At 62.9% G+C, this 57671-nt stretch carries 53 protein-coding genes (1 of these 53 running past the window's edge); 26 read left to right on the top strand and 27 right to left on the bottom strand.

Annotated features, from left to right (window positions below; all coding sequences use genetic code 11):
- The 6 genes from HMPREF2656_RS02010 to HMPREF2656_RS01985 all read right to left on the bottom strand — a co-directional run.
- A protein-coding gene (locus tag HMPREF2656_RS02010; RefSeq protein WP_070423323.1) for an alpha/beta hydrolase crosses the window boundary here: on the bottom strand, positions 1-863 show its 5' portion. It extends 136 nt beyond the left edge of the window; 863 of the gene's 999 nt are visible here — the first part of the coding sequence; it begins with the start codon at positions 861-863; the stop codon falls past the left edge of the window.
- A 71-nt stretch (positions 864-934) separates the two neighbouring features.
- The gene (locus HMPREF2656_RS02005; protein ID WP_070815706.1) at positions 935-2698 is read right to left on the bottom strand and encodes an arabinofuranosyltransferase AftB family protein; all 1764 of its coding nucleotides are present in this window, start codon (positions 2696-2698) and stop codon (positions 935-937) included.
- A 25-nt stretch (positions 2699-2723) separates the two neighbouring features.
- The gene (locus HMPREF2656_RS02000) at positions 2724-3719 is read right to left on the bottom strand and encodes a decaprenyl-phosphate phosphoribosyltransferase (RefSeq protein WP_070423325.1); all 996 of its coding nucleotides are present in this window, start codon (positions 3717-3719) and stop codon (positions 2724-2726) included.
- On the bottom strand, positions 3720-4238 hold the full coding sequence (locus HMPREF2656_RS01995) for a phosphatase PAP2 family protein (RefSeq protein WP_070423326.1): 519 nt from the start codon (positions 4236-4238) through the stop codon (positions 3720-3722).
- Positions 4228-6177 carry a glycosyltransferase gene (locus HMPREF2656_RS01990; protein WP_141760971.1) on the bottom strand — a complete coding sequence of 650 codons (1950 nt, stop codon included), beginning with the start codon at positions 6175-6177 and terminating at the stop codon, positions 4228-4230. The genes HMPREF2656_RS01995 and HMPREF2656_RS01990 overlap by 11 nt, the downstream gene beginning before the upstream one ends.
- A gap of 87 nt (positions 6178-6264) precedes the next feature.
- On the bottom strand, positions 6265-6837 hold the full coding sequence (locus HMPREF2656_RS01985; protein ID WP_070568842.1) for a TetR/AcrR family transcriptional regulator: 573 nt from the start codon (positions 6835-6837) through the stop codon (positions 6265-6267).
- 73 nt (positions 6838-6910) lie between these two features.
- Here HMPREF2656_RS01985 and HMPREF2656_RS01980 point away from each other — a divergent pair, with 73 nt between their 5' ends.
- The 3 genes from HMPREF2656_RS01980 (at position 6911) to HMPREF2656_RS01970 (ending at position 9678) form a co-directional block, all read left to right on the top strand.
- Positions 6911-7600: a GAP family protein gene (locus tag HMPREF2656_RS01980; protein WP_070815705.1), complete on the top strand. Its 690-nt coding sequence runs from the start codon at positions 6911-6913 to the stop codon at positions 7598-7600.
- A 124-nt stretch (positions 7601-7724) separates the two neighbouring features.
- Positions 7725-9257, top strand: a complete 1533-nt coding sequence (locus tag HMPREF2656_RS01975; RefSeq protein WP_070815704.1) for a SulP family inorganic anion transporter — start codon at positions 7725-7727, stop codon at positions 9255-9257.
- Between the two features lie 10 nt (positions 9258-9267).
- Positions 9268-9678 carry a hypothetical protein gene (locus HMPREF2656_RS01970; protein ID WP_070423328.1) on the top strand — a complete coding sequence of 137 codons (411 nt, stop codon included), beginning with the start codon at positions 9268-9270 and terminating at the stop codon, positions 9676-9678.
- A gap of 9 nt (positions 9679-9687) precedes the next feature.
- Here HMPREF2656_RS01970 and HMPREF2656_RS01965 read toward each other — a convergent pair whose 3' ends face one another.
- A complete protein-coding gene (locus HMPREF2656_RS01965) occupies positions 9688-10908 on the bottom strand; it encodes an ATP-binding protein (protein WP_070815703.1) in 1221 nt (406 codons plus the stop codon).
- Between the two features lie 179 nt (positions 10909-11087).
- Between HMPREF2656_RS01965 and HMPREF2656_RS01960 the strand changes: the two genes are divergently transcribed.
- On the top strand, positions 11088-11651 hold the full coding sequence (locus HMPREF2656_RS01960) for a TetR/AcrR family transcriptional regulator (protein ID WP_070815702.1): 564 nt from the start codon (positions 11088-11090) through the stop codon (positions 11649-11651).
- Positions 11652-11654: 3 nt separating this feature from the next.
- Here HMPREF2656_RS01960 and HMPREF2656_RS01955 read toward each other — a convergent pair whose 3' ends face one another.
- Entirely contained in the window at positions 11655-13247 is a 1593-nt protein-coding gene (locus HMPREF2656_RS01955) for a cation:proton antiporter (protein ID WP_070453294.1), read from the bottom strand.
- 84 nt (positions 13248-13331) lie between these two features.
- Here HMPREF2656_RS01955 and HMPREF2656_RS01950 point away from each other — a divergent pair, with 84 nt between their 5' ends.
- Entirely contained in the window at positions 13332-13526 is a 195-nt protein-coding gene (locus HMPREF2656_RS01950; protein WP_070568859.1) for a hypothetical protein, read from the top strand.
- A gap of 81 nt (positions 13527-13607) precedes the next feature.
- Entirely contained in the window at positions 13608-14561 is a 954-nt protein-coding gene (locus HMPREF2656_RS01945) for an iron-siderophore ABC transporter substrate-binding protein (protein ID WP_245167960.1), read from the top strand.
- A 21-nt stretch (positions 14562-14582) separates the two neighbouring features.
- Here HMPREF2656_RS01945 and HMPREF2656_RS01940 read toward each other — a convergent pair whose 3' ends face one another.
- The 7 genes from HMPREF2656_RS01940 to glf all read right to left on the bottom strand — a co-directional run bounded on the left by HMPREF2656_RS01940 (position 14583) and on the right by glf (position 21863).
- Entirely contained in the window at positions 14583-15353 is a 771-nt protein-coding gene (locus HMPREF2656_RS01940; RefSeq protein WP_070483148.1) for an ABC transporter ATP-binding protein, read from the bottom strand.
- Positions 15350-16279, bottom strand: coding sequence for a FecCD family ABC transporter permease (locus HMPREF2656_RS01935; protein ID WP_246825083.1), 930 nt, complete (start codon positions 16277-16279; stop codon positions 15350-15352). The genes HMPREF2656_RS01940 and HMPREF2656_RS01935 overlap by 4 nt, the downstream gene beginning before the upstream one ends.
- Before the next feature lie 65 nt (positions 16280-16344).
- Entirely contained in the window at positions 16345-17367 is a 1023-nt protein-coding gene (locus HMPREF2656_RS01930; RefSeq protein WP_070568860.1) for a FecCD family ABC transporter permease, read from the bottom strand.
- 12 nt (positions 17368-17379) lie between these two features.
- On the bottom strand, positions 17380-18282 hold the full coding sequence (locus tag HMPREF2656_RS01925) for a siderophore-interacting protein (protein WP_070815700.1): 903 nt from the start codon (positions 18280-18282) through the stop codon (positions 17380-17382).
- Between the two features lie 303 nt (positions 18283-18585).
- The gene (locus HMPREF2656_RS01920) at positions 18586-20298 is read right to left on the bottom strand and encodes an RNA-binding domain-containing protein (protein WP_070815699.1); all 1713 of its coding nucleotides are present in this window, start codon (positions 20296-20298) and stop codon (positions 18586-18588) included.
- Positions 20299-20426: 128 nt separating this feature from the next.
- Positions 20427-20663 (bottom strand): hypothetical protein, encoded by a 237-nt coding sequence (locus HMPREF2656_RS01915; RefSeq protein WP_070815698.1) that lies wholly within the window; start codon positions 20661-20663, stop codon positions 20427-20429.
- 9 nt (positions 20664-20672) lie between these two features.
- On the bottom strand, positions 20673-21863 hold the full coding sequence (gene glf, locus HMPREF2656_RS01910) for a UDP-galactopyranose mutase (RefSeq protein ID WP_070483156.1): 1191 nt from the start codon (positions 21861-21863) through the stop codon (positions 20673-20675).
- A 150-nt stretch (positions 21864-22013) separates the two neighbouring features.
- Between glf and HMPREF2656_RS01905 the strand changes: the two genes are divergently transcribed.
- A complete protein-coding gene (locus HMPREF2656_RS01905) occupies positions 22014-23897 on the top strand; it encodes an N-acetylmuramoyl-L-alanine amidase (RefSeq protein WP_246825071.1) in 1884 nt (627 codons plus the stop codon).
- An 18-nt stretch (positions 23898-23915) separates the two neighbouring features.
- On the opposite strand, the gene glpK is transcribed toward HMPREF2656_RS01905, so the two are convergent.
- Complete coding sequence (glpK, locus tag HMPREF2656_RS01900) at positions 23916-25376, bottom strand: glycerol kinase GlpK (RefSeq protein WP_070771316.1); 1461 nt, start codon at positions 25374-25376, stop codon at positions 23916-23918.
- 626 nt (positions 25377-26002) lie between these two features.
- Here glpK and HMPREF2656_RS01895 point away from each other — a divergent pair.
- On the top strand, positions 26003-26611 hold the full coding sequence (locus tag HMPREF2656_RS01895) for a hypothetical protein (protein ID WP_141739436.1): 609 nt from the start codon (positions 26003-26005) through the stop codon (positions 26609-26611).
- A 10-nt stretch (positions 26612-26621) separates the two neighbouring features.
- Here HMPREF2656_RS01895 and HMPREF2656_RS01890 read toward each other — a convergent pair whose 3' ends face one another.
- The 3 genes from HMPREF2656_RS01890 to serS are packed head-to-tail and all read right to left on the bottom strand — an operon-like array spanning position 26622 to position 29541.
- The gene (locus HMPREF2656_RS01890) at positions 26622-27461 is read right to left on the bottom strand and encodes a Cof-type HAD-IIB family hydrolase (protein WP_070815696.1); all 840 of its coding nucleotides are present in this window, start codon (positions 27459-27461) and stop codon (positions 26622-26624) included.
- Entirely contained in the window at positions 27458-28288 is an 831-nt protein-coding gene (locus HMPREF2656_RS01885; RefSeq protein WP_070815695.1) for a lysophospholipid acyltransferase family protein, read from the bottom strand. Before HMPREF2656_RS01885 ends, HMPREF2656_RS01890 begins: the two co-directional genes overlap by 4 nt.
- Positions 28288-29541, bottom strand: coding sequence for a serine--tRNA ligase (gene serS, locus HMPREF2656_RS01880; protein ID WP_070615615.1), 1254 nt, complete (start codon positions 29539-29541; stop codon positions 28288-28290). Before serS ends, HMPREF2656_RS01885 begins: the two co-directional genes overlap by 1 nt.
- An 80-nt stretch (positions 29542-29621) precedes the next feature.
- Here serS and HMPREF2656_RS01875 point away from each other — a divergent pair, with 80 nt between their 5' ends.
- Genes HMPREF2656_RS01875 through HMPREF2656_RS01865 form a run of 3 tightly spaced genes read left to right on the top strand, consistent with a single transcriptional unit; the run spans position 29622 to position 31810 of the window.
- The gene (locus HMPREF2656_RS01875) at positions 29622-30350 is read left to right on the top strand and encodes a GntR family transcriptional regulator (RefSeq protein WP_070483168.1); all 729 of its coding nucleotides are present in this window, start codon (positions 29622-29624) and stop codon (positions 30348-30350) included.
- 9 nt (positions 30351-30359) lie between these two features.
- Entirely contained in the window at positions 30360-31460 is a 1101-nt protein-coding gene (locus tag HMPREF2656_RS01870; protein ID WP_070815694.1) for a septum formation family protein, read from the top strand.
- A 2-nt stretch (positions 31461-31462) separates the two neighbouring features.
- The gene (locus HMPREF2656_RS01865) at positions 31463-31810 is read left to right on the top strand and encodes a metallopeptidase family protein (RefSeq protein WP_070422663.1); all 348 of its coding nucleotides are present in this window, start codon (positions 31463-31465) and stop codon (positions 31808-31810) included.
- Here the strand turns inward: HMPREF2656_RS01865 and pheA are convergent.
- Together pheA and HMPREF2656_RS01855 are read right to left on the bottom strand one after the other, a co-directional pair.
- A complete protein-coding gene (gene pheA, locus HMPREF2656_RS01860; RefSeq protein WP_070815693.1) occupies positions 31807-32631 on the bottom strand; it encodes a prephenate dehydratase in 825 nt (274 codons plus the stop codon). The genes HMPREF2656_RS01865 and pheA overlap by 4 nt on opposite strands.
- Entirely contained in the window at positions 32628-33554 is a 927-nt protein-coding gene (locus HMPREF2656_RS01855) for a DUF2891 family protein (RefSeq protein ID WP_070815692.1), read from the bottom strand. Before HMPREF2656_RS01855 ends, pheA begins: the two co-directional genes overlap by 4 nt.
- Positions 33555-33571: 17 nt before the next feature.
- On the opposite strand from HMPREF2656_RS01855, the gene HMPREF2656_RS01850 reads away from it, so the two are divergent.
- Both HMPREF2656_RS01850 and HMPREF2656_RS12390 read left to right on the top strand, forming a co-directional pair.
- The gene (locus tag HMPREF2656_RS01850; protein ID WP_070815691.1) at positions 33572-34279 is read left to right on the top strand and encodes a CPBP family intramembrane glutamic endopeptidase; all 708 of its coding nucleotides are present in this window, start codon (positions 33572-33574) and stop codon (positions 34277-34279) included.
- Between the two features lie 31 nt (positions 34280-34310).
- Positions 34311-35639 carry an LCP family protein gene (locus HMPREF2656_RS12390; protein ID WP_083319398.1) on the top strand — a complete coding sequence of 443 codons (1329 nt, stop codon included), beginning with the start codon at positions 34311-34313 and terminating at the stop codon, positions 35637-35639.
- A 331-nt stretch (positions 35640-35970) separates the two neighbouring features.
- Here the strand turns inward: HMPREF2656_RS12390 and HMPREF2656_RS01840 are convergent, their stop codons facing one another.
- The gene (locus tag HMPREF2656_RS01840; protein ID WP_070453343.1) at positions 35971-37557 is read right to left on the bottom strand and encodes an alanine/glycine:cation symporter family protein; all 1587 of its coding nucleotides are present in this window, start codon (positions 37555-37557) and stop codon (positions 35971-35973) included.
- Between the two features lie 187 nt (positions 37558-37744).
- Between HMPREF2656_RS01840 and HMPREF2656_RS01835 the strand changes: the two genes are divergently transcribed.
- Positions 37745-39187, top strand: coding sequence for a YjiH family protein (locus HMPREF2656_RS01835; protein ID WP_246825069.1), 1443 nt, complete (start codon positions 37745-37747; stop codon positions 39185-39187).
- An 11-nt stretch (positions 39188-39198) separates the two neighbouring features.
- Here the strand turns inward: HMPREF2656_RS01835 and hutG are convergent, their stop codons facing one another.
- A complete protein-coding gene (hutG, locus tag HMPREF2656_RS01830; protein ID WP_070815690.1) occupies positions 39199-40152 on the bottom strand; it encodes a formimidoylglutamase in 954 nt (317 codons plus the stop codon).
- 37 nt (positions 40153-40189) lie between these two features.
- On the opposite strand from hutG, the gene HMPREF2656_RS01825 reads away from it, so the two are divergent.
- The 7 genes from HMPREF2656_RS01825 to hutI all read left to right on the top strand — a co-directional run bounded on the left by HMPREF2656_RS01825 (position 40190) and on the right by hutI (position 49560).
- On the top strand, positions 40190-40924 hold the full coding sequence (locus tag HMPREF2656_RS01825) for an IclR family transcriptional regulator (RefSeq protein ID WP_070815689.1): 735 nt from the start codon (positions 40190-40192) through the stop codon (positions 40922-40924).
- A gap of 32 nt (positions 40925-40956) precedes the next feature.
- Positions 40957-42504, top strand: a complete 1548-nt coding sequence (hutH, locus tag HMPREF2656_RS01820) for a histidine ammonia-lyase (protein ID WP_070815688.1) — start codon at positions 40957-40959, stop codon at positions 42502-42504.
- Positions 42505-42681: 177 nt separating this feature from the next.
- Positions 42682-43848 carry an acyl-CoA dehydrogenase family protein gene (locus HMPREF2656_RS01815; protein ID WP_070422648.1) on the top strand — a complete coding sequence of 389 codons (1167 nt, stop codon included), beginning with the start codon at positions 42682-42684 and terminating at the stop codon, positions 43846-43848.
- Between the two features lie 20 nt (positions 43849-43868).
- Positions 43869-45005 (top strand): CaiB/BaiF CoA transferase family protein, encoded by a 1137-nt coding sequence (locus HMPREF2656_RS01810; protein ID WP_070815687.1) that lies wholly within the window; start codon positions 43869-43871, stop codon positions 45003-45005.
- 21 nt (positions 45006-45026) lie between these two features.
- Positions 45027-46424 carry a YjiH family protein gene (locus HMPREF2656_RS01805; protein ID WP_141760970.1) on the top strand — a complete coding sequence of 466 codons (1398 nt, stop codon included), beginning with the start codon at positions 45027-45029 and terminating at the stop codon, positions 46422-46424.
- Positions 46425-46582: 158 nt separating this feature from the next.
- The gene (gene hutU / locus HMPREF2656_RS01800) at positions 46583-48274 is read left to right on the top strand and encodes a urocanate hydratase (RefSeq protein WP_083279459.1); all 1692 of its coding nucleotides are present in this window, start codon (positions 46583-46585) and stop codon (positions 48272-48274) included.
- A gap of 92 nt (positions 48275-48366) precedes the next feature.
- Positions 48367-49560, top strand: coding sequence for an imidazolonepropionase (gene hutI, locus HMPREF2656_RS01795; protein ID WP_070771305.1), 1194 nt, complete (start codon positions 48367-48369; stop codon positions 49558-49560).
- Here the strand turns inward: hutI and HMPREF2656_RS01790 are convergent, their stop codons facing one another.
- Together HMPREF2656_RS01790 and HMPREF2656_RS01785 are read right to left on the bottom strand one after the other, a co-directional pair.
- Positions 49561-50484 (bottom strand): DUF5926 family protein, encoded by a 924-nt coding sequence (locus HMPREF2656_RS01790; protein ID WP_070815749.1) that lies wholly within the window; start codon positions 50482-50484, stop codon positions 49561-49563.
- A 43-nt stretch (positions 50485-50527) separates the two neighbouring features.
- Positions 50528-51283, bottom strand: coding sequence for a glycerophosphodiester phosphodiesterase family protein (locus tag HMPREF2656_RS01785; RefSeq protein WP_070815686.1), 756 nt, complete (start codon positions 51281-51283; stop codon positions 50528-50530).
- A 64-nt stretch (positions 51284-51347) separates the two neighbouring features.
- On the opposite strand from HMPREF2656_RS01785, the gene HMPREF2656_RS01780 reads away from it, so the two are divergent.
- Positions 51348-53261 carry an alpha/beta-hydrolase family protein gene (locus HMPREF2656_RS01780; protein ID WP_246825067.1) on the top strand — a complete coding sequence of 638 codons (1914 nt, stop codon included), beginning with the start codon at positions 51348-51350 and terminating at the stop codon, positions 53259-53261.
- Here the strand turns inward: HMPREF2656_RS01780 and msrA are convergent.
- Entirely contained in the window at positions 53258-53899 is a 642-nt protein-coding gene (gene msrA / locus HMPREF2656_RS01775; protein WP_070453367.1) for a peptide-methionine (S)-S-oxide reductase MsrA, read from the bottom strand. The genes HMPREF2656_RS01780 and msrA overlap by 4 nt on opposite strands.
- Before the next feature lie 89 nt (positions 53900-53988).
- Here msrA and HMPREF2656_RS01770 point away from each other — a divergent pair, with 89 nt between their 5' ends.
- From HMPREF2656_RS01770 to HMPREF2656_RS01760, 3 genes are all read left to right on the top strand, one after another.
- Positions 53989-54591, top strand: coding sequence for a superoxide dismutase (locus tag HMPREF2656_RS01770; protein WP_070453370.1), 603 nt, complete (start codon positions 53989-53991; stop codon positions 54589-54591).
- Positions 54592-54829: 238 nt separating this feature from the next.
- On the top strand, positions 54830-55960 hold the full coding sequence (locus HMPREF2656_RS01765) for an MFS transporter (RefSeq protein ID WP_083319397.1): 1131 nt from the start codon (positions 54830-54832) through the stop codon (positions 55958-55960).
- 196 nt (positions 55961-56156) lie between these two features.
- Positions 56157-56951, top strand: a complete 795-nt coding sequence (locus HMPREF2656_RS01760) for a pentapeptide repeat-containing protein (protein WP_168167516.1) — start codon at positions 56157-56159, stop codon at positions 56949-56951.
- On the opposite strand, the gene HMPREF2656_RS13400 is transcribed toward HMPREF2656_RS01760, so the two are convergent.
- Positions 56932-57177 carry a relaxase domain-containing protein gene (locus tag HMPREF2656_RS13400; RefSeq protein WP_246825066.1) on the bottom strand — a complete coding sequence of 82 codons (246 nt, stop codon included), beginning with the start codon at positions 57175-57177 and terminating at the stop codon, positions 56932-56934. The two genes, HMPREF2656_RS01760 and HMPREF2656_RS13400, sit on opposite strands and share 20 nt — an antisense overlap.
- A gap of 189 nt (positions 57178-57366) precedes the next feature.
- Between HMPREF2656_RS13400 and HMPREF2656_RS01755 the strand changes: the two genes are divergently transcribed.
- Positions 57367-57594 (top strand): hypothetical protein, encoded by a 228-nt coding sequence (locus HMPREF2656_RS01755; protein ID WP_070815683.1) that lies wholly within the window; start codon positions 57367-57369, stop codon positions 57592-57594.
- The last annotated feature ends 77 nt before the right edge of the window (positions 57595-57671 follow it).

The following is a 57671-nucleotide window of genomic DNA, read 5'->3' as shown; positions in this document are numbered from 1 at the left end:
CAGGCGCGCGTCGTCGCGTTGGCAACGCCTTCGAGCGCGATGCCGGCGGCTTGGTGCTGCGGCAGGTACTTCGCATCGGCCGGGCCCGGCACGGCGGAGCCTGCGGAGACGTACACGTCCTTGCCGCGCAGGTTGCCCATGTTCAGGAACGGATCGTTTTCAAAGCGGCGCGGGTTCAGCGAGGAGCCCCACATGGCGTTGACGTTGTACATGCCGCCATCCAGGAGCGCGGCGCGCAGCGCGGTCTGACCACCCGGGATGGTGGTGGCCAGGTAGCCCGAGTAGGACAGCACCTGACGGAACTGGTTCGGGTGCAGCGCAGCCAGGTTGACCGCGGCGGTGCCACCCATGGACAGGCCGAGGATGGAGTTGTTCGTCGGCGACACGCCGAAGTGCTGCTGCAGGTACGGCGGCAGCTCCTTGGTCAGGAACGTGTCCCACTTGTAGGTCACCGGGTTGTTGAAGTCGTAGGTCGCCGGGGCGTTCCAGTCGGTGTAGAACGACGACTGTCCACCCACCGGCAGCACGAGGGTGATGTTGTGGTTAACAAAGGTGCGTGCCGCGTTGACGTCGTTGAGCCACGCGTTGGTGCGCTCCGTCGCACGCAGGCCATCCAGCATGTACAGGCCCGCGTTGCCGCCGCGCTGTGCGGGCTGGATCTGTACCGGGATGTGGCGGTTCATTGCGGCCGACCACACGTTGCAGCGCTGGACCCAGTAGCCGACCCGGTCCCAGGTGCAGCCGGGGCGCAGCCAGTCGCGGTTGGCCGCGGCGGCCTGTGGCGCGCTCACGATGGAGATCGCGCTGAGGATCGCGACCAGCACCGCGGTGAGTTTGCGGCGCACGGAGGTTCGAGTGTTCATGCATTCCCCTCGAGACGTGTTTTCAGGCAAAAGACACGTTCACGTTACCAACCCGAAACATAGTCCGCTATTCACTCGGTCGGCCAGGCGATTTGTCGGGTGGGGCTGGTGTGACTGAGGTAGTGCGTGGGGTCGTCGTCAAGCGTGAGCGTGCGGCCCGGGCCCAACGAGTAGCGGACGTTGGCCCAGAAGCGGTCCCAGCTCATGGGTTCGCGGGAGGTGGCCAGCAGGTCGGCGATGTCGTCGCTACGCAATGCTTCGCGCGCGTCCTGCGCTTTTTGCTTATCGACGAACTGCGGCAACTTGTCCAGATCCGCATCCGTGTCCGCCACCTGCCACTCCAGGCCCAGTTCCTTGTCGTGGCCGATGCGCCCGTCCGGCACCCGCGGCATGCGTGCGGCGATCGGGGTGGCCAGGCCGACCGTGTCCAGGATGCGCGTGTTCAGCGGCGCGTTCATGCTGGTCATGCCAAGGTTGACCATGTAGGCGGTCAGTTCCAGATCGCGCTGGTCGGTTGCGTCGGGCTGGCGCTCGCGCACAAACCACTTGTAGCGCGTTGGATCAGAGCTCACGACGGCCAGGCTGATCTGGGCGGCGTCCTCGTCGAGGCCTTGCTCGATGGCCTCGTTCCAGTCCCCCATGAGTTTCGAGCCGAGGAAGTCTTCGGCGTACAGGGGTGGGTCGCCGGCGTCGCGGCCGACGGCCATGGTCCAGAAGTCGCGCTCGTCGACAATGCCGAGTTCCTTTTCGCCGTTGTTGTACGGCTCCCAGTCGATGGGATGCGCGCGCAGGACGATCACGCTGGCCCACACGACAAGCGCGGTGCCCACTGATGCGGTCACCTTGGTGTACGGCACCGCCATCACTGGCAGCAGCAGCGCGAACAGGGGCAGCAGCCACATGCGGCCGTGCATGAAGTCGCCGCCGACGCGCAGCACGTACAGCATGTGCGCGAGTGCAACGCCGGTGGTCAAACACACAATTGCTAATCGACGCCCCCTCGCACCCCACAACAACCACACCCCCACCGCAGCAGCGCCGAGGAGAGGCAGGGCCAGCCAGTAATAGCCGAAGAAGTCCGCAAAGTACTCCCAGCCGCGGGCCCATTCAGAGCCGCTGGCGGACTTGGCCACCGCGGTGTGCGGGGTGATCAGGCCGTAGTAGCCCATGCGGAACAGTTGGTAGCCGGCGGGAACCGGCAGCGCTACGGCGAGGATGCCTAGCGTTTTGCGGGGGCTAAACGCGATGAGCATGATGCCTGCCACCCCGCCGTAGAGCGCGAGTTCGGGGCGGACCAGCCAGGACAGGCCGGACCAGAACGCGAGGAAGTAGCCGGCGTAGGGCGCGCGGCGCTTGACCGGGTCCTCGGCCCAGGCGACGAGTGCCGCCCACCAGATGGCGATCCACAGCAGCGACATGCCCCACTCCAGCCCGGAGGTGGCAAAGTCGCGCGCGGGCGGCAGCGCAATATAGATGATGATGCCGAACGGGATGACGGGGCCGACCCTGCCCCAGAACTTGCCGGAGGCGTACGCGGCGGTGGCGGCTGCTGCGGCGGTGCACAGCAACGCCAGCCACATGGCGATGCTTTCCAGACGGGCATCCGTGAGCCACCCGAACAGCGTGATCAGGTACTGCCACAGGGTGGAGGTGTTGGCCTCCACGCGCTCGCCGGCGTTGAACACGGGACCGTTGCCGGCCAGCAGGTTGCGCACGGTGCGCAGGACGATCAGGCCGTCGTCGGACATCCAGCGGCGGGTCCAACCGCCCCAGAATGCGGCAACGCCCGCCACCACGGCTGCGGCGAGCGCGGAGATGCGGGCGTTTTTGGTCATTGCGCAGATGTTACTGCGTTTTGTCCTACCAACCTAAGTTCGGCACAACGTAGACCGCCATGACGATGCAGAAGATCCAAGCTGCGGCGAGAAGCTGCAGCACTCGGTCCTCGAGGGCGATCTCGTCGGGTGCACCGCCCTGGCCGCCGTCGACCACGGAGGCGTAGCGCAGGATCGCGATCACGAACGGCACCATGGATACCTGGTACCAGATGGCGGCGGTGCCCTCGACGGAGTTGGAAAGCTGGAAGCCCCACAGTGCGTAGGACATGACCACGGCGGTGGCGGACAGGGTCCAGACGAAGCGCAGGTAGGTTTCGGTGTAGCCCTGCAGCGAGCGGCGGATCTCCGCGCCGGTTTCCTTGACCAGCAGCAGTTCTGCATAGCGCTTGCCGGACGCCATGAACAAGGAACCGAACGCGGCGACCAGCAGGAACCACTGCGACAGCTCGATGTCGGCAGCGACACCGCCGGCCATGGTGCGCAGCATGAAGCCGGAGGACACCAGGGCGATGTCAATCACCGGGATGTGCTTCCAGCCGAAGCAGTAGCCCAGCTGCAGCGCAATATAAATACCGATGACCCAGGCCAGTGCAGCGCCGTCGGTGGCCAGCAGCGACAGGCCAAGCGCTGCGGCGATGAGCACCGCCGCCATGATGTATGCCAGGTTGATCGGCAGCATGCCGGAGGCGATCGGGCGGAAACGCTTCGTCGGGTGGCGGCGGTCCGATTCGACGTCGCGGGCGTCGTTGATCAGGTAGATCGAGGACGCACCGAAGCAAAACACGATGAACGCCAGCAGGATGTCCACCACGGTGTGGCGGGTGAACGCTTCCGCGCCGGCAGCCAACGGTGCCGCCAGCACGAGGACGTTTTTCACCCACTGCTTGGGGCGCAGCCCCTTGATCATCGCGTCGACGAGGTTCTTCGGTGGGGTTTTCTTCATCACCTGGTCCACACCTGAGGTGTGGGGTTCAGACTTCAGCAGCGGCTCGTCGATAGGTTCTTGCGTGTGTGCCACTTAAATCCTCTTCTCCGCTTCAATCACGGCCTTCGCCGTCCCTGCGCCGAGCAGTGCGCCGGCGAGGGTGTCGGTCGGGTAATGGACGCCGAGCACGTTACGCGACAGCATCATTACGGGCACCAGCAGCCACGGCCACTTCTTTCCGGTGATGTTGGCCAGGTGCGCGGCGGCGGCACCCGTGTTCGCAGCGTGCGAGGACGGGAACGACAGTTGGGAGGGCGTTCCCACTCCGATCTTCACCCGCGGGTCGTTCGGGCGTGGGCGTCGCACGATGCGTTTGAGCACCACGGTTGCGGCGTGCGCGGCGAAGGTGCCAACGCCCAGTGCGAGCCACTTTGAGCGCCGTTGCTTATCGACGTCCCCGATGCTCGTTGCGATGGCGCCAGCCATCGCAACGCCTAGCCAGCCCAGGTCGTGCTCACCGAAGTATGAGAGCACACGGGCGCCTTTGGCGGTGGCGGGAGAATACAGCGCGTCCTGGATGGCGACGAGCAGGTCTGTTTCCTTACTGGGCATCGAACACCTTCCCCCAGTTGTCGTGGCTGGTGAGGTCTTCGCGCGCGTCGCGGTAGATGCGCTTGAGTTCCGGCCAGCGCTGCTTGATGTCGGCGCGCAGCTGCTTTTGCTCTTCAACAAGTTTGTCGGCGAGGGCCTTGTCGCGCTTGCGGAAGGCCACGCCGGTGCCGCCGGCGGTGGACACGGTTGCGGAATCCACACGTGCCAGGGTGTACCAGCGGGCTTCCTCCGCGGTGAGGTTCAGCTGCGGGGCATCCCAGTGGGCGCGGTCTTCGTCCTTACGCAGGTGCAGCAGCGCCTTGACGGCCCACGGGATCTTCTTCACCTTGGCCAGGCGGCCGCCCATTTTGTTGGTCGGCACACCCGGCGCGCCGGTGGGTGCGGGCAGTTCGGTCGCGGACGGCAGGACCTGCGCGTCGGAGTACTCGCTGCGGATCTTCTGGATGCGCGGCAACGAGGATTCGAGGATGTCGAAGAGTTGGTCCGGGCCCTTCAGGAAGTCACGCATTGCCTCGTTTTGGATGGCGATGGTGGAGTACTCCATGCAGAAGTAGTGCTTCGCGGTGGACTTCTGCATGTTCTTCAGCATCGCCTCGGGGTTGTCCGGCCCGTAGATGGAGGCGACGATGAGGCGGTTGCGCATATGGAAGTAGGCCTGCCAGTCAATGGCGTCGTCTTTGTCGGCCCAGGCCATGTGCCAGATGGCAACGCCCGGCCAGGTGACGGTTGGGAAGCCCGCTTCCTTGGCGCGCAGGGCGTACTCGTTGTCGTCCCACTTAATAAATAGCGGCAGCGGCAGGCCCATCTTCTCTGCGACGACGCGCGGGAACAGGTTCATCCACCAGCCGTTGTAGTCCACGTCGATGCGGCGGTGCAGCGGGCGCGAGGTGGTCTTACGCGGATCCAGATCCTCTTCCTCAGTGCCCACGTAGCCGAGTGGGTACTTGGCAAAGTCGTGGTCGTACACGGCGTGCTTGGCTGCAGAGAACATGAAGATGTTCGGGTCGACGGTCTCGCCGGTTGTGCGCAGCTGGGAGCGGTCCTGCAGGTTGAGCATCTGGCCGCCGACCAGGATCGGCTGCTTGGCGTAGCGTGCGGCCTGCACGGAGCGCACGATGGAGTCCGGCTCGATGGCAATGTCGTCGTCCATGTACAGGATGAACGGCGCGTCGGTGCTGTTGAGCGCCTCGTACATGATGCGCGAGTAGCCGCCGGAGCCGCCCAGGTTGCCCTGGTGGAAAATTTGCAGTTTGCCACCGAGATTCTTCTCCGCTTCGGCGAAGTCCGGCTCGTCCGCCGGGTGCTGGTTGCCCTGGTCGGGCATGAGCACATTGCTAATCGACGCCTCCACGTACGGGTCCTCAGCCAACGCATGCAACGCGTTGACCGCATCCCGGGGACGGTTAAACGTGGGGATGCCAACGGCGACCTTTTTGGGTTGGGGTGGGACCACGGTGCCGTCGTCAAGCACTTGCTCTTGCGGCTCCTGCGGGGAGCACCACGCCGCATCGCTGATGCGCGTGTCCTCCTCGGCGGTGATGTCGAACCACAGCCAGCCGCCGTCCTCGAAGTTGCCCAGCTTCAACGGGATCTCCGTGTAGCCGGTCGCGTCCACGTTGGTCACGCTGATGCGGGTGCCGTCGTACTTCGAGCGGTACACCGAAATCGTCGCGCGGCCCTGAACCGTCATCGCCAGGACGACGGTGTCCAGCTGCGACCAGCGGCGCCAGTAGCTCGCCGGGAACGCATTGAAGTAGGTCTCGAAGGAAACCTCGTTGCCCGCAGGAACCTCAAAACTCGTCCGGTCCGACCAGCGCAGGCGCTGCTTGTTCTGCTCCTGCTCGATCAGGTACAGCATGCGCACGTCGTGCGGCTCGCCTTTCTTCGGCATCAGCACACGCGCAAGCGTGTCCACCGCGAGGTTGTTGCTCGTCTCCACAGCTCTCACTTTCTGTTGTGGGCAGTTGGAGCCAAGCGTAATCGCTTCAATGGTGATTCCTTGGTGTGGCTCGCGGGGTGGCGCGGGTTAGCCGGCGAAGAGGAGGCGCAGGCCCTCACGGAGGTCAGCCAGGATGCGGTCGGCCTCCGATTCGGGAACCCGCAGGTTGTCTAGAGTGAGGCCGTTGACCAGCGCGGTAACTAGGCGCGCTTTGGGCTTTGCGTCCTCCTCACCGCCCATCGCAGCGACAACGCTGTCCTGAAAGTCTTCGAGGACCTCGGTATAGAGATTCGCAATCCAGTCCCGGGTTGCAGAGGCGGAGCCGTACGTGACCCAGATTGCGGCGTCTTCGGAACGCACACCTCCGATCGGGAGGAGCTCTGCAAGCCTCGCCACCCAGGTTTCGAGCTCGCCTTCCCTTTCAGGCACCGCCGCCACCCGCTCGCTCTGGCGCTGGATGGAGCGGATGAACGCGTGAGCCAGCAGGGTGTCCCTGTTCGGAGCGTGGTACTGCACAGAGCCGGCGGCGAACCCGGATTCCTTCGCCACCTCCCGCACGCTCACGGCATCGAGCCCCCGCGACGCAATGATGCGGATGGTCGCGTCGGCGACGGTCGCGGCCGATTCTGAGAACTGATGGTCCAGGGAAAAATCATTCATGGTTGCGCCCCAGTCTAGATTCTCGTACGTTCGTACGGTGTAATACGTTCGTACGAGAGATCCGGAGATCCGCATGGGTTCAGTCATCGCCGTTGTTGGCTTGGCGCTGCTCGACAGCCTGAGCTTGGGCACCCTTGTCATCCCCCTTGCGCTTATCGTCCACTGGCGCGCCGTCCGCGTACCGGCGCTGACCACCTACCTGCTTACCGTTGCGGCGGTGTACTTCCTCCTCGGACTAGGGATCCTCCTCGGGTTCGCCGGCCTGGGCTCAATTGCCGAACGGGCCACGCAGACCGACGTCTTCCCATGGATCACGTTGATACTGGGCGCGGTCCTCGCGCTTTTCGGCATCTTCGGCCCCAACCCCAAGAAGCCCGAACCCGGGCAGTTGCCGAAACGCGCAGCCGGAGCCACAAGCAGTGTGCCAAGCATGGTCGCCCTGGGCCTCGGCGCATCACTTACCGAGGCGGCGACGATGCTGCCGTACATCGCAGCGATGGGCATCATCGGCAGCTGGGAAATCCCCTCCGCGGCAAAAGCCGGGGCCGTGGGCGTCTACTGTCTCGTCATGATCTTGCCGACGGTCATCCTCGCCACCTTGGCGCTGCTCTTCGGCCAGAAGTTCTTCCCGCGGCTCGAGCGCCTCATCCCCCGCCTCGAGTACGAGGCAAAAGTGACACTTCTCTGGATCGCCGCCATCGTCGGCATCTACATGGTGGCGTACAGCTTTGCGACGATCCGCGGCGACCTCCCCGCCCCGTAACAAGGACCGTTTTCGCGCGGCGGCTGCATTGGCGATCGCCTCCCCGGAACCGTTACGGTAGCTACGATTTCCACCCCTCACCTGCTCGAGGGAAACCATCTAACGCATTGAAAACGGTATACCTATGGCTGCCCCTCACACCGAGACCACTCGCGAACCGCTCGCCCCGACGGGCGTTGTGGAATCCTTCCGCTACGCATTTAGCTCCGCCGCGCGGCTTCGTCGTGAAGTACTCGCCGGGCTCACCGTCGCCTTAGCGCTCATCCCCGAGGCCATCGCGTTTTCCATCCTCGCCGGCGTCGACCCCGCACTCGGGCTGTTCGCCTCGGTGATCATGGCGATCACCATCGCGTTCACGGGTGGCCGCCCCGCGATGATCTCCGCCGCCACCGGAGCTGTCGCGCTCGTCATCGCCCCGGTCGCACGGGAGTACGGTCTGGATTATTTCGTCGCCACGGTCATCCTCGCCGGCGTGTTCCAGATCGTGCTCGCGGCGCTTGGCGTGGCCAAACTGCAGCGCTTCATCCCACGCTCGGTGATGGTCGGCTTTGTCAATGCGCTGGGCATTTTGATTTTCTCCGCACAGCTCGAGCACCTTATCGACGTCCCATGGCCGGTCTACCCGCTCGTCGCCGCCGGCATCGCGATCATGATCTTTTGGCCCAAGGTCACCGGCGCGATCCCTGGCCCGCTGATTACGATCATCCTGCTCACCGCGGTCGTCGTCGCTGCGGGCATCCGCGTGCCGACGGTCTCCGACATGGGCGAGCTGCCCCACTCCCTGCCCAGCCTGTTCATCCCGGACGTGCCGCTGACGCTAGAAACACTGCGCGTCATCGGTCCCTACGCGCTCGGCATGGCGGTCGTTGGCCTGATGGAATCGCTCATGACCGCAAAACTTGTCGACGACATCACCGACACCCACTCCAACAAAACCCGCGAATCCTGGGGCCAGGGCGTGGCCAACATCGCCTCCGGTTTCTTCGGCGGCATGGGCGGCTGCGCGATGATCGGCCAGACGATGATCAACGTCAAAGAGTCCGGCGCTCGCACCCGCCTGTCCACCCTGCTTGCCGGTGTGCTCCTGCTGGCTCTGATCCTGGTGCTTGGCGACGTCGTCGGCATGATCCCGATGGCCGCCCTGGTGGCAATCATGATCATGGTCTCCGTCGGCACAATCGACTGGCACTCCATCCACCCGCGCACCCTGAAACTCATGCCGGTGTCCGAAACCGTCGTCATGCTGGTCACGGTCGTCGCCACGCTTGCGACGAGCAACCTGGCCATCGGCGTCGTGCTCGGCGTAGTCACTGCGATGATTATGTTTGCCCGCCGAGTCGCCCACCTCGCGTGGGTAGAAAAGGTGGCGGAGCTCGACACTGATGGCGACGGGCACATCGACACCCGCACTTACCGCATCCACGGCCAACTCTTCTGGGCCTCCAGCAACGACCTGGTCTACGCCTTCGACTACACCGACGACGCCGACCGCATCATCATCGACCTCAGCCACGCCGAAATCTGGGACGCCTCCACCGTGGCCACCCTCGACTCCATCACACACAAGTTCCGTGACCGCGGCAAAACCGTCGAGATCACCGGCCTCGATGGCCCCAGCAAGACGAGACTCGACCGCCTCACCGGCCAACTGCCGTAGGCTCTTCGCCATGAAGCCTTACAACTACAACGGCGACTACGACGCCGACGGCCTCCCCATCGGGGGATCTGGAGACCGGAGTGGAACTGGCGGCGGACAGGGTGGCGGATTTCTCGGGGGAAACTCGGTTGATCGCTCGCCACTCGGCGCCCCCAATGAACACCGCACCCCCGGCACGCCCGCCCGCAACTACACCATCGGCGCAATCCTCATCGCCATCTGTGTGCTGTCCTTTTCGTTCCTTTCCGGCGCAACCGCCGTGTTCGTTGGCATCTTCGGCGCCATCGCCGGTGCCGTGTTCCTGATCATGGGAGTTCAAGGCAGCAACGACGCACCCAACCTGGAGCAGCACTACTTCGACTCCCAACCCGACGTGGACTGGGACGACAACTTCAAGCGCGAGTTCGGCGACGGGCGGTAAGTGGTTCGGCTACGGGCCTAGCGCCCCGATCGGCACAACCACCACACCGTCCGCTCGACGGTGTGCAGGCCCACCAGAGGTGACAACGAGCAACACGGTGTCCTGCTCAAGCTGTTCGTCGAACCTCTTCAGCGTGTCTGCCGCGTGGTCGAGGATCTCCGGTGTGTAACCCAGCTTGACCTCGACCAGGATGTCGACGCCTTCGTAGTTCACCACCGCATCAACCTCAAGCTTCGTGTTTAGCCGAGCGTGGTACACCGTCTTGCCGGTCAGCGCTCGAAGCTCGTGGAAAACGAGCGACTCGAAAAGTTGCCCAAAGTAACGCGGATCCTGCAACAGTTGCTGAGGACCGCGCTCAAGTGCAGCCATCGCAAAGGACGGGTCCGCAAGGTGACGCTTGGGTGACTTGCGCAAGGTTGCTTTCGACCGCAGGTGCGTAGACCACGCTGGCTGATCCACCGAAATAAAGATCCGGGATAACGCGTCGAGATAATCACGTGCGGTTTCACGAGTGACATCCGCGTCCGTGGCGATAGTTTGAACTTCAATTTCGGTAGCAACCGCGCGAGAGATGGACTGCATCATTCTGCGCACACGCTCCGAGTCTCGCGAGACTTCACCCACAGTGTGGATATCCACATCGGCGACCGTCTGCACGTAATCACGGACGTTTTGCATCGCGTCATCCAAGGAAAGGTCCGCGTTGTAAGGAAGGCCTCCGCGACACATTCGTTCAGCAAGCTCAGCCAGCGCCAAGGTAGGAGTTGCAAACTCAGGCGCATTGCCCGCAGCAATCTCACTGATGGATGCAGAACCGTCCGACTCTCCCGACTCGAACAGGGTCATCGTCGACATCATTAGGCGCGCAAATCTTCCAGCACCAGAATGGCGGGTTGCGTCCACTCCCGGAGCGGTGGAACCCGTGAAGATGAACTGTCCCTTCGCCTTACGAGAATCAATCTCGTGCCGCGCAAAATCCCAAAGACGCGGTTGCAATTGCCACTCGTCGACGAGGCGAGGGGTGCCACCTTCGAGCAGTACGCGCGGGTCGGTCGCCATCGCCAGCGGGACGCTCGGATCAGTTTCAACATTCAAGACACTCCCCGCTTGCCGGCTCGCGGTTTCCGTTTTCCCGCAGCCCTTCGGCCCTTGAATGAGCACTCCACCTTGGCGACGAAGAGCGCTTTCGAGTTGGCCATCTGCAAGCCTTGGAATGTATGAGTTCGACATGCAAAAACCATAGCCGACTACCTGCGCGTTTTGCACTTTGAAACAGTTTCACTTTGCGTTTTGAAACGCTTCTGCTTTGCATTTTGAAACGGTTTCACTTTGCACTTTGAAATTCTGCGAGATAGTCGGCGGAAACATGTCTCGCCGAAACTAAATAACCACTACGTAGACTCAAGGACATGCCGAAGATTACTGAGGACACCGTCGCCGAGCACCGCGCCGTACAACACCGCGCGGTGCTTGATGCCGCCGAGCGCCTCATCGTCGAAAACCACGGCAAGGTTCCCACCCTGGCGGAGGTGGCCGCCGCGGTCGGTCTCGCACGTCCCAGTGTGTACCGGTATGCAAAATCGCAACACGACCTGCTGGTTCAACTCCTCATCGCGGCAACCGACGAGTGGAACACCGAACTTGAGGCGAGGATCAAAAGCGCCCCACCTGAACCCCGCCAGCGCATGCGCGCCTACGTGGATGCCACCCTGGACCTGTTCGCGCACGGTGGCCACGGGCCACTCATGGCGGCGGCGAAGAACTTCCCGGAGGCGTTTGCCGACGACAACGTGCAACGCTCCCACGCCGGATTCCGCACCATCGTGGCGGACTTTTGCCCTGGCGTATCAGCCGTGGATATCGCGCTGCTCAACTCCGCCATTGCGCGTGCAGCCGAGTTCGCCGCCACACCGGAGGCGTTCAAGGCGGCGCGGGAGACGTTATATGCGATGGCGGATGTGGTCGTCGATTAGCAACTAGGACTCCCACTTCACCATCTGGCTTGGGCGTGCGAGCACGTTGCGCTTGCTGGCCACGATAAGACGGTCCAGGTCAGCCTGCACCGCGTCCACATCCGCCGGGTTGTACTGGCGCTCCCTGCGCGCCCGGTGCAACTCGGAGCTCGCCGCCTTAAGCGCAACCTTCTGCATTTCAATCGCGCTTTCGCGAGCGCGCTCGAAAGCTGCCATGCGCTCGTCAGTGCTTTCCGGATCCTGCAGGCGCTGCTCCGTAATCGAGTTCAACCACTCCTGCACCATCGTGTACGCCTCCGGCGCATGCTCCTCGCCGTGTTCGCGCACCGCCTTGTGCGCCGCCGCGTACGCCCGCTGGTTCAATTCTTCAATTGCCCGGTCTGCTTCTGGACCTTTTTGCAGGTCCATCTTCCGCACCAGCCATGGCAGCATGAGGCCGGGGATCACCATCGTGCAGGTCAGCACCGTCAACGCAATGACGGACAGTTCGTGGTGGTACTCGGTTGCCGACGGCGGGATAGCCAACACCAGCGCCAACGTGACCAAACCGCGCATGCCAGACCACGCCATCAGGAGCACCTCCTGCAGGCGCAGTGGCGACACGTGCGTGCGACCCTTGCGCACGTTCAACTTGTACAGCACCCACATCCAGGCCAGACGCACCACAAATGCGACGACGGAGAGCACCACGCCGACTTGTACGGCGGGCCAAATGTAGGTGCCGGCGGTGTCGATAGCATCACGCACGCTCATGCCGATCAACCCGAACGCCACGCCCGTGAACAGCAGCTCCACTGTTTCCCAGAACGAGTGACCGGTCAGGCGGTCCTCCGCTGTCATCGTGGAGCGCGACGACAACTCCACCGCGGCGATCACGATCGCGATCACGCCCGAAGCATGGATCGCCTCACAACCCGCATAGATGGCGAACGGCAGCACCCACGTAAACGCGGTACGGATCACGGAATCTGGCACCGAGTTTGCAAACAGCGCAGCTAGCCTGCCGACGATCAACCCCACCACCACAGCAACCGCCGCGGCATAAAGGAACTCAACGAATCCCTTGGTGAAGTCCACTTCACCCTCTGCAATCACCGCAGCCATGGCGATGTTGAAGGTGACAATCGAGGCGGCGTCGTTAAACAGCCCCTCCGTCTGCAACGTTCCGGTGATGCGCTTCGGAATGCCAGCCGGTCCCGCCACCGCGTCGACCGCGACTGGGTCCGGCGGGGCGATCGCCGCCGCCAACACCATCGCGGTAGCCAGACTCACACCCGGCAGGATCCACATCGCCGTCGCCGTCAGCGCCGCGATAGTAAGGAACACCAGGATGACCGACATGGTCAGCACCACGTTGAGCTGCGAGCCGATCTGACCCCAACTCGTGCGCCTGGCCAGCGACCACAGCAGTGGCGGCAGGAAGATCGGCAAGATCAGGTGTGTGTCAATGGACACCGTGTCAATGCCTGGAATGAAAATCACCGGCGCCACCACGATGGTCAGCAGCGCCGGCCACGGAATGCCCGTGCGCTCACCAACCGCAGCGACAATGACGGTGGCCAGCAACAATCCGATTAGCGCAATAAACGTTCCCACGCTGGCTCAGCTTACGACGCTGACGCTGGTTCCTCGCCCATCTGCTGAATTCACAGAAATCCGATATCGGCTTCCGCCGGCGACGTGTTGGACGTCATCGGCGACTCCGTCCCGGCCTTCACCACCCCATATGCACTGCTTGCCCACAACGACTCGGCCGAGTTCGGCACCGATGACGACACGGTGGTTGGCATCATCAACCGCTCCGACATCAACCGGTACCTCGTCTCGACGTTCGTCGCCCCGGTCCCGAGCGCCCAGACAAGGATTGTCCCTTAGGTAAGGCATGCCTTAGAGTAATCACGTTAGGTCAGGGAGACCTAACGTGAAACTTTTTGACCACCTACGAAAGGTGCAACCTTGGCACTCTTTACCTCTCGCGCCCTGAAGGGGATCGCAGCCACGTTCACTGCGGCGCTCATGCTTGCCAGCTGCTCCAGCGGATCAAGCGATTCAACAACCGCCCCCGAAACTTCCGATGCCAACGGGTCAGAGGAGCGCATTGTGACAATGGGCCTCGGCGACGTCGATACGGTCCTTGCCCTGGGCGAACAACCGGTTGGTTACGCCACCTGGCAACAGGAAGGTACGGGGGACCCTTCCGGACTTGGACCGTGGGCCAAGGACAAGCTCACAGTCGAACCAAACCCGCTCCGGGACACGACCACCGAGTTCAGTACTGACACTGCCGAACAAGTTGCCTCGCTCAACCCGACAAAGATCATTGCAGTGAATAGCGGCCTCGAAGCCGATAAGAGGGCATTACTCGAGCAGATTGCACCAACCACCTTCCACTCGGATGAGTACCAAGATTGGCAGGTGCCATGGGACGAACAGATTAAGGAAATCTCCAAGGCGTTGAATAAGGAGGCCGAAGGCGAAAAGCTCATCGCCGACTCCGAGAAGGCCTTCCAGGATTTCCGTGAAGCGCACCCCGAGTTGCAAGGCAAAACAGCGGTAATCGGCATGCCTTACGACGGAAAGTTTGGCGTCTACACCTCGGGCGACGGCCGCGGCTCCTTCATCGAAAAACTAGGGTTCAAGATCCCGGAGAAGTTCAACGGCGATGGCTCCAGCTTCTTCCTTGACTGGTCCCCCGAGAACTACGCCGACTTCAACGACGTGGATTACCTCTTCGTGCTGGACTACTACGGCGCAATCGATGCTCTGAAGAACGACGCCACCTTCATGGACCTCGATGTGAATAAGCGTGGCGGGGTCTACTGGTTAGACACAGATACCGCCAACGCAATGAGCATGCCGAACCCCCTCACGATCCCGTACGCAATCGATCAATTCAAAAAGCAGCTCTAGAACACCAGGCAGAAGTGGTGCTTACCGGGGTACAACCAGTGGCCCCCCGTTTACCGGGTCTGTTGCCACGACAGCAGGCAGATGAAAAACACGGTCCAGTAAGGACTCGGTGAGCACCTCGGCGGGCGCACCGACCGCTTCCACCTCGCCACGCTGCATCACGATGAGTTGATCTGAGTAGCGTGCAGCGAGGTTCAAGTCATGCAGCACCATAAGCACGGTTCTACCCTCCTGATCGGCGAGTTGACGTACGAGCGACAAGACTTCGACAGAGTGAGACAAGTCTAGGTAAGTCGTCGGCTCGTCCAAGAACACGAGCGGAGTCTCCTGAGCTAAGACCATCGCAATCCAAGCGCGCTGACGCTGACCACCAGAAAGTCGCTCGAGCGGACGGTTTGCAAACTCCGTGATATTGGTCAGTTCCATCACCTCATCGACCACACGTGAATCCTCAGCCGAGCTCTGTCGCAACCAAGATCGATGTGGGTGGCGTCCACGGCCAACCAAATCATGCACTGTCAGCCCCTCGGGAGCCACCGGAGTCTGTGGCAACACTGCAAGCTGACGCGCAATCTCGCGGCGCTTCAGATTCGCCATGTCCACGCCGTTCAGCGTTACCGTGCCGCAGTCACGTGTAAGAAGCCCTGCCACAGCACGCAACAGCGTTGACTTGCCACAACCGTTTGGGCCGATGATTGTGGTGATTCCGCCTTTGGACACGTCGAAATCAATGCCCTTGAGGATGACGGAAGCGCCATAACTTACCTTAAGATTTCGGACCTGAAGCATCATATGGACACCTTTCGTGTTGCACGCAACAGCGTGTAAAGCAGCACTGCGCCACCAATTGCAGTTGTGGCTATTCCCACCGGCAGATTCCCCGGCACCAGGGTTCGCACCGCCAAGTCAGCGACGGATACGATCGCCGCGCCAGTAAGCATCGCGGTTCCTAATGGCGGCGTTGCTGCATGTGTGATCTTGCGTCCGATCTGTGGTGCGACAAACGCCACGAAGGCTATCGGCCCAGATGCCGCAATGCCCATCGATGCCAGTATTACAGCCATTAGCATGAGGGTCAGCTGGGTACGCCGGGGCTCTACCCCGAGACCAGCAGCAGTGTCCTCCCCCAAAGAGAGTGCCTCAAGCTTGAAGGCTACCCACCGCAATAGTGGAATGACGACCGCCAGTGCAATGAGTACAGCGATGGCGTCGTGCCAACTAGAAGAACCCACCGAACCGGTCACCCACGCCTGCGCCTTGCCTACATCTCGATAGTCAGCACGAACAAGCAGGAACGAGTTGTAGGCCATCGCCAGCGCATTGATGATGATGCCGGCGAAGACAAGCTGGAAAGACCCTAGTCCAGCACCACGACTCAGCCACCAGATTGCCGCAGATACGGTCAGTCCCCCGAGGAATGCACTGAGCGGCACGCCCAATACACGCAGCATCATCCCGGCACTTCCACCAGCGAGTAGCGCGGTCAACGCGAAAGCGGAGGCACCCGAGGTGACCCCCAAGATGTCCGGACTCGCCAGTGGGTTCCTTGTAATGGTCTGGAAAATTGCCCCGGCAAAGCCCAGCGCAGCACCTACCCCCAGCGCCGTGACCACTCGTGGCAGGCGCCACTCGAGAACTACAGTCCGGGTCAACTCTGCCGTTTGGCCCATGAGAGCGGAAACTACGTCTCGAACCGATAGCTCGAAATCTCCAACCATCACGCCCCCGAGGGCAGCGGCTAGGGCCAGCACCGCAAGAGCAGTGTTTATCGCAAAAACCCGCATCAGAGTTTCGTCCCCTTCCGCAAGATATGCAGTGCAAATGGGGCCCCAACGAAGGCGAGTGTGATGCCCACCTGTAATTCTCCAGGGCGCGCGATGACGCGACCAATAACGTCAGCAAGCAAGAGCAACGTCGCCCCAGCCAGCGCGGAACACGGCAGCACCCAGCGGTAGTCCGGGCCGGTGAGGCTACGCACGAGGTGCGGAACAACCAGGCCAACGAACCCGATCGGTCCGGCTCCAGCCACCGCTGCGCCAGTAAGCAATGCAACCAGGACGATACCCAAGGTCCGCGCGATAGAAACTCGGACGCCAAGTGCATTTGCCACGTCATCCCCCAAGTTCAGGAGGTTTAGCTGATTCGCTGAAGCAAAGGCGCCCACGAGCCCAAGAACAATCACGGGAGCAAGGACCGTGACCACCTGCATATCGCGTCCGGCGATAGCACCCGCTGTCCAAAACCGCATCTCATTAAGGCTTCGCGTATGCGTCAGTACGATGCCGCTCGTCAGCGCAGAACAAACCGCACCCAACGCGGAACCACCAAGCACCACCGTGATCGGCGTAGATCCCAGGCTTCTCATGCTGAGCACGAACACAAGCGCTACCGCAAGTATCGCCCCGAGAAATCCCACCCCGACAGTGCCCAATACCGTCATTGACCCATGAAAGGAAATGGCTGCTGCCACAGCAAGCGCCGCGCCAGGCCCGACGCCCAGCAGGTTTGTGTCTGCTAACGGGTTTCGGGTGTGTCCCTGCAGCAGTGCGCCCGCAGTGCCCAACGCTGCTCCCACCAGCAGACCAAGCAGAGTGCGCGGAACACGGAGCTGCGCGATGATCTTCGCCTCATCGCTGGACGCCTCAGGCTGTTCGTCTGCGCCCGAGAACGCCAGCATGAGTCCATCACGAACCGCGCTCACCGTCGCCTCGAAACCCATTTCGCGCGCCCCGATCAACAGCGACACCAGCGCTGCACACACAGTGGAAATCACAAGGAGGGCGACAAGCCCAACACGTTTAGTCACGCTGTAACTCCGTTACCGCCAGTACCCCATGAACGACACGTGGTGACGAGGCACTCCCGCCTCACCCACCAGAAGCCGCCGCATCGCCGTCACAGCCGTATTCTTCCCAGCGATCCAGTAATAGGTATGTCCCACGGTATCCGGCGTGGAAGCTATGGACTCACCACTGCTGGAATACGTGGGTGTCTCCCAGACTTCATCGAGCTGGGCTTCATCCACAAAACCAGGCTTTCCAGTTTCCAACGAAGCGGAGACACAACGGGATCCAACTTCCTGTTTCAGCTGCGCGAGAAGCAAGCCTCCGTAGTCGAAGTCACCCTCTTCACGAAAGTGCCAACGGACATCAACCTGTGAAGGGGAGTCGATGGGCAGATGATTGCCGGCGGGCACCTCAATATCAACCGAACCGGCGAGCCCCTCGGGCCAATCCCCCAAGATACGAGCCATTGCAGGCAACGCGGTTTCATCGCCGTAAAGACGCACAATCGCAGCAGATCCGGGGTCAAACTCAATACCAACACCGGAATCATCGTCGCGGGTTGGTCCAATAATCAGCAGCTGCTGCCCAGGGTGTGCGTCCTGCGCCCACGCCGAGGCGGGACCGGGACTATCGCTGTGCAAAACAAAATCCACATCCAATTCGTCAGGACCTTCAGCACTTCGCCGGAACTCCCGAATGGAATAGGTACGCAGGTGTCCGCGCATATGCTCCGGCATCGCACGCCACGTCTCCCACCACCCCTCTTCCGGAAGCTCGAACAGACCACTGACAGGCGGGATCAGTAGCTTGATACGCAAATCCCTGATAGGAACGGCGGGTCCCATGTCGTCGACCCCGGTGAACGTCACCCGCTGGAAACTCGGCGCAATGCGTTCACTGCGGACGACGGTTGCAAGGAAAGGTCTAAAACTCACCCCGCAAACTATATAGGCTTGCCTATCCTAAGGAAAGCATTGAGGTGAGCAGTCCCGGCGCCCGTGTAGCCGGCCAAACGGCTAGTCGCCTTTAAGACCGGTGACGGCACGGGCGCGGGCATCATCAACCGCCCTGACATCAACCGGTACCTCGTGTCCGCCTTCGTCGCCCCGGTCCCGAGCGCCTAGCCACCCGGTTGCGGAGTTGTTTGAAACAACTCCGAAACAACTCTTCGCAAAACTCACCCGAAATTAAACCATCGACGCAGGTCACAATAGTTGTTTCGAGTTGTTTTGAGTTGTTTATACCGAAACCCAACGGACACTCGGGCCTCGCGTTGGGCTCCCGTCGGCGATTTTCGCTTTCCCTAGGTCCCGAAGGTGGCGAAGGATTCGGCTCACTGATTCACGCTCGACGCCGAGTTCATTCGCAACCTCACGAGCGTTCAGGGACTTCCCCTCGCGCAACTGAGCAACGATCCAGTCCTCGGTAGTCACGGATGCAATCGCAGTAGATTCGTTCCCCCCAAAAGCCGTCCGTGCTCGAGCAGACAATATCCACTCGGGGGCATCCCGCAAAGGTTCTAGGAAGCCCTGACTTGCGTACCACCCCAAGTATTCTTGGGCCTGCGCTTCCGGGACTTGCATGAGTCGGGCCGCCGTGGACGTCATCAAAATCTGGTTGTTCGCCAGATGACGCGCCACTAAGAGCCCTTTTACGCTATTGAATATCGCCTCTCCGAACTCAGCACGCAGCAGGTACAGCGACTTAATAAAAGCCGAATCGACGTTTCCGGCGGGCAACGTGACCTCCACAAACGGTCCATCGGCATTCAGACTAGGCGCTTGTCTACCACTGGCGAGCATGGAGACCCACATGCGATCGAAGCCTCGCGAAGACTCTTCAGCGAGGCCCAACCGCCGCAATGCACCCATCAGAATCGGGTTACGCGGGATCGATTGGGTGGTCAGAATCCTTTCCTCAGGCACGCCGACAGGGAGACCACCAGGAGACCAAACGGTCAGACTGGTCGGAGACTGATCAACAACGATTGCAGTGGTCGCTCCCCAGTCGCGGTGCGCGAATGCGTTGGAAACAATTTCGTCTACAGCAGCCGCAGGAAACGCCGGAATGGGAAACTCTTGCCCGTTCGGGAGTTGCACTCGCGCAATTTCCTGCGACGTGTGAGCCTTAATCAACGCACGAAGCTGTTCTGATGCAGTAATCAACGGTGCGGAGATCTCGGTTACTTTCGGATCGCCACTGGGCACGTCGCGAAGCAAGTGTCTCACAACCGTCCGGTTGTGCAGTGGCTGCATGAAGAGAATTTCTGCCGCAAAGGTCAGCGCGCCATGGGGCGTAAACAATCCCAACTCACTGCAGAGTTCAAGACTCGTCTGGGGTACAGGAGAGTCATCACCCAAGGCATGCTTCCGGTTGGCAAGGAGTGCTTTAGCCTGCTCGATTGCCTTAGGATCGAGATCTTCAGGGCTTCGTCGAGACGCAGTAGCGCTCAGGTCAGGGTTCGAACGGGACAGGTGAATACTGCGACGCTCATCCTCGCCCAGAGGGACGCAGTTTTTCCCGACACGTTTACTGGCTTGGCCTTTGGAACGCTGATACAGCGCCATCCCCCGTGGGATGCGCAATGCAATCAAACGCTTGCCGCAGCGCTCGATTTCAGAAGCTTCGACCTGAATATGAGGCTGCGTCTTGCTGTAAATCTTTTCCACCAACCAGTCGCATGAGCGATCGGTGCCAGTGAACGCAGCAGGGCCTGCCTTCTTGTCATTGACGCCAAGGACGATGTAGGCGACACCGCCGTCGGCGTTGGAGAAACAAATGACCTCGTCGACAAGAAACTCCACAAGCCCCGCATCGGGGTTCTTGTTCATCGGGTGGACAGCAGGATCTTCCTTGAAATCCAGTACCTGGGATTCCCAGCTCCCAGCGCTATCTCCGGCCTCAATTGCCGACAGCGCTTCCTCCACACCCTCAAAACCCAAATCGAGCATGGGCTCAGAATAACAAAAGTTGTTTCAAAGTTGTTTGAAACAACTCCGAAACAACTTACCGCAAAACTCGCCCGAAATCAGCCCATCCGAGCAGGTCAGCATAGTTGCTTGGAGTTGTTTTGGGTTGTTTATAACTCGACCGTCGTGCCGTCGATCACCTTGGACGGCACACCGATCTTGCCGGCGGCGCGCACGTCAGCGAACCCGTCAAGCGAGTCGCGCAGGGTGAGGAAGCGTTTGAGGTTGGGCAGGTTGGTGACGTCGAGAAGTTCGGCGTCACCGAAGGCCTGCGGGTCTGCCTTAAACTGCGCGATCACGTCCGTGCAGTCGGGGCAGTCGGGGTGAACGAAAATCTCAGCGCTCACAAGTACCTCCTAGTGCCCGCGCGGCTGGGACAGTGGCTCGCCGGACTCGAAGAACGGACGGAGCTGGTTGTCGAACAGGGTCAGTGCAGACGCGATGGCCATGTGCATATCCAGGTACTGGTAGGTACCCAGGCGGCCGCCGAAGAGGACGTTGTGTTGTTCGGATTCTTCCGCCGCGAGTCGTCGATAAGCCTCGAGCTTCGCGCGGTCCTCGGGGGTGTTAATCGGGTAGTACACCTCGTCGTCACCCTCGGCGAAGCGGGAGTATTCCTTGACAATGACGGTCTTGTCGGTGGGGTACTCGGTGCGCTCCGGGTGGAAGTGGCGGAACTCGTGGATGCGGGTGTAGGGGACGTCGGCGTCGTTGTAGTTCATCACCGAGGTGCCCTGGAAGTCGCCGGTGTTCAGCACTTCCTGCTCAAAGTCGAGGGTGCGCCAGCCGAGGTGGCCTTCGGCGTAGTCGAAGTACTGGTCGAGCGGGCCGGTGTAGACCACTGGTGCGTCGGGGTTTTCGGCGCGGATGTCGTCGCGGACGGTGAACCAGTCGGTGTCGGTGCGGACGTCGATAAGCTCATGCTCCGCCATCTTCTCCAGCCAGGCGGCGTATCCGTCGACGGGGAGGCCTTCGTACTTGTCGTTGAAGTAACGGTTGTTAAAGGTGTAGCGCACTGGCAAGCGGGAGATGATCTCCGGCGGCAGGTCAGTCGGGTCGGTCTGCCACTGCTTGGCGGTATAGTGCTTCACAAACGCCTCGTAGAGCGGCTTGCCGATCAGGGCGATGCCGCGCTCTTCCAGGTTGGTCGCGGCGGCTGGGTCGAGGCCTTCACGCTGCTGTTCGATGAGCTTCTTCGCCTCGTCCGGCGAGTAGTACTTGCCGAAGAACTGATTGATCAGGCCAAGCCCCATGGGGAATTGGTAGGCGGTGCCGTCGTGCATCGCAAACACGCGGTGCTGGTAGTCGGTGAACGAGGTGAAGCGGTTGACGTATTCCCACACGCGCTCGTTCGACGTGTGGAAGAGGTGCGCGCCGTATTTGTGCACCTCGATGCCGGTTTCCGGCTCCTGCTCCGAGTAGGCGTTGCCGCCGATGTGGTTGCGCTTTTCCACCACCAGCACGCGTTTGCCCAGCTCGCTCGCCGCTTGCTCGGCCACGGTGAGGCCGAAGAACCCTGATCCAACAACAATGAGGTCGTATGCCATGCGGTCTATTTTCGCACAGTTGCTTATCGACGACACCACGCCGCGACACGCCACAAAAGCCTCAAGTCTTTCTTGAGACTTTAAATTGCACTACACTGCGTTCCAGTCACAATTGCCACTATTTTCACAAGAAGTGTCAGGAGTTTTACCGTGCAACAACGCCGTAGTCTTCAGGGCGGTGCGGTCCGACCACGCCGGGCCGTAGTCCTGCCTGCCGTGGTGTCCGTTCTCCTCGTGGTGGCTCTCGTCGCTACGCAAGTGTTCAGCGGCAACCGCATCCTCCACGTCCAATCCCTCGGCGCCGGCGCACCCGAGGTGTACACCGCGTCCGAGTCCTTCGCGTCCGGCGCGAACATCACTGTCGACGACGCCGCCATCCGCACCCAAGGCGGCGAAGAAGGCGAAGTACGCCGCGTGGTCAAGGAGTTCACCAACGACCGCGACTTCTCCATCGTCGGCCTGACCTGGACCGGCGACCGCGACATTGCCGCATTCGTCCGCTCCCAGCAGGCCGACGGCACCTGGTCAGAATGGTTCGAAATGGACCCGATCGACCCGCCGAAGGGCAGCGACAAGTTCGGCACCGAACCGATCTTCGTGGGCAAAACCAAGCGCGTCCAGGTCTCCACCGGCGGCGTTGATCTTCTCGACGGCGGCCGCACCGACTCCGGCGCACCCACCACCGCCAAGGACCTCCAGGCCGTCTTCCTCGACGGCGGCGAAGGCCAAACCCAAGGCGGCATCAACCCGGTCGCGGACTCCTACACCTGGGGCATGCCCAAGGTGATCACCCGCGCACAGTGGGGTGCAGGGTCCAGCCAGGCCCCGTACTACTCCGAACCAACCACCGCAGCGACCGTGCACCACACCGCAGGCTCCAACAACTACACCGAGGCCCAGGCACCCGGCATCGTCCGCGGCATCTGGAACTACCACGCCCGCACCCTTGGCTGGGGTGACATTGGCTACCACGCGCTCGTGGATAAGTACGGCAACATCTACGAAGGCCGCGCAGGCGGCATGGACCGCGGACCGCAAGGCGCACACGTCGGCGGATTCAACCAAAACACCTGGGGCGTCTCCATGCTTGGCGATTACCAAAGCGCCCAGCCCACCACCGCAGCACTGCGCGCCATGGGCGAAATCATCGGCTGGAAGGCAGCCGTCGCCGACTTCAACCCAATGGGCTACAGCTACCACCAGGCAGAATTCAGCTTCAAGGGCTCCAAGTACTCGGCTGGCCAGGGTGCATCGTTTAGCAACATCAACGCTCACCGTGACTTCCACTACAGCACCTGCCCAGGCGACAACCTGTACTCCAAACTGCCCATGATCCGCGCCACCGCCGCAGCGAAGTACCGCACGCTCAAGGCCGGCAACCGCGCAGGCCTGGGCAACCGCGGCACCGAGTCGACCGCTGTCACCACCACCGCCCAGTCCCCGGCATTGCCAGGCGACACCGGCAATCAGGGCAACACCGGCAACAACGCCACAGGCGTTCTCACCGGCCTGACCTCCGGCGACCCGATCGCCATCGCCACCGCGGCCGGCACCGTCATCGGCGCAATCCTGCTGTTCCTGGCTGCACGCGACATGCTCCCCGGCGTCAGCGAACGCCAGGGGGTGGAGGTCTTCCAGGGCCTCAACCTCGCACAGGTCTCGGAGTTGGCCCAAAAGATTGGCCCGGCCGTCGGCCCAGCGCTCAACGCCTTCGGTGCCACCGAGGCCGCCGCCGTCTGGACCGCGCTCGAGCCCACCCTGGGCAAACTCATCGCAGGCGTTGGCGGACCGACCGGCCCGGCAATCACCTTCTACTCCAACGGCATCGCCGCGCGTAATGACCAGGGCGAGATCATCTCGCTCGTCGGCAAGATTGCGGAGACCTGGCTGCAGCAAGGCCTCGACGCCGGCCCGTTGGGTATGCCGATCACCCGCGAGTACTACCCGACCACCGACGTCGTGCGCGTCGACTTCGAAGGCGGCTCCATCACCTACAACCCGGTCACCAACGCGGTGGACATCTCCACCCGCTAGGCCCTCGCAGGCTCAGGCCTAGACAAGATCCAAACTGCGCTCCACCGCGTCTTCCCACGCGGTAACCAGCCGGTCCCGTTCGGGGCCGGCCATTTCGCTTTCCCAGGTGGTGGAGGTGCCGAGGGATAAGGGTTCGTCGATAAGCGAAATGCCCATCGCCGCCGCCGACGCCGCCCCCATCACGGTCGTCTCCGTGTTCGCGGGCCGCTCCACCGTCACGCCGAGGATGTCGGCCTGCATCTGCATCAACAGGTTGTTCTCCGTCATGCCGCCATCGACCTTCAGCGTCGTCGGGTCGCCGCCCATCGCACACACCACCTCACGCGCCTGCAAGCATGTCGCCTCCAGCGCAGCCCGAGCAATGTGCCGCTTATCGACGAACCGCGTCAACCCCACAATCACACCCCGCGCATCCGGACGCCACCGCGGCGCGAACAGGCCGGAAAACGCGGGCACGATCACCACTCCCCCACTGTCCTCGACCTGCTCCGCGAGGGTTTCCGATTCTGCGGCGGTGCTCAGGATGCCGAGCTGGTCACGCAGCCACTGAATCAACGACCCGCCCACGGCCACCGAACCCTCCTGGGCGTACACCGGCGGCTGGCCCTGCACCTGGTAGGCGACGGTGGTCAGCAGGCCACGGTCGCTAAACTTCGGCTCGGCACCCGTGTTGAGCAGCATGAACAGGCCGGTGCCGTACGTCATCTTCGCGTCGTTCTCATGCAGGCCGCCTTGGCCGAACAGTGCGGCCTGCTGGTCGCCGAGCACGCCCGTGATCGGCACGCCCGCCAGCGGACCCCGCGGACGGATCTTGCCAAAGTTGCCCACAGACGGCCGGATCTCGGGAAGGATTCGGGGCGGGATGCGGAGGTCGTCGCAAAGCTGCTTGTCCCAGTCGAGGGTTTCCAAATCCATGAGCAGCGTGCGCGACGCGTTGGTCACATCCGTCAGATGCAACGCCTTGTCCTTGTCCTTCGCCCCGCCCGTGAGGTTCCAGATCAGCCACGTATCCATCGTGCCCGCCAGGAGTTCGCCCTTTTCGGCGCGCTCGCGAGCGCCTTCGACATTGTCCAGAATCCACGCCCACTTCGGCGCCGCAGGATACGAATTGTGCAAAAGCCCGGTCTTACTCAGGTACTTCGTGGCGTCCCCGTCGTGGTTCGTGCGGGTGTCCTGCCACACGATCGCGTTGTAGATCGGCTTGCCGGTTGCTTTGTCCCAAATCACGGCAGTCTCGCGCTGGTTGGTCAGCCCGAGAGCGTAAATGTCCTGCTCAGCGATGTCCTTGTCAGCAAGTGCTTCGCTGAGCGCCCGGCGTGTGTTACGCCAGATCTCCATCGGGTCGTGCTCCACCCACCCCTTGCGCGGCATGATCTGCTCGTGCTCAAACTGCGCCTGGGTGATGACCTTCCCGTCCGTGCGCGTGATGCACACACGTGTCGACGTCGTACCCTGGTCAATCGCCGCAATCAAAGCCATGCGCGTGATTCTACGGTGGGCGGTGGTGCCGGTTGGGTTGTTGTGTGGGTTTCTGGCCCGTTTCCGGTGCTTTTCTGGCGCTTTCTGGCTCGTTTCCACTGCTTATCGTCTAGTTTCCGCTGATCGTCTAGCTGCATTTTTGTCGAACCAGACGATCAGCTAATTACTGAAAACCGTGTTCATCATCACCTGGGGAAATACCTGGTCCTCCCCGAGGCCGTCTAGCTGGATTCGAGGTGGAGCTAGACGATGAGCCGAACTAGACGATCAGCGCGCCCCGGTTCCCTCAAAATGCACAATATATTGCGCAAAGACCCCCTTTACAGCGCAGCAGTCGGGTGCAATATTGCCTACATGGGGATTTACAGAAGAAACGCGAAGCAGAACTCGAACTCATTCAAGACGTCGCAGCAAAGTCCAGATCTGCAGTAATCACAGGTCCAGCCGCGGCCAGGTGGCTAGGACTCTCGACATACAACTGGGTCACCACAGTCGACCTCGCACTACCAGGAGAAACGAGGCCGTGGAAGCGCGGCGATGCCCATCGCATTTACAGAAGTGGAATCCTCGCTGAACAGGAGTACCTCGTACACAAGGGGGTTCGCACGGCGACGGCGATCAGGGCGATGTTCGACTCGTTCAGGTACCACGGGCGCACTGAAGCGCTGGTGCAGATCGAGTCGGCGAGGTGGAAGCACCGCCACCTGACCACGGAATACCTGCTGGATAAAACGGAAACGCTGCCGAAAGCACGCGGAATCGCGGGGTTCCGGAAACTCATCGAACACGCGACAGATACGTCAGCGAGTGTGTTGGAGACGATTGTGCGCGACGCAATCCTGCGTGCGATCGCAGACGGAACGCTTACCGGGGTGGTCACGCTCGAGTTCCAGGTTGGCCTGCGGATCCGGGAACGTGACGGCCGCCCGATGATGGCCTGGGCGGACATACTGATCAACGGGTTTCTCGTTGTGGAGGCAGACGGTCTCGAGAAGACGAGCGGGGTAATGGGAGATGCAGCGAGCATGCTTCGCGACGAACGCGAGCGCGAAACCCAGCTTCAAAACCAGGGCGCAGTTGTCAGGCGGGTGAGGTGGGATCGTGCAACGTCCACCGAGTTCATCGCGTCGCTGCAGACTGTGATCGACAGCAGCCCCGGCGTGAGGGAGTTACCGAATCGGGTGGACGTGAACTATCGCGACTGGTTGGAGGAGTTAGAACAACGCGCGGCATAACAGAACAGCCCTAGTACCAGCGCTCGAGGACGGCGGCCACGCCGTGTTCGTCGTTGGTGGCGGTGACGTGGTCGGCGGCGTCTTTGAGTTCGGGTTTGGCGTTAGCCATGGCCACGCCGGTGCCCGCCCACTGGAGCATCTCCAGGTCGTTGGGCATGTCGCCGAACGCGATTGTCTCGGCGGCGGTAAGCCCGTAGCGGTCGGCGAGGTATTGGGCGCCGGTGGCTTTGTTGGCGCCGGGTCGGGATATTTCGATGAGGCCTTCGTCCATGGAGTAGGTGACGTGGGCGGTGGTGTCGTCGATAAGCGGTGCGATGATGTCGTACATCTCCGCGGAGGTCATGTCGGGGCAGCGGACCAGCAGTTTCGCGGCGGGCACTTCGATGAGCGTTTGCTTATCGACGACACCAAACCGACTATCCCACGCATCCGGGTTGTACTCCGGCGTGATCAGGAAGCACTCGTCCTCCGGGTCGAGGGCCGACGAACCGACGCGTTCGACGCCGTAGCCGTGGTAAACGCCGGCAAGCGCCCGTTCGACGTCGTGGAGGATTTCGCCCATGGTGTCGGGAGCGAGTTCGTGGGTGTGGAGGACGCGGTCCTCGGTGGGGTCGTAAACCACGGCACCGTTGGCGCACACGCATACGGGTGCGACCGGGAGCTGCTCGAGCACCGGGATGAGCCAACGGTGGGGACGGCCGGTGGCCAGGCCGAAATGAGCGCCGCTGGAAATCGCACGCGTTACCACGTTGCGCAGGCGCGGGGTGACGCGGCCGGCGGAGGTGATGAAGGTGCCGTCGATGTCAGAGATGATCAGGCGGGGTGCGGTGTCCGGCAGCGAGGTGGTCATGGTTTCCGGCCCTTCTTCGCGGCTTTCGCGGCGCGTTCTTCGGCGTGGATCCGGTCGGCCTCCTCAATGGTGGGTGCGGTGCCGCCGAGGGCGGCGGGCAGCCAGGGCTCACCTGTGCCGGGGCCGGCGAGTGCGGTGTATTCGGTGCGGGATTCGTCGAGAAGCAATTGCATCTGGCGTTTGAGTTCCGCGGTGTCGGCCTCGGCGTCACCGGTGAGTTCGACGGGTGCGCCGTAGCGGACGATGACCGGTACGTTGCGGAAGTGTTTCGGCAGGTCCTTGGTCCAAATACGTTGCGATCCCCAGATCACGCACGGGATGAGCGGCACACCGGCCTGATGGGCGATGCGTGCGGCGCCGGTTTTGAAACTGGCAAGTTCGAACGAGCGGGAGATGGTCGCTTCCGGGAAGATGCCCACCAGGTTGCCGCTGCGAAGTCGCTCCACGGCGGGCGCGATGGCGGTGCTGCCGTGGGCGCGGTTGACCGGCACGTGATGCATCTTGCGCAGCAGACGCCCGAGGACGGGTACGTCGAAGACTTCCTGTTTGGCCATGAAGCGCACGAGGCGCTCGCCGCGCAGGTAGGGGCCGGTGCCCATGAGGATGAAGTCGGCGTAACCGGTGTGGTTACCGGCGATAAGCGCGCCGCCCTCGGTGGGGACGTGTTCGGCGCCGATGACGGTCACGTCGATGTTCAACGCCCGCATCGCGCGCCGCAGCGTACCCACGAGGCCCTGGTAGAACCGCTCCACCGCCTCCGTACGGTGGGCAGGGCTTCCAGTAAAGCGTTGCGGGACGTTGAATCCGCGGTAGGCGCGCAGTTTCATTAGGGCGTGAGCACTTCCTTGCCAACCCACGGACGCAGTGCCTCAGGCACGCGCACGGATCCGTCGGCCTGCTGGTTGTTCTCCAGGATGGCGACGAGCCAGCGGGTGGTGGCCAGGGTGCCGTTGAGGGTTGCGGCGGTCTGGGTCTTGCCGTCGGCGTCGCGGTAACGCGTCTGCAGGCGACGGGCCTGGAAGGTGGTGCAGTTCGAGGTAGACGTCAGTTCGCGGTAGGTGTTTTGCGACGGCACCCACGCCTCCGTATCAAACTTGCGGGCAGCAGAGGAGCCCAGGTCGCCGGCGGCGACGTCGATGATGCGGTACGGCACCTCAACTGCGGCGAGCATGTCGCGCTCCAGGCCGAGAAGCTTCTGGTGCATCTCCTCTGCGTCTTCCGGCTTGCAGTAAGCAAACATTTCGAGTTTGTCGAACTGGTGGACGCGCAGAATGCCCTTGGTGTCCTTGCCGTAGGAGCCGGCCTCGCGGCGGAAGCAGGAGGACCAGCCGGCGTAGAGCAGCGGGCCATCGGACAGGTCGATGATCTCGTCCTGGTGCAGGCCGGCGAGTGCGACCTCGGAGGTGCCGACGAGGTACATATCGTCGCGCTCCAGGTAGTAAATCTCCTCGTCGTGCGCGTCGAGGAAGCCCGTGCCCTGCATGATGTCCGGGCGTACCAGCACCGGCGGGATCATGAGCTTGAAGCCGGCCTCGCGTGCCTTCTGAGCTGCGAGCATGAGCATGCCCAGCTGCATCCAGGCGCCGTCACCGGTGAGGTAGTAGAAACGCGCGCCGCCGACCTTGGTGCCGCGCTTCATGTCGATCAGGCCGAGCGGCTCGGCGAGGTCCAGGTGGTCCTTGACCTCAAAGTCGAACTCGGGGACCTCGCCGACGTGCTCGAGGACCACGAAATCCTCTTCGCCGCCAGCCGGGGCGCCCTCGATGACGTTGGCGATGGAGTACTGCAGTTTCTCCAGCTTCTCCTGCGCCTCGGCTTCCGCAGCTTCGGCTTCCTTCACGCGGGCCTTCAACTCGTTAGAGCCCTCCAGCAGCGCCGGGCGGTCCTCCGGGGCGGCCTGGCCAATCTTTTTACCGAACGCTTTCTGCTCGGCGCGCAGCTCATCTGCTGCTTGGATCGCAGAGCGTCGGGCTTCGTCGGCGGCCAAGAGCTCGTCGACAAGCGCTGGGTCCTCTCCGCGAGCTCGCTGGGACTCACGGACTGCCTCGGGGTTTTCGCGCACACGCTTCAGATCAATCACAGTTGCATACCTTACCTTGTCCGCCGACGCGCGTACGCCGATCCGCAATCCGGTCATAACCAGTGCGCTATGGTGGCCTTATGCCCACCCGGATCACAGACGGCCCCGTGCCCAAGCATGAGCAGCTGCGCGCGATTATCGACGAACTGATCTCCACCGAGCTCTCCCCCGGCGACCCCCTGCCTGGCGAGCGGGCATTAGAAGAGGCCTACGGCGTATCCCGCATCACGGTGCGCCGCGCGATCGGGGATCTTGTGTCCGCTGGACGTTTGCGCAGGGTACGCGGCAAAGGCACGTTTGTGGCGCCTGCCCCGCTGGTGAGCCGCCTGCACCTGGCGAGTTTTTCGGACGAGATGCGGGCGCAGCGGGTGGAGGCGTCGTCGAGAATCTTGCTCTCTGAGCGCACCACCCCGCCGGACGCGGTGGCGACGTTCTTCGGCACCCCGCCGACCACTGAGCACATCCGCCTGCGGCGCTTAAGGCTTGGCGACGGCGAACCGTACGCCGTCGACGACGCCTGGTACAACTCCATCCTCGTGCCTGACCTGCTGGAAAACGACGTCTACCACTCCGTGTACACCCTGCTGGAAAACGAATACGGACTCGGCATCACAGAAGCGGAGCAGACCGTCACCGCCGTCACGGCAGGCCCCGACAACGCACCGCTTCTCGACGTCACCCCGGACACCGCCCTGCTCCACATCCTGCGCTACGCCCGCAGTGGCGGCAGCAACGTGGAGTATTGCTCCTCGGTGTACCGCACGGACCGCTACCGGCTGACTACACGGGTCGCCCGCGAAGTGGAATAATGGTGCGCCATGGCTTCGAAACAGACCGCGCTGCGCGCCTTCCTCATCGCTACCCTGGCGGGCACGGTGGGCGCTGGCACCTACGGACTGACCGCCGATAGTTCCGGCTCCGCGAACCCGGCGGGCGGCTCGTCTACCTCGAGTTCTGTTGCGGAGGTGGCGTCGTTCACCACCGCCGACGCCGGCTCGTGTTTGACGTGGCAGGTCGCCGAAGACGGCACCCATACCAACTTTGAGCAGGCGGATTGCGCCGGCGAGCACCGCTTCGAGGTTGCCGCGCGCGAGGACCTGGCCACCTACCCCACCTCCGAGTTCGGGCCCGAGGCGCCGCTGCCAAACCAGACCCGCCAGGCGCAACTGCGCGAGGAACTCTGTGGCGCTGCAACCCTGCGCTACCTGGACGGCAAGTACGACCCGAACGGACGTTTCTCCATCGCTCCGATCCTGCCGCCGGCCGACGCGTGGCAAAACGGGGACCGCACCATGCTGTGTGGCCTGCAGGAAACCGACAGCAACGGCGAGCCGGTGCTGACCTCCGGCCGGGTTGCGGATGCGGACCAGGCCCGCGTGTTCGAGGCCGGCGAGTGCGTGGCCATCGACGCCGCAAACTCCCTGTCCGTGGTGCCGTGCGGCGAGCCGCACCAGTTGGAGATCACCAGCCGCGTCAACCTGGCCAAGCACTTCGCGGATCACACCCCGTCGGTCGAGGAGCAGGACAAATTCCTCGGCGACGTGTGCACTCAGGCCGCGCAGGATTACCTGGGCAGCGAGGAGGCGCTCTACCAGATTGCGCTGCGCCCGTTCTGGACCTCGCAAACCGCCGCCGCTTGGGAGGGCGGTTCCCGCAGCGCCAACTGCGCGTTGATGTTCTCGCGCCCGGAGGGCCAGTTTGCCAACCTCACCGGGTCTGCGACGCAGGGCCGCGAGCATTTGCTTATCGACGACGCCCCGCCACCCGCACGCCCCGAACGCCGCCCGTTGCGCTCTGAGCAGCAGGCAAACCAGTCGCAGGCCCCGGCACCTGAGGCACCAGCGCCTGCGCCGGAAGCGCCTGCCCCCGAAGCGCCTGCCTCCGAAGCGCCTGCACCTGAGGCTCCGGTGCAGTTCTGATGATGGCCCCGGTCAGCGACGAACTGTTCGAGGAGATGATCAACGACGCGTTGGACACCATCCCGGACCGCTTCGCCGAACACATGCAGAACATGGTGATCTTGGCCCGCGACTTCAACCCCGACGACCCAACACTGCTCGGGCTTTTCGAGGGCGTGCCGCTGACCGAGCAGCACTCCAACCACTCCGGGTTCCTTCCCGATGCGGTGTTCATCTACAAAAACGCACTCGAAGCCATCTGCACTGACGAGGAGCAGTTGCGCCACGAGGTGAAGGTGACCGTCCTGCACGAGGTCGGCCACTACTTCGGGTTAGAGGAGCACGAGCTGCACGCCCTCGGCTGGGGTTAGGCCTTCGGCCAGCTTCCGAGCATGCGTATCTGCGTCGCCTGCTCCCCCACGGCGGCAATCGCCTGGGCGATGGGGTCGTCGTCAATGTGGCCCACCAGGTCGACGAAGAAGCTGTACGTGTTGGGTTCCTTGCGGGTCGGGCGCGACTCGATGCGCGACATGTCCACCCCGCGCACCGCGAATTCCTGCAGCGCGCCGACCAGGGTGCCGGGTTTGTTGGGGGTGCGGAAGACGATGGCGGTGCGGTCGTTGCCTGTTGCGGCCGGTACCTTGCCTTGCTTACCGACGAGCACAAACCGCGTCCGCGCCGTCTCCATATCCGCCACCCCACGAGCGTGGACGTCCAGGCCGAACAGGTCCGCGGCGCGCTCGGGCGCGGCCGCCACGTCCGCCTCGCCGTCCGCGACCATCTTCGCCGCGGCCGCGTTCGAGGACGCCGGGACGAACTCCACGCCCGGCGCGTGCTCACCAACCCAGCGTTTGACCTGGCTGTACGCCACCGGATGGGTGGCCAAGCGGCGGGCGCTGCCCAGTGTTTCGCCCGCGCGTGTCATGATGGCGAACGCGATGGACAGTTCCGTCTCGGCGTAGATCTGCACGCCGGGGGTGTCGACGAGCGCGTCGGCGGTGGTGGTCACCGCACCGTCGACGGAGTTCTCAATCGCGCACACCGCCCAATCAGCCTTGCCTTCCGCGACCGCTTTGAGCGCCGCCGCAGGCGAGTCAACCGGGACGAACTCGGCTTGGCCTGTGGAGTCGAAGCGGCGCGCCGCCTCCTCGGTGAAGGTGCCCTCGGGTCCGAGATACGCAATTCGTGTCATTTCTTCTCCTGTGCTGTTTCTTCAGCGAGTAGCGCGTAGGTGATCAGCCAGTGTGTGGCCATGAAGTTGGTGCCGGTGAGGTGGGGCACGGTGGTGTCGATAAGCATCTGCGTGCCCTCTGGCTTACCGATGGCCCGCAGCAACCACGCCCGCGTCAGCATTAGCCCGAGCAGATGGGCCTGCTGGCCGTCCTCGGGGTCGTTGACCTGGAGCGGGGTGGCGTAGAACTCCAGCGCACCCGGAGTGAAGAAGCAGTCTAGCCAGGCGGGGAAATCCTCGCCGAGTACGCGCTGCATCAGGGCTGCCTGCGCCAGCCCGTTGGGGACGAAGTCGTGGCCGGACAGTTCCCAGGTGTGTGGGTAGGCGTGGTCGTTGTGGAACCAGGCGCGGGCGGTGTCGTCGCAAAGCAAGCGGAGCTTGTGGAGGCCGAGTGTGTCGGCGGCGTCGACGATCAGCAGCAGCGCGAGCGCGGAGTTGCTGTGCACGCCGTGGCGCACCGGCAACTGCTGCGTGCCCAGCCACGCGGTGATGTTCCCCTCGAGTTGGCTGGCCAGCGGCGCCATCGCGGCCTCCCACGGGGTGCCACGCGTGACCTTGCACAACTGCAGCGCCCACGCCCAGCCATACGGCCGCTCGTACAGCGGGTGCTCGCGCAGGTAGACCGCCTCGGCGGCGATGTTGTCGGCGGTCAGGCGCTGGTTGAGCAGGTCGGTGAGCGAGGGGTCGTCGACTAGCTTGTGCAACTTCACCCCGCTGGCCAGCATGTGCACGCACGAATGCCAGTCGAAAGACCCCCAAAACGCCGGGTGCAGGCGGCGCGGGGTGACATCCGTGTCGGCCGGCCCGAGGCTCGCGTGGTGCATCGCCGCCGGATACTCCCGGCCGACGACCTCGACGACAGTGCGCGCCCACATTTCGTGCATGGCGCTAAAGTTACCGCATGCAACGGCGCCTGAAGATAGAGATCCTGCTGGTCCTCGCCGTCACATTCGGCACCGCGGGCCTGCGCGCAGCCCTGCGCCTGATCGACTCGCTGCTCAAAGCCCCGCTCAACCAACAAACCACCACAATTTACGACGCCACCTCCACCATCCCGTGGCTCGACCTCGCCCTCCAGGCATGCTCGGCGCTGACCCTGTTCGCGTGGGGTGGGCTCGCATGGTTTCTTCTCGACGACCGAGCGCAACCACCCCGCCTACCCCGCCTCCCCGACCTCGCCCGCGGTGTCGGATTCGCCGCCCTGATCGGCCTGCCCGGGCTCGCGTTTTACGTCGCCGCCGTACACCTCGGCCTGTCCAAAGTTGTCGTACCGACCACCGAAGCCGTGCAGGTCCCGACCTCCCTGCTGTGGTCGCTCGCCAACGGCTTCGGCGAAGAAGTCGTCGTGGTGATGTACCTCGTCACCCGCCTGCGCCAACTCGGCTGGAAGCCCTGGCAGTTCATCGCCGCCTCAGCCGTACTGCGCGGATCCTACCACCTGTATCAGGGCATCTCGGCGGGGCTGGGCAACATCGTCATGGGCGTGGTGTTCGCCTGGTACTTCCACAAAACGGGGCGCATCTGGCCGCTGATCATCGCCCACTTCCTCATCGACGCCGTGGCGTTTATCGCCTACCCGCTCCTCGACCTGTCGTGGCTCGGAATCTAACCACACGCGTCACACTGGTTACACTGTTTTTATGTCAACGACGCCCCACTCCAACGACCCCCGCGACAACGCGGGCGAGTTCGTCCTGGGCAAAGACGGAAAACCCATCGTCGACCGCTACGGCCGGCCCGTCCGCCGCCGGCCCTCACAGACCGCACGGCCTGCGGATTCCCATACGGAGCGGCCCGCACGTTCCGCCGAGCGACCCCCGCGCCGCGACGAGTGGCGCCGGGAAGAACGCCGCGTCGAACCCGGCCACACCGTGTTCGAGCCACGCCCCGCCTACGAGCCACGCCGCGCGCCCCAGTACCCTCCGCGCGAGCCTGCCCGTCCGGCGCAGTACCGGCCCGGACAGCGCCCAGCGCAGGGCCAGTACAGGCCCGCGCAGCGTCAGGCACCCCGTGATGAACGGCCGATGCCGCTGCAGGTGTCGAAGAGGCGGCAGGGGTCGGCGGGGCGTCGTCGTCAAGCAAAACGCCCTGGATGCGGCAGCATCATCGCCCTCATCATCGTGATCGCGCTCGCGTCCGTCCTCCTTACCGACGCCCGCCTCAACCGCGTCGCCGCACTCCCCGACGAACAAATCGGCAATACAGCCGGCACCAACTGGCTCCTCGTCGGTTCCGACTCACGCACGGGCCTGAGCGAACGCGACGTCGAACGGCTCGGCACCGGCGGCGACATCGGCTCCACACGCACCGACACCATTATGCTGCTCCACCTGCCCCTACGCGGCAAAGCAACCCTGATGTCCATCCCGCGCGACTCCTACCTGCCAGTACCCGGATACGGCTACGACAAAATCAACGCCGCGTTCGCCCTCGGCGGCCCCGAACTCCTCGTGCAGACCGTCGAGCAAAACACCGGGCTACACATCGACCGCTACGCCGAAATCGGCATGGGCGGCATCGCCGGCGTTGTCGACGCCGTCGGAGGCGTGGAAATCTGCGTTGCCGAACCTATCGACGACCCCCTCGCCAACCTGTTCGTCGAGCCCGGCTGCCAAAAGATGGACGGCCCCACCGCACTCGGCTACGTACGCACCCGCGCTACCGCCCAAGGCGACCTCGACCGCGTCGTCCGCCAACGCGAATTCCTCAGCGCATTGACCTCACGAGTGTTCTCACCTGCGGTGTTCCTCAACCCGTTCCGTGTTGGACGCCTGCTATGGGTCGCGCCAACCCTGCTCACCGTCGGTTCCGGCGACCACGTTTGGAACCTCGCCCGCATCGCCTTCGCTATGCGCGGCGGCCTTGACACCGAGACCGTGCCCATCGGCGGCTTCGCCGACACCGAAGTGGGCAACGTGGTGCTTTGGGACGACGAGGCAGCCGAAGCCCTGTTCGCCCGGCTGCGGTAGCGGCTGGTTGGCGGCCGGTTGGCGGGTGGGCCGGCTGCGCCTCCTTTCCCCCGCCCCCGCCCCTCCCACACATGGTGAGAACACAACGGTGAAGACGCGTAAAAACTCGCAAGCTCTCCGTTGCGTTCTCACCATCTGTGGCGGTGGGGTCGGTGGGGGGCGTCGCAAAGCTAAACGGCGCCTCCTACACGGTGCATTTCGTCGAAGATCAGCGAAATGAGCTGTGTTGGATGTACCGTTTGGGGCCAGCACCCAACCGAACCACCCCGCCACGCACGAAAAAGCCGGCCGCCGGGCGCAAACCCGGGGACCGGCTTAGAGCAGTAAGCGCTTACTGCTCGTCTGGTCGCACGACCGTCGAGCCAGAGCCAGCACCACCAGAGGTGACTACCTTGCCCTCAACGCCGGGCCACTTGCCAGCGGCGATGAGCTCGTTCTTGCGCTCAACCCAGAAGTCGGCGTTCTTGATGCCGAGGGCCTCGGGGTCGAAGTGCGGATCGATACCGGCCTTCTTCTGGCGGCGGTAGTCCCACAGACACTTGAGGGCCGGGACCTGCAGGAAGAGGATGGCGACGATGTTGAGCCATGCGGTTGCGCCCACGCCGATGTCGCCGAGTGCCCACGCGTTGCCCGGGGTAGTGGTTGCGCCGATGAACACGGCAGCGATGATCAGGACGCGTAGGCCCCAGATGATGGCCTTGCGGGCGCCTTCGTTCTTTACCCAGCGGTTGAGGTAGACGGAGTTGGTTTCTGCCATGTAGTAGTACGCCAGCACGGTGGTGAAGGCGAAGAACATGATGGCCAGCGCGATGAAGGATGGGCCGAGGCCGGCGGAGAAGGAGTTCAGGCCTTCTTGGACGAAGCCGGGGCCGACGGGCACGCCGTCGGGAAGCGAGCCGTCGTAGACTACGGCGCCGTCTTCGGACTGGCCTTCGAACACCTTGTACATGTCGGTGGAGATGATGATGAAGGCGGTTGCGGAGCAGACGAAGAGGGTGTCGATGTAGACGGCGAATGCCTGGACGAAGCCCTGCTTGGCCGGGTGGGAGACTTCGGCGGCTGCTGCGGACTGCGGGCCGGTGCCTTGGCCTGCTTCGTTGGAGTAGATGCCGCGTTTGACGCCCCACATGATGGCTGCGCCGAGCATGCCGGAGAATGCTGCTTCCTTGTCAAAGGCGGAGCGGAAGATGATGCCGAAGACTTCGGGGATGTCGGAGGCGTTGGCGAAGAGGACGACGATGGCGATGATGATGTAGATGGCGGCCATGAACGGGACGACCATGGATGCGAAGTTCGCGATGCGCTTCACGCCGCCGATGATGATGAAGGCGAGGAGGATCGCCATGACGGCTGCGGAGATCTTGACGTCGATGCCCCATGCGTTGTCCACGGCTGCGGCTACGCCGTTGGCCTGGATGCCGGGGAGGAAGTAGGAGGTTGCCAGCAGCATGCAGATTGCGAAGATGATGGCGTAGACCAGCATGAATGGTGCGGCGGTGGTGTGCTTGTAGGCCTTTTCGATGTAGTAGGCCGGGCCACCACGGTATTCGCCGGTGTCGCGGTCGGTTTCCTTGTAGATCTGGGCGAGGCAGCACTCGATGAACGAGGTTGCGGAGCCGAGTAGGGCGACGAGCCACATCCAGAAGACTGCGCCGGGGCCACCGAAGGCGATGGCGGTGGCGACGCCGGCGATGTTGCCGACGCCGACACGGCCGGCCAGGGAGATCATCAGGGATTGGAACGAGGAGATGCCTTCCTCGGACTTTTCGCCGGATTTCAGTTGGCGGATCATGTCGGGCAGGCAACGGATCTGCAGGAACAGGGTGACGAGTGTGAAGTATGCGCCTGCGCCGAGGCACAGGAATACCAACCAGTTGGACCAAATGAGGCCATTGAGGGTGTCGATGAACCCTTCCATGGCGCCCTCCTTTTGTTTGTGTGCTGGGGTTTTCTTGAACGTCGTTTCAAGTAACTAGAGAATCTAGACCATCACTTTGTGCTGTGTGTCACTTTTTGTGTAAAAATTATTCTTCGGCACCAAAAATATTCGGCCCCACTTGTTGGGCAGACGTTGCGGACGCCGCTGCAGTATTGAAAGGATGTTTATGGAACCCGCTGGTAAGCGCACGAATCGTATGCGTAGGTATTCGCCTGCTTGGCCAGTAAAGGACTTGCCCGCAAGTTCGCATGTGCTTGTCGACGACTCCACGTCCCCGGCTGATACCAATCCCGACGCCACCCCCGATGCGGATGTGAAAGCGAAGGCGGTGTGGCGTTTCTTTGTGTACAGCGCCATCGGCATCTTTGCGTTCTTCGTGCCGTTTTCGGTAAATGGTTCGAAGTCGACGATCCTGCTGGATCACATCGTCACGTGGATCACGACGACGCTCGGCGAGGGCACGCGTTTCCTAGCGTTGGCGGCGATCATTGCTGGCACGATCTACCAGTTCGTCTCCGGCCGCTGGAAAGAGGACTACGCACGCATGGCGTTTGCGGCGCTGTCCGTTTTGGCGATTGTGCTGTGCGCGATGTTGACGTTTGGGTTCGGCCCGGAGTGGCTGTTCAACCCTGATATTGGCCCGTTCATCCTGGATAAGTTGGTGATCTCGGTCGGCCTGCTGATTCCGGTCGGCGCGATCTTCTTGGGTTTGCTGGTGGGCTTTGGCCTGATGGAGTTCATTGGCGTGATGGTGCAGCCGATCATGCGCCCGGTGTTTCGCACTCCGGGCAAGTCTGCGGTGGATGCGGTGGCGTCATTCCTTGGTTCCTACTCGCTGGGCCTGTTGATTACGAACCGTATGTATAAGAACGGCAGCTATAACGGGCGTGAGGCGTCGATTGTTGCTGCAGGTTTTTCTACGGTGTCGGCCACGTTTATGGTGATCGTCGCTAAGACGCTCGACATCATGGAGCACTGGATCGCGTACTTCTTTATCGCCTTCATCATCACGTTTATCGTGACGGCGATTACGGTGCGCATCCCTCCGATTTCGCGCATTCCGGAGGATTATTACCCGGGGGCGACGCCGCATCCGGAGAAGGAGATCACCGGTAACCGTTTCAAGGCGGCATGGCGTGAGGCGAAGATTGAGCTCAACCGTGCGGATTCGTTGGGCAAGGTGTTGTGGTCGAACTTCCGCGACGGTTTGGTCATGGCGGTGCAGGTCACGCCGGGCATCATGTCGGTTGGCGTGATTGGCCTGGTGCTGGCGACGTACACCCCGGTGTTCAAGGCCGTTGGCGTGGTGTTCTATCCGGTGGTGTGGTTGCTGCGCCTGCCGGATCCGTGGGCAACGTCGGGTGCGCTGGCGACGGGCTTGGCGGAGATGTTCCTGCCGGCCACGTTGACGGCGGGTTCGGATGACATGGTGTTGAAGTTCACCATTGCTGTGGTGTGCGTGAGCCAGATTTTCTTCTTCTCGGCGATGGTGCCGGCGGTGTTGGCGACGGACATTCCGCTGAACATCGTGAAGATGGTCATCATTTGGTTCATCCGCGTGGTGCTCACCGTGATCATTACGGTGCCCGTCGCCTACCTGCTGTTCTAAGGGGCGTTTGCTTAGCGACGACGCCCTGCCGTCGCCGTTACCGCATCGTCGATAAGCCGTGCTGCGGCTTTGGCGGTGCGGTTATCTACGTCGAAATCGGGGTTGAGTTCGACAACATCCAGCAGCGCGACGCGGCCGGTGGCGGCGACGGCGGAGACCATGGCGCGCAGTTTCGCGTAGTCCACGCCGAAGCCTGCGGGGGCGGACACGCCCGGCGCGACAGCGGCGGGAAGCACGTCGAGGTCGATGGAGAGGTGGATCGGCAGGTCGCCGTCGACGGCGGCGAGGGCGCGGTAGACGGCTTCGCGCATCGACATTTCGGCCAGTTCGGTGTCTAGCACCGTGGTCACGCCGAGGTCGTCGGCGGTGTCGAAGAGCACCTTGGTGTTGTTGGGCTGGGAGATGCCGAAGACGGAGTAGTCGAAGTCGCTGCCCGCTAGGTCGGCGATCTGGCGGAAGGGGGTGCCGGAGGTGGGTCGGCTGGCGGTGCGCAGGTCGAAGTGGGCGTCGAAGTTGATGATGTGCATCGGGCCGATGGCCTCGTAGGCACCGCGGTGGGTGGCAAAGGAGGTTTCGTGTCCGCCGCCAAGCACGACGGTCATGCCGTCTGCGCCTTGCGCGGTGACGAGGTCATACACCTTGTCGGAAAGGGTCCGTTGCGCGGTTTCGAGGTCGTCGTTTTGGGTGGTGACGGTGCCGGCGTCGATAAGCGTGCGCTCGTCGTGAATAGCGAGGGAGCCGAGTGCGGCGCGCAACGCGTCGGGGCCCTGGGCGGCGCCTTGGCGGCCGCCGTTGCGCTCAACGCCTTCGTCGGAGGCAAAGCCGATGAGGTGCACGGCACCTTCCTGTGGTTCGGCGCTGGTGGAGATCACGCTGTGCCAGCGGGCATGCTCGGCGCCGGGGCCGTCGTCGCGGCCGGCCCAATCGGTTGCAGGGGCGAAAAGTGGTGCTGTGACTGTGTTCATGCCACACGAGCCTAGCGTCGGGGCATACTGAGAGGCGATGAATAAACCCCAGGTTCCTGCTGCGCACAATGTGCTGCGCATCCTGTCGCTGCTGTCCACCACAGATGCGCCGATTTCTGCGACCCGTATCCAACGCGAGTTGGAGCTGCCCCGTTCGACGACGTACCACCTGCTGCGCGAGCTGGAGGATTCCGGGTTTGTGGTGCATCTGAAAAACCCGGGCACCTACGGGTTGGGACTGGCGGCGTACCGGATGTCGCAGGCGTACACCACGCAGCAGCCGTTGGTGCGACTCGCGGCGAAGCCTCTGGCGCGTATTGCTGCGCTTGCTGGGGGTTCGGCGCACCTGACGCGTCTCGCCGGTTCGGAGATTGTGTATCTGCACGAGGTGCGTTCGCCGGGGGCGGTGTCGTTGGTGACGGAGGTTGGTGTGCGCCTGCCGGCGTTGGCTACGGCGTCGGGGCGCATCATGCTTGCGTATTTGCCGGATGCGGAGTTGCGCGCGGTGTTCACGTCGTCTGGCGAGCGCCGTAGGTACAGCGAGGTCAAAGCGCAGCTTATCGACGTCCGCGAGCACGGCTGGGAAAGCGAATGCGAGGAAGTCTCGCGCGGGCAGGAGTCCGTGGCGGTTGCGGTGTTGGACCATCTGGAGCGACCGGCGGCGGCGCTTGCGGCGACGTTCCCGGTGGGAAGCACCGATAAGCAGGCACTTTTGGGGGCTTTGGAGGATGCCTCGGCACGCTTGCGCACGCAGTTTTTTGGTAATCGTTGAGCACTACACCGGTGTGATCTAGCATCGCACGCATGACAACTATTACCCCCGTCACAGTAGGCATCGGCGCGCTGTCCGTTGAGGACGTCGTCGCCGTCGCGCGCTACGGCGCAAACGTTGAGATCGATCCGGCGGCGCTCGAGGAAATCGCCGCTACCCGTGAGCGCATCGAGGAGCTCGCTGCGGATCCGACCCCGGTCTACGGCGTCTCCACTGGCTTTGGCGCCCTGGCCACGAAGCACATCCCGGAAGATATGCGCGCGCAGCTGCAGGTATCGCTGGTGCGCTCCCACGCCGCGGGCTCCGGCCCGGAGGTGGAAGAAGAGGTCATTCGCGCGCTGATGCTGCTGCGCCTGTCCACGCTGTGCACGGGCCGCACGGGTGTGCGCCCGGTGGTGGCGGAGACCTACGCCGCCGCGCTGAACGCTGGGATCACGCCGGTGGTGCGCGAGTACGGTTCACTGGGTTGCTCCGGCGACTTGGCGCCGCTGGCCCACTGCGCCTTGGCCCTGCTGGGCGAGGGTGAGGTCCGCGTCAAGGGTGGTGAGATCATCCCGGCCGCTGACGCCCTGTCCCAGGCGGACATCGAGCCGCTGGTCCTGCGCGAAAAGGAAGGCTTGGCGCTGATCAACGGCACCGATGGCATGCTCGGCATGCTGTGCCTGGCCATCGCGGACCTGCGCGAGGCGGCCAAGGTTTCGGACATCGCAACCGCGATGAGCGTGGAGGGTCTCAACGGCACGCTGTCTGTTTTCGACGACGACCTGCAGCAGCTGCGCCCACACCCGGGCCAGGCGGATGCCGCGTACAACATCCGCACCATTGCGGCAGATTCGCCGATTCTGACAGCTGCGCTCGAGGGCTTCAAGGCTAACGACGTGCAGGATGCGTACTCGATCCGTTGCACCCCGCAGGTCGCCGGCGGTTTCCGCGACACACTGACGTACGTGACCACGGTGGCGGACCGCGAGCTCGCCGCCGCGAACGACAACCCGGTGGTGGCCAAGGACGGCCGTGTCGCCTCGAACGGCAACTTCCATGGCGCACCAGTGGCGTACGTGTTGGACTTTTTGGCGATTGTGGTGGCAGATTTGGCGTCGATTAGCGAGCGCCGCACGGACCGCTTCCTCGACCCGGCGCGCAACCGCGGCCTCAACGCATTCCTCGCGGGCGACCCGGGCGTGGATTCCGGCCACATGATCGCCCAGTACACGCAGGCAGGCATTGTCGGCGAGCTCAAGCGCAACGCGGTGCCGGCGTCTGCGGATTCGATCCCGTCGTCCGCGATGCAGGAGGACCACGTTTCCATGGGCTGGTCGGCGGGCCGCAAGCTGCGCCGCAGCATCGATGGCCTGCAGCGCGTGCTTGCAGTGGAGATCCTCACCGCCGCGCGTGCGCTGGACATGCGCGAGGGTGAGCCGTCCGTCGGCACCGGTGCAGCTCTGGCCACGCTGCGTAAGCATGTGGAGGGCCCGGGCACCGATCGTTTCCTGGCCCCGGAGATTGAGCATTCCGTGCATTTGGTCAAGGGCGGCGATTACGTCACGGCCGTTGAGGCGGTTGTGGGCACGCTTCGCTAAAACGCGCGAGAAAACGGGCAGCGCCGCGGTGTCGGTGCTGCCCGTTTTTCTCTTTCGCAACACCATTGGTCTGTAATCCCAGACAACTCGAGGGGCGGGCCCCTTCCTTACCACGGGAAACTTCATACACTGTCGCCTACATCATTAACCCCCGCAGATTGTGATTGGAGTCTCACCATGGCTGGCCGGTACCCGAATGGCGATTTCTACGACTTTGAAAGCGAACTGTCCACAGAGGAAAAGGACATCCTCTACAACGTCCGCGATTGGGCGAAGGAGAAGGTGCTCCCGATCGCGGTGGACTACTGGAACCGTTCGGAGTTCCCGCACGAGCTGCTGCCGTCGATTGGCGAGCTCAACATCATCAGCCTCGTACGCGGCCAGGGTCGCTCCCGCCTACTCGCAGGCCTCGTCGCGGCGGAGATTCACCGCGCCGACGGTTCCGTGGGCACGTTTTTCTCCGGCCAGGACGGCCTGTTCACCGGCAGCATCGAGCTGCTCGGCTCGGAGGAGCAGAAGGAGCGCTGGCTGCCGGACCTCTACGCCGTGCGCAAGACCGGCGTGCTTGCGATCACGGAGCCGGAGGCTGGCTCCGACGTTGCCCAGGGCATGCGCACCACAGCCACCAAGGTGGATGGCGGCTGGATCCTCAACGGCGCGAAGCGCTGGATCGGCAACGCAACCTTCTCCGACTACGTCGCCGTCTACGCCCGCGACCCGGAGGACGAGCAGGTCAAGGGCTTCATCGTGGACACCACGTCCGAGGGCTACACGGCCACGCTGATGGAAAACCGCATTGCCATCCGCGCGGTGCAAAACGCCGACATCACGCTCGACAACGTGTTTGTTCCGGACAGCGACAAGCTCGAGGGCGCGAACTCGTTCAAGGACATCAACAAGGTGTTCAAGAGTGCACGTTCCACGGTGGGTTGGCAGGCCGTCGGTACGCAGATGGGCGCGCTCGACGTGGCACTCGGCTACGCGGATGAGCGCATCCAGTTTGGCAAGAAGATCTCCTCGTTCCAGCTCAACCAGAACAAGCTGGCCACCATGCAGGGCAACCTCGTTGCCTCCGAGTCGATGATGGCCCAGTTGGCCCGCATGGAGGATCGCGGTTCCGCGAACAACGAGCAGTCCGCGCTGGCCAAGGCGTTCACCTCGAAGCTCATGCGTGAGACGGTCGCGCTCGGCCGCGAGATCCTCGGCGGCAACGGCCTGATCTCGGATTACCGCATGGCGAAGATCTTCAACGACGCCGAGGCCATCTACTCCTACGAGGGCACCTACGACATCAACCAGCTCATCGTCGGTCGTTCCATCACGGGCGAATCGGCCTTCGTCTAGTCCACGCAGGAGGCAACACTATGAATGCACCACTCTCTGGAATCCGCGTCCTCGACCTTTCCCGCGTGCTCGCGGGACCGTTCTGCTCCATGATCTTGGCGGACCTCGGTGCTGAGGTGATCAAGGTGGAGTCGCCGTGGGGTGACGATTCGCGTCAGTTCGGCCCGTTCGTCGACGGCACGTCCGCCTACTATCGCCTGGTCAACCGCTCGAAGATGGGCATCACGCTGGACTTCAAAAACGACGACGATAAGGAAGTGCTGCGTGATCTTGTCCGTCGCGCTGATGTGGTCGTCGAAAATTTCCGCCCTGGTGTGCTTGAGAAGCTCGGCCTTGCGCCGAAGGATTTGCTGGAGATCAACCCGCGCCTCGTGGTCACGAGTATCTCCGGCTTCGGCCAGACGGGCTCGCTTGCCAAGGAACCGGCGTACGACCTGGTTGCGCAGGCGATGAGTGGCCTGATGTCGATTACGGGTTGGCCGAACAGCAAGCCGACGCGCGTGGGCATCTCGCTGGGTGATCTCATCCCGGGCCTCTACGCCGCGATCGGCACGGTTTCGGCGCTCTACCAGCGCGAATCCAGCGGTACCGGCCAGCATTTGGATCTCGCGATGTACGACTCGCTCGTGTCCGTCATGGAGTCCGTGGGCATGCGCGCGCTTTACGACGACACCCCGCCCACCCGCATCGGCAACGACCACGGCCTGTCCGCGCCGTTTTCCACGTATGCGACCAAGGACGGCGACGTAGTCATCGCGATCACCACGAACCGGCTGTTCGAGCGCCTGGCCAACGCGCTGGGCATCCCGGAGATGGCCACCGACCATCGCTTTGCAGAGCCGGTGGCCCGCTCCGACAACCGGGTTGCGCTGCGCGAACTGATCGAAGAAGCGCTGAGCACGAAGACACGCTCGGAGACCATCGCCCTGTTTGAAGAACATGGCGTGCCCACCGCCCGCGTGTACGACCTGGACGAGGCGCTGCGTAGCCCGTTCGCCCAGGAGCGTGGCGTGGTGGTTGAAGAAACGGATGGGTTCCGCACCCTCGCCTCCCCACTCAAACTCGCCGGCATGGAAAAGCCGACGCCGGCGCCGGAGTTGGGGCAAGACAACGAACGTATCCAGTCCTGGTTGAGCGAAGATCCGCGCACCACCTGAGTTCCGTAAAGGAGCAGCACCATGGATAAAACGCAGACCCCACGTCGTGGTGGCAGCACCCGTTGGATTCCGGGCGACAATATTGCCGCCGTCCCGTCCCTTCCGCCCGAGCATGAGGTAGACAGCGCAGAGCCGAAGAACAAGTGGAGGTTTTTCCTCTACAGCGCGATCGGTTCCTTTGCGTTTTTCGTCCCGTTTACTGTCGGGGAGAAGAACACGATTCTGTTGGACCACATTGTGGGCTGGCTCCAGTCCTCACTTGCCGGCGCCCTGCCGTACATCACCCTGGTGATGATCACCGCCGGCGCCGTCTACCAATTCGCCACCGGTAAGTGGCGCGAGGATAAAGCGCGTGCCGTGTTCGCGTTCCTCTCCGCGTTGGCGGTGGTGTTGTGCGCGATGCTCGTGTTCAACTTCGGCCCCGCATTTCTTTTCGACGAACGCCTCGGCCCCTTCATCCTGAACAAACTCGTCATCCCCGTCGGCCTGCTTATCCCAGTGGGTGCCGTATTTTTGGGTTTGCTGGTTGGCTTCGGCCTGATGGAATTCATCGGTGTGATGGTGCAGCGGTTCATGCGGCCGGTGTATCGCACCCCGGGTAAGTCGGCCGTTGACGCAGTGGCGTCGTTTTTGGGGTCATACTCGCTGGGCCTTTTGATTACCAACCGCGTCTACCGCACCGGCGGCTATACGGCGCGCGAAGCGTCGATCATCGCGGCTGGGTTCTCCACCGCATCGGCGACGTTCATGGTGGTTGTGGCGCGAACGCTGGACCTGATGGAGATCTGGGGCGTGTACTTCGCGGTCACCCTCATCGTGTGTTTCCTGGTCACCGTGGTCATCGTCCGCATCCCTCCGCTGAGCACGATCCCGGACGACTACTACCCCGGTGCCACCCCGCAGCCGGAAGAGCGCGTGGAGGGCAACCTGATTGCTGCCGCGTGGAAGGAAGCAAAGGCGTTTTTGGCGCAGGCGGAGTCGCTGCCGAAGACCATTTGGCGCAACTTCAAAGACGGCGTGATCATGACCATCCAGGTCATCCCGGGCATCATGGCTGTTGGCATCATCGGCTTGGCGCTGGCGTTCTACACCCCGGCGTTCAAGATTCTGGGCGCGCTGTTCTATCCGCTCGCGTGGGTGTTCCAGTTGCCGGATCCGTGGCTCGCGTCCGAGGCGTTTGCCATCGGCCTCTCTGAGCTGTTCCTGCCGGCAACGCTGGCGGCTGGCAACGAGTCTGACGTACTGCGCTTCACCGTTGGTGTGGTCTCCATCAGCCAGGTGTTCTTCTTCTCCTCGATGATCCCGGCGGTGCTGGCCACGGACATCCCGTTGAAGATCAGCCACATGGTGATCATCTGGTTCCAGCGCGTGGTGCTGTCCATCATCCTGACGGTGCCGATTGCGTACCTGATCTTCTAACCCCCACTGCCCGGTCTGTCTCGTATCCGAGACAAACCGGGCAAAAACTGTATTCCAGCAACCACATTGCTCCCTTATCCTCAATGTAACGCGGGTTACATTCCTGTCGGATTGTGGTCCTGCATCACGAAACTCAATGAGCCGTAGAAAGGATTCCCATGGCGAAGAACTGGTCCGAAGGTGCACGCGAGGTCCGCTCCCCGCGAGGCACTGAGATCACTGCAAAGTCCTGGCAGACCGAGGCCCCGCTGCGCATGCTGCAGAACAACCTTGACCCCGAGGTTGCGGAGCGCCCCGATGACCTCGTCGTCTACGGCGGCACCGGTCGTGCGGCACGTAGCTGGGAGGCCTTTGACGCGATCGTCGATACGCTGAAGGACCTCGAGTCCGACGAGACGCTGCTGGTCCAGTCGGGCAAGCCGGTCGGCGTATGGAAGACCAACGAGTGGGCGCCGCGCGTGCTCATCGCCAACTCCAACCTGGTGGGCGACTGGGCTAACTGGGAGCATTTCCGCGAGCTCGAGGACGAGGGCCTGATGATGTACGGCCAGATGACGGCCGGTTCCTGGATCTACATCGCAACCCAGGGCATCCTGCAGGGCACCTACGAAACCTTCGCGGCTGTGGCGAAGAAGCGTTTCAACGGCACGCTCGCCGGCACCCTGACCCTGACCGGCGGCTGCGGCGGCATGGGTGGCGCACAGCCACTGTCCGTCACCCTCAACGGTGGCGCCTGCCTCATCGTCGATGTTGACGAGGGCCGCCTGAAGCGCCGCCAGGGCAAGCGCTACCTCGACGAGGTCACCACCGACCTCGAGGAAGCAATCAAGCTGGTCACCGACGCGAAGAACGAGAAGCGCGCCCTGTCCGTGGGCCTCGTCGGCAACGCGTCCGAGGTCTTCCCGGAGATGCTGCGCCGCCACCGCGCTGGCGAGTTCACCGTGGACATCGTCACCGACCAGACCTCCGCACACGACCCGCTGTCCTACCTGCCAAGCGAGATCCCGTTCGCCGACTGGCACACCGAGGCAGACGCCGACCCGACCACCTTTACCAAGAAGGCCCGCGAGGCCATGGCCGCACAGGTCCAGGCAATGGTCGAGTTCCAGGACGAGGGCGCCGAGGTGTTCGACTACGGCAACTCCATCCGCGACGAGGCCCGCAAGGCCGGCTACTCCCGCGCGTTTGAGTTCCCGGGCTTCGTCCCGGCCTACATCCGCCCGCTGTTCTGCGAGGGCCTTGGCCCGTTCCGCTGGGTTGCACTTTCCGGCGACCCGGAGGACATCAAGGTCACCGACCAGGCCATCAAGGAGGCTTTCCCGGACAACGAGCACCTGCACCGCTGGCTCGATGCGGCCGAGGAGTACGTGGAGTTCGAGGGCCTGCCGGCACGTATTTGCTGGCTGGGCTACGGCGAGCGTGCCAAGGCCGGCGTGATCTTCAACAACCTGGTCAAGGAAGGCAAGGTCAAGGCACCGATCGTCATCGGTCGCGACCACCTCGACTCCGGCTCCGTGGCGTCTCCGTACCGCGAGACCGAGTCCATGCTCGACGGCACCGACGCTGTGGCTGACTGGCCGCTGCTCAACGCCATGACCGCTGTGTCCGGCGGTGCGACCTGGGTGTCCATCCACCACGGTGGCGGCGTGGGCATGGGTCGTTCCATCCACACCGGCCAGGTCACGGTGGCTGACGGCACCGAGCTCGCCGAGGCGAAGCTCAAGGCTGTGCTCACCAACGACCCGGGTATGGGCGTCATCCGCCACGTGGATGCCGGTTACTCCCGCGCCAACGAGGTCGCGCAGGAGCGCGGCGTGCGCATCCCGATGAAGTTCCAGGCACGCGACTAATCCCGCGCCGGCGAGCGCTGACGTTTCCCTCACGGGCGCGTCAGCGTTTTTGGTTACCCTGGGCCCCACGAGCCCTCCGAAGAAAGGCATCCATGAGCACCTTTATTACTGGCATTTCCGAGCTGCGCACGGTCTCCGAGCTGGGCACCATTAAGAACGCAGCATTGCTTATCGACGACGGCGTGATCGCCTGGGTCGGCCCCGCCGACGAAGCCCCCGCGGAAGCAGCAAACGCCGCGGAGACCGTCGATGTTGGCGGGCGCGCAGTCCTGCCCGGCTGGGTAGATTCCCACTCCCACATGGTTTTCGACGGCAACCGCGCCGAAGAGTTCGAGGCTCGCATGGCCGGCGAGTCCTACGCCGCCGGCGGCATCGCCGTGACCATGGAGGCAACCCGCTCCGCAGGCGAGGAGCGCCTGGATAAGTTGGTGGCGGAGCGCGTCGCCGCAGGCCATGCAGGCGGCACCACCACCTTTGAGACCAAGACCGGCTACGGCCTAAACGTCGAGTCCGAGGCGGAGGCGGCTCGCGTTGCTGCCCGCCACGTGGATGAGGTGACGTTCCTCGGCGCACACCTGGTCCCGCCAGGGGCGGACGCTGACGAATACATCGACGAGGTCGTCGGCCCGATGCTGGATGCGGTGAAGGACCACGTGCAGTGGATCGACGTGTTCTGCGAGCGCGGAGCGTTTAACGAGGAGCAGTCCCGCCGCGTCCTCGAGGCCGGCAAAAAGGTTGGCCTGGGTGTGCGCGTGCACGGCAACCAGCTTGGGCAGGGCCCGGGCGTGAAGCTTGCGGTGGAGATGGGCGCGGCCAGCGTGGACCACGTCAACTACCTCTCTGATGAGGACTTCGAGCTGCTGGCCGGTTCGGACACCGTAGCCACGCTGCTGCCTGCCTGCGATCTGTCCACCCGCGAGGATCTTGCACCGGGGCGCAAACTTATCGACGCCGGCGCCACCGTCGCCATCGCATCCAACCTCAACCCCGGTACGTCGTTTACGTCCTCGATGAACTTCTGCGTGACCACCGCGGTGCTGCAGCAGTACCTCACGCTCGACGAGGCGATCGAGGCTGCCACCACCGGCGGTGCGAAGGCGCTGCGCCGTCACAACGTCGGCGACGGCAAGGACCCGCAGGGCCGCCCGGCCAAGGGCACGCTGGTGCCCGGCGCGGCAGCTGACCTGCACATCCTGGATGCGGAAAACGCCATCAACCTGGCCTACCGCCCAGGTATGCCGATGACGTGGCAGACCTGGGTGGCAGGCAAGAAGGTCTACGGCTAGCTAGATAGTCACCTGACGGGACTTAATATTGTCCAGTTGTTTGCGCTCGTCTGCAGATAATGCAGCGTCGTTGGCGTACTCGGTGGTGATCTTCTTGTCCAGATCTGCCAGCGCTGCCTCGTACGAGTCGGCCGCCACGGCCGGGTCGAGGTCGAACACCGGCACAACCAGGCCGTGGGTACGGAACGCGCCGGCGAACTTGGTGCCCTCGCCCAGGTTCAGCTCGCCACGGGCAGCGATGCGTGCCAGTGCGGACAGCATCTGTGCCTCGTTATCTTCGGTGCGCACCCAGCGGATGTGTGCCTTGCCGCCGCCCGGGTTGACCCACCAGATCGCGCCCGGCAGGTTCTCGCTGATCTTCTCAGACGGCAGGACGGCGTCGTTGGCCTGGCGCAGCGCCTGCTGGATCTGCGGCGGGACCGAAGCCCCCTCCGGGAACCACCAGGAGAAGTCCTGGTAGGTGGTGATGTCCAGGGTGGCGTCGTCGCTAAGAAGCTCCGACAGCTCTGGCTGGGAACCGTCAGCGACGGTGGACTGCAGCGTCTCGCCCGGCTTCGCATTCACTACCCAGTTCAGGGCGTACGCGAGGTCGCGGCCCGGGTTCTGGGAGTGGGAGGTGACCTGAAGCGCGACGAAACGCTCGCCGCCCTGGTCCTCCTCGCGCACGAGCGCGGCACCGGCGCCCGGCAGGACGGTCACGATGTTGACCGGGGTGCCCTTCACATCCACCGTGGTCACGGCAGAGGGGACGAACTCCTGCAGCGCTACCAGGTCGGCTTCTGCTGCCAGACCGCCGTACGGACGGGGGTCCTTCTGGAACTTCTCGCGCTCAGCGGCGCGGGCTGCGAGTTTTGCCTCGCGGCGCGACATGCCCTCGGGCAGGTCTGCGCGGTTCTTCTTTTTCTTCGGTTTGCGTTGCACCATGCGCGCAATCGTACCGGCGTGCACGACACCGGCGGGCAACAAGCTAGTCAGACACAACAGCGGTGTGGTTGCCAAAGATCTCCAGGGCAAGATCGGGAAGGTCCGTTGCCATCACATCCACGCCCTTGTCAGCGCACCACTGCATACCGCGAGGCGTGTTTACGGTCCAGGTGTACGTCTTCAAACCGCGGTATCCCAGCAGTTCCGTGCGCAGCTGCAGGTGCTGCAGCGCGGGGCCCACGCCGTACGGGCGGGAGAACATGCGGTTCTTCTTGTTCCACTTCATCTCGCGCACGCGGAACAGGTAGAAGGTTTCCAGTTCGGGTGCCATGTCGGTGAAGTAGCGCACCGCGCGGTGGGAGAAGGACGCGAGGTGGATGTTCGGGGAGTCGTCGAGACGCGCGTACCTGAGCATGCGGAAGGTCTGCTCGTCCACCTCAGGCCCGTGCGGGGTGGGGTGTTTGGTCTCGATGTAGATGTGTTTGTCGGGGTAGTCCTGCATGAGTTCAAGCAGTTCTTCCAGCAGCATAATCCGCTGCGGGTCCTCTTTGGTGCCCACGTTCAGTTCACGCAGGTCGTTGTAGTCGTTGAAGTCGATGCGCCCACGCACGCCCGCAGTGCGGATCAGGGTGGGGTCGTGGAAGACGACAACTCGCCCGTCGCGGGTGAGCCGTACATCGCATTCGATGCCGTGGATGGGAAGTTCGAGCGCCTTTTCAAACGCGCGTTGTGTGAGTTCTGGGTAGGATCCGGAAAATCCCCGGTGGGCGACGATTTTTGGTGTGGTGTTGTGGCTCACGGCCCACAGGCTACTCGCCCTTGTGCCCGCCCGCGAGCGTAAGAAGTTTGGGACAATAGCGAGCGTGCTTATCGACGACACCCGCAACGCCATCCGCAACATCACCGCAAAACTGCCCAACGCGGTATGGCGTGCGCGCCAACGGTTCTCGTTCAGCCGCGACGGTTGGCTGGCGGTACCGATCGGCGCGGTGCAGGTATTGGGGGATCTCTCCCCTGCGATCCGCCTGTTGGGCCCGCACCGTCTGCCGCCGGCGTTTCGCTCTGGCCTGGTCGGCGCGGAGGTGGCCACGTGGGGTGCGGTGTCTCCGTCGTTGCTGCCACACAACTGGTGGGCGACCGCGGCGAACGTGGCGGTACTCCAGGGCATCGGCCACGGGGTTGCGACGGGCCTTGCGCGCGCGTTCGGGCCGACGACCCCACCAACCGGGACTGGACGTTTGCCCCGCCCAGCGCGTGTTGCGATGACCGCGACCACGGTTGCGGTGTTCGCCACCTCGATCCGCCGGCGCATACGGCTGAAGCGCCTGGTGCAAAGCGACGACACGTTCCGGGCTTCTGACCTGGCGGGTGGCGTGATGCTGGGCACGCTCGGATACGGCACGGTGTTGCTGGTCGGCGACGGCATCCAGTCCTTCATCGATGCACTCAACGAGCTGCTGGGCAAGAAGTTGCCGCCGGTGGCGTCGTGGCCGATCGCCATCGTGGGCGGCGGTGTGCTGCTGGTGTTAGTGAGCGACCGGGTGGTGCTGCGTCGGTTCCTCTCCAATGCGAGCCGGCGTGCCTTTGAGCTGGACCGTGAGTACATGCGTGGCGCGGTGCAGCCGCATCGCCCACAGCGTTCGGGTTCGCCGGAGTCTTCGGTGGATTGGAACCTCATGGGCCGCCAGGGCCGCGCGGTGGTTTCCGGCGGCCCGCGCAAAGAGGACATCGAGCGTGTCCTTGATCGGGAGGCACGGGAGCCGATCCGTGTCTTCGTCGGCCTGGATCTGGAGCGTGAGCAGGACGAGCCGGACTTTGAGCAGATGGCGCGCCTGGCCATTAAGGAGATGCATCGCACCGGCGCGTTTGAGCGCTCCCACATCGCGGTGATGTCGGCAGCCGGCACGGGCTGGATCAACGACTTCCACACGTCAGGGTTCGAGTTTGTCACCGGCGGCGATAGTGCGATCGTCGCTATGCAGTACTCGTATCTGCCCTCGGCGTATTCGTACCTTGCGGACCGCACGAACCCGGTGCGCTCCTCGCGCATGTTGATCGAGTACATCCTGCGCGAACTGGAAAACATCCCAGAATCCTCCCGCCCGAAACTCTTCGTCGGCGGCGAATCGCTCGGCGCCTACGGGGTTTCCGACGCGTTCGAGTCCATCGACGAACTCTTCGAGCTCACCTCTGGCGCCGTGTTCACCGGCACGCCCGGCTTCGCCCGCAACCACAGCGAGCTAACTAAGCAGCGCCAAAAAGGTTCTCCGGAGCGCCTTCCGCTTATCGACGACGGCCTCCACGTCCGCTTCACCGCCCACCCCGACCACCTCAACCACGACTTCCAAGGCGACGCCTACACGCAGAAGTGGGAGGCCCCGCGCGTCGTGTTCGCCCAACACGCCTCTGACCCGGTGGTGTGGTGGGACCACAGCCTGGCGTGGCGCCGACCGGACTGGCTGAAGGAGCCGGGCTCGCGCGGGGTTCCGGCACCGAAGGCGCAGCACCTGGATGCGCTGCACACGATGCGGTGGATGCCGTTGGTCACCTACTGGCAGATTGCCATCGACCAGTTGTCCTCCAAGGACTACCCGTCACCCCACGGGCACAACTACCACGAGGAAACCGTGGCGTATTGGAACGGCGTCATCCACGGCGAAGACTCAGGGGTGGCGCTTTCCAAGGACGAGATCGAGCGCGTGGCCGCCTGGATCCACAACGACGCCACCAAACTGCGCCGCCCCGTCGGAGGGTTTCCCTCCAAGCACGGCTACTAGATACCGCAGGCCACCCCGGTGGAGTGGTGCGGGCAGTAGCCGTTGGGCACCTTGTGCAGGTACTGCTGGTGCTCCTCCTCAGCGAGGTAATACGGCGCGCCGGCGCGCACTTCGGTGGTGATGTCGCCGTAGCCAGCGCTGTTCAGGTCCGCCTCGTACTGGCGGATCCACTCACGGATCTGCTCGGCCTCTTCCTCGGTGTCGGTGTAGAAGGCGGAGCGGTACTGGGTGCCCACGTCGTTGCCCTGACGGTAACCCTGGGTGGGGTCGTGCGCCTCGAGTGCAGTCTTAACGATCTCCTTCAGCGAGATCACCTCCGGGTCGTAGACCACCTCCACCAACTCCACGTGGTTGGTCTGGCCGGAGCAGACCTCGCGGTAGGTGGGGTTCGGGGTAATGCCGCCGCCGTAGCCGACCGAGGTCGATTCAACACCGTCGAGCTGCCAGAACATCTTCTCCGCACCCCAGAAGCAGCCAATCCCGATGAGGATGCGCTTCTGCCCCTCACGCCACGGGCCGGTAATCGGGGTGGTCAGCACGGCGTGCGGGCGGGGGTTGGCAAGGACGGGTTCGGGGCGGCCGGGGAGGGCCGTGGTGTCGTCGACAAGCTTTGGCTCAGGTGCGAAAAGAAATCCCATATCTGCTGTAACGAGTTTGGGCACAACACTGTTCCCAAGTTTTCTCTACGATGGTTGCCGTACACGAAATCAAACGAAAGGAAACCATCATGGCTGTTTACGAGCTTCCTGATCTCCCGTACGCATACGACGCACTTGAGCCGCACATCTCCGCAGAGATTATGCAGCTGCACCATGACAAGCACCACGCTAACTACGTCAACGGCGCAAACACTGCACTCGAGGCTCTTGAGGCAGAGCGCAACGGCGACGCAAACGGCGACAAGATTCGCGCACTGACCAAGAACCTTGCGTTCAACCTCGGTGGCCACACGAACCACTCCATCTTCTGGAAGAACATGGCACCGAACGCTGGTGGCAACCCGACCGGCGCAATCGCCGAGGCTATCGACCGCGACTTCGGCTCCTTCGAGGGCTTTAAGAAGCAGTTCGCTGCCGTGGCTAACGGCCTGCAGGGCTCCGGCTGGGCAGTGCTTGGTTACGACCACATCGCTGGCCGTCTGATCATCCAGCAGATGACCGACCAGCAGGGCAACATCTCCGTGGACTTCACCCCGGTCCTGATGCTCGATATGTGGGAGCACGCTTTCTACCTGCAGTACAAGAACGTCAAGGCTGACTACGTCGAGGCTTGGTGGAACGTTGTCAACTGGGACGACGTCAACGAGCGCTACGCAAAGGCTTCTGCATAAACCTGCAGCGACCTAGCTAATACAAGCGCCCGCCACTTCCTTTCGGAGGTGGCGGGCGCTTGTTGTTTTCCCTGTGATACGTCGAGTCCGCATGAACTCAAGAAGCAGTCTAAGTTAGGGTCGCCTTAACTGCAAGTATTTTCGCAAAGTTTTTGTTGCGTAATTCCCCCGCGAGAAGTTTCGTAACATAGGCAGGGTGAGAAAAGGCAGTCCTGAATACCGCAAAGCCACGCTGGCAATGCTGGCGTTCGGCCTCGCCATCTTCAACACCCTCTACGCAACCCAGGCCCTGCTGCCCACGCTCACCACCGAGTTGGACATCACGCCCTCCACCGCCGCACTGACGGTCTCCGCCGCCACCGGCGCCCTTGCGCTGTGCGTGGTGCCGGCGTCGATCCTGTCGGAAAAGTACGGGCGCGGACGCGTCCTGGTCATCTCCGCACTGGCCGCCACCGGTATCGGGTTGCTCCTGCCCATCGCCCAAAACGCCGAGCAACTCATCGCCATGCGTGCCCTCCAGGGTGCGATGATCGCCGGCACCCCGGCGGTGGCCATGGCGTGGTTGTCCGAAGAACTCGACCACCGGGACTTACCCGGCGCGATGGGGCTCTACATCGCCGGCAACAGCATCGGTGGGCTCACCGGACGTCTCATCCCGGCAGGCCTTTTGGAGGTCACCTCCTGGCGGTGGGCGCTGCTCGGCAGCGGGTTGGTTGCCTTCCTCCTGGCGGTGGTGGCGGTGTGGCTGCTTCCGGAGCAGCGCAATTTCGTACCGAAGCTCTCCATCCGCCCAAGCGCGGAACTGCGCGCCATGGCCCGCCACCTTCGCAACCCCCGCCTGCTGGTGCTCTACGCCACCGCCTTCGTGGCCATGGGCGTGTTCGTCTCCATGTACAACTTCTTCGGCTTCCGCGCGGTGCTGGACTTCGGTCTGCCCGCCGCCCTGTCCGGCCTGGTGTACGTGGTGTACCTCTCCGGCACCTGGTCGAGCGCACGTGCCGGTGTGCTGCTGAAGCGTCATGGTCACGGGGTTGTGGTGCTGGCGTCGTCGATACTCATGCTCCTCGGCGCGCTCGCCGCAGCCAGCGGATCACTCTGGGTCACACTCCTTGGCCTGTTGGTGTTCACTGCCAGCTTCTTCGCACTGCACTCCACGGCGTCCGGCTGGGTGGGGCTCATCGCTGAGCGCGACCGCGCGGAGGCCTCCAGCATGTACGTGTTCTGCTACTACATGGGCTCATCCATCCTGGGCGCGGCCACCGGGCGTGCGTACGAGGCGTTGCCGTGGGCAGGCTTCGTCGGTGTGCTCGCCGGGCTGCTCGGTGTGCTCGCTGTGGTGTCCGCGGCGCTGTGGAAGGCCGAGCGGTAGCAGAGTAACGTGGGGGCAGCCGTAGAAGCAGGGATGCCGCAACGCCGAAAATCCCATTTATCTGACGACGATTTTCCGTCCACCCGCAATGAATAACTAGATTATGCAATTAGATACAAGTCGACAGCTTGATGAGCGGTTCTTCCATTCTTGCCAAGGGCTCAAATCAAGGTCATCATTCGTACGTCTAGCGTCAGTGTTTGATTTGCTTCATATCGCTGATGAATGGGCAGCGCTGGACCCCAGCTCTGTTACGGGTCGGTTACAGGAGATCGTTGACGTTCTGATCTCTTTCATTCACTCAGGCGATCCTCAACAACAGCGCCAGGATCCGACTTTGCGCGCCCGCATCGCCGCTTTCGAGGGTCTTTCCGCAAGGTTGAGCGCCCCGTTGCAGGGCGAACAGGCTGGCATACCCACACCTGCGAGTTGGGATGAGTTTTCCCCCAACTACAGCTGGGCATCGCTGGCCCCCGGGTCGGGGGTGCGAAATGCGCAAGTTCGGGTGAATTTCTCGGATATCAACCTGAGGGGTGTGAGGGTGCGCGGCGCCCGACTATCGGGGTTGATGTGGCAGGGTGCGTGCCTGGACTACGCGGAATTTAACAACTGCGTGTTGGACGAGGGGAATTTCAATGGTGCGTACCTCGATTCGACGACGTTCAGTGGGAGTGTGAAATGGTGCACTTTTTCCCATGCACACGTCAACGCGTTGATCGTTCAACAAGCCGATATGCGTGGTTCGGACTTCACGATGTGCGACTTGAGCATGTCCCTTTTCGAGGATTCAAAATTAGAGGAGTGCGATTTTCGAGGCGCGATTCTTGTCGCAGCGAATTTAAACGGGTGTAGTTGCGACGCGAACACTTTTGATGGAGCAACGATTGACGAGCGAACGGTGTTTCCCGATGGGTCCAGTCTGCAGGAAGTGGGCAAAGCAGAAATCTGCGAGAGGTGGCCCGGCATCATAATTAAGGAGAGTGTCTTTTAACAACGCTCCGGCCCTTGGACCGACGACGTCGCGGGACTTGACCCTTCTCGATTTCATTTGCTCGAGTAGAAAACGCCTTGAGCATCTTCGTATCGTCAAGGCCTGCAATCTCAGCACAACCATTCGTCACGTCAGCCCACGCAACACCGAACTGCTTCGCAAGCGTTTCACGCAGCGTCGCTTGATAGATCGTTCCTGCCGCGCGCGCCTCGTGATACAGGCTCACTCCACCAAGTGTTCACCACTTTCCATCGGCACACAGTTGCTTATTTGCCAATAGTGTTGCGCGGGGGTATCTAGTAACACCGTGGTGACTATCGGGTAACGCAATGGTGAGTATCGAGTAACGCTTTGGGAGAAGATTCTTCTGACCGCGTGGCAAAAGAACACGCGGCATCATCAGAGGAGTCTGATCGTGACTGATTACCGGGCCGTGATGGACCTTGTCTTACAAGGCTGGTCCGCCAAATCTGCTCGACACTGCGGGTCAACGATTGTCACCTCTCAGTTCACGCCCGATGAGCGGTACAAGTCCATCCCGGATGCCGTCATCGCCGAGTCGATGCTGAATCGGCTTGTCGTTGGCGCTGAGATCATCATGCTGGACGGACCGAACATGCGCCTAGAAGCCAATACGAAGTAGCGGATCATGGTCTATGCCCGGGTGTTACTCGATACTCACCCGCGCGTTACTGGATACTCACCACAGCGTTACTAAAT

The organism is Corynebacterium sp. HMSC034B08, assembly GCF_001835805.1.
GTDB classification, from domain to species: Bacteria; Actinomycetota; Actinomycetes; order Mycobacteriales; family Mycobacteriaceae; genus Corynebacterium; species Corynebacterium coyleae.
The sequence above is the reverse complement of the archived record's forward strand: the minus strand, read 5'-3'. Positions and strand labels throughout refer to the sequence as shown.

Coding starts and splice junctions, on each gene's coding strand:
- HMPREF2656_RS02005 (WP_070815706.1), bottom strand. CDS start 2,698: ATGACCAAAAACGCCCGCATCTCCGCGCTCGCCGCAGCCGTGGTGGCG.
- HMPREF2656_RS01995 (WP_070423326.1), bottom strand. CDS start 4,238: ATGCCCAGTAAGGAAACAGACCTGCTCGTCGCCATCCAGGACGCGCTG.
- HMPREF2656_RS01985 (WP_070568842.1), bottom strand. CDS start 6,837: ATGAATGATTTTTCCCTGGACCATCAGTTCTCAGAATCGGCCGCGACC.
- HMPREF2656_RS01980 (WP_070815705.1), top strand. CDS start 6,911: ATGGGTTCAGTCATCGCCGTTGTTGGCTTGGCGCTGCTCGACAGCCTG.
- HMPREF2656_RS01975 (WP_070815704.1), top strand. CDS start 7,725: ATGGCTGCCCCTCACACCGAGACCACTCGCGAACCGCTCGCCCCGACG.
- HMPREF2656_RS01970 (WP_070423328.1), top strand. CDS start 9,268: ATGAAGCCTTACAACTACAACGGCGACTACGACGCCGACGGCCTCCCC.
- HMPREF2656_RS01965 (WP_070815703.1), bottom strand. CDS start 10,908: ATGTCGAACTCATACATTCCAAGGCTTGCAGATGGCCAACTCGAAAGC.
- HMPREF2656_RS01960 (WP_070815702.1), top strand. CDS start 11,088: ATGCCGAAGATTACTGAGGACACCGTCGCCGAGCACCGCGCCGTACAA.
- HMPREF2656_RS01940 (WP_070483148.1), bottom strand. CDS start 15,353: ATGATGCTTCAGGTCCGAAATCTTAAGGTAAGTTATGGCGCTTCCGTC.
- HMPREF2656_RS01935 (WP_246825083.1), bottom strand. CDS start 16,279: ATGGTTGGAGATTTCGAGCTATCGGTTCGAGACGTAGTTTCCGCTCTC.
- HMPREF2656_RS01920 (WP_070815699.1), bottom strand. CDS start 20,298: ATGCTCGATTTGGGTTTTGAGGGTGTGGAGGAAGCGCTGTCGGCAATT.
- glf (WP_070483156.1), bottom strand. CDS start 21,863: ATGGCATACGACCTCATTGTTGTTGGATCAGGGTTCTTCGGCCTCACC.
- glpK (WP_070771316.1), bottom strand. CDS start 25,376: ATGGCTTTGATTGCGGCGATTGACCAGGGTACGACGTCGACACGTGTG.
- HMPREF2656_RS01895 (WP_141739436.1), top strand. CDS start 26,003: ATGTTCGACTCGTTCAGGTACCACGGGCGCACTGAAGCGCTGGTGCAG.
- HMPREF2656_RS01890 (WP_070815696.1), bottom strand. CDS start 27,461: ATGACCACCTCGCTGCCGGACACCGCACCCCGCCTGATCATCTCTGAC.
- HMPREF2656_RS01885 (WP_070815695.1), bottom strand. CDS start 28,288: ATGAAACTGCGCGCCTACCGCGGATTCAACGTCCCGCAACGCTTTACT.
- HMPREF2656_RS01875 (WP_070483168.1), top strand. CDS start 29,622: ATGCCCACCCGGATCACAGACGGCCCCGTGCCCAAGCATGAGCAGCTG.
- HMPREF2656_RS01870 (WP_070815694.1), top strand. CDS start 30,360: ATGGCTTCGAAACAGACCGCGCTGCGCGCCTTCCTCATCGCTACCCTG.
- HMPREF2656_RS01865 (WP_070422663.1), top strand. CDS start 31,463: ATGGCCCCGGTCAGCGACGAACTGTTCGAGGAGATGATCAACGACGCG.
- pheA (WP_070815693.1), bottom strand. CDS start 32,631: ATGACACGAATTGCGTATCTCGGACCCGAGGGCACCTTCACCGAGGAG.
- HMPREF2656_RS01855 (WP_070815692.1), bottom strand. CDS start 33,554: ATGCACGAAATGTGGGCGCGCACTGTCGTCGAGGTCGTCGGCCGGGAG.
- HMPREF2656_RS01850 (WP_070815691.1), top strand. CDS start 33,572: ATGCAACGGCGCCTGAAGATAGAGATCCTGCTGGTCCTCGCCGTCACA.
- HMPREF2656_RS12390 (WP_083319398.1), top strand. CDS start 34,311: ATGTCAACGACGCCCCACTCCAACGACCCCCGCGACAACGCGGGCGAG.
- HMPREF2656_RS01840 (WP_070453343.1), bottom strand. CDS start 37,557: ATGGAAGGGTTCATCGACACCCTCAATGGCCTCATTTGGTCCAACTGG.
- HMPREF2656_RS01835 (WP_246825069.1), top strand. CDS start 37,745: ATGGAACCCGCTGGTAAGCGCACGAATCGTATGCGTAGGTATTCGCCT.
- hutG (WP_070815690.1), bottom strand. CDS start 40,152: ATGAACACAGTCACAGCACCACTTTTCGCCCCTGCAACCGATTGGGCC.
- HMPREF2656_RS01825 (WP_070815689.1), top strand. CDS start 40,190: ATGAATAAACCCCAGGTTCCTGCTGCGCACAATGTGCTGCGCATCCTG.
- hutH (WP_070815688.1), top strand. CDS start 40,957: ATGACAACTATTACCCCCGTCACAGTAGGCATCGGCGCGCTGTCCGTT.
- HMPREF2656_RS01815 (WP_070422648.1), top strand. CDS start 42,682: ATGGCTGGCCGGTACCCGAATGGCGATTTCTACGACTTTGAAAGCGAA.
- HMPREF2656_RS01810 (WP_070815687.1), top strand. CDS start 43,869: ATGAATGCACCACTCTCTGGAATCCGCGTCCTCGACCTTTCCCGCGTG.
- HMPREF2656_RS01805 (WP_141760970.1), top strand. CDS start 45,027: ATGGATAAAACGCAGACCCCACGTCGTGGTGGCAGCACCCGTTGGATT.
- hutU (WP_083279459.1), top strand. CDS start 46,583: ATGGCGAAGAACTGGTCCGAAGGTGCACGCGAGGTCCGCTCCCCGCGA.
- hutI (WP_070771305.1), top strand. CDS start 48,367: ATGAGCACCTTTATTACTGGCATTTCCGAGCTGCGCACGGTCTCCGAG.
- HMPREF2656_RS01790 (WP_070815749.1), bottom strand. CDS start 50,484: ATGGTGCAACGCAAACCGAAGAAAAAGAAGAACCGCGCAGACCTGCCC.
- msrA (WP_070453367.1), bottom strand. CDS start 53,899: ATGGGATTTCTTTTCGCACCTGAGCCAAAGCTTGTCGACGACACCACG.
- HMPREF2656_RS01770 (WP_070453370.1), top strand. CDS start 53,989: ATGGCTGTTTACGAGCTTCCTGATCTCCCGTACGCATACGACGCACTT.
- HMPREF2656_RS01765 (WP_083319397.1), top strand. CDS start 54,830: ATGCTGGCGTTCGGCCTCGCCATCTTCAACACCCTCTACGCAACCCAG.